Origin of the sequence: Limisphaera ngatamarikiensis, assembly GCF_011044775.1 — a bacterium.
Lineage (GTDB): Bacteria > Verrucomicrobiota > Verrucomicrobiia > Limisphaerales > Limisphaeraceae > Limisphaera > Limisphaera ngatamarikiensis.
Window position 1 is genome coordinate 1 of sequence record NZ_JAAKYA010000036.1, and the last position, 52,875, is coordinate 52,875.

Sequence of the window (52,875 nt, forward strand, 5' to 3'; positions counted from 1 at the left end):
GCCAGCCTGGTGGCCAATCGGAGGTTCTACGCCATTGCGGCGCTGGCCTACAACCTGATGAAAGCCGTGCAGATGCTTTGCCTGCCCGACGAGTGCCAGGGCTGGACCGTGCCCGCATCTTGGAAAAAACCACCCTGGCACGGCCCTGCGGCCCTTCCGGCGCCCGGGCGACCCCTCCCAGATCGGCCACAGAGGCCTCCCCGATGGGCCCCAGAGCCCTCCCAGATCACGTTCAGAGACTCCTCCGATTCGAAAACACCCTTTGACACGCCGCACCTACTGCTGGCTAAGGATTCAGGAGTGGCTTTGCGTGGATGCTTTCGCGCTTGGCGACGAGGGCTCGGACTTTGGAAACTCGTGGTCGCAGCCCGGTGGGGGATTGGCAGCGCGGGGAATCCGGGCCGAACCGGGCCGACCCAACATGCAACCTTGTTGGCAAAGACTCAGACAGCTGGCGGAAGCGGAGGTGGAGGCCACGCTGGAAGCGTTGCCCGAGCCGCTGCGGGCCCGGGCGCGGGAAGTGCCGGTCACGTTCGAGCGCCGGCCCGGCAGGGAACTCCGGGAGGAGGGTTACGCGCCGGATACCCTGGGCATGTTCACCGGTGCACCGTACGGCGAGGAGGGACTTGTGCCGTTGCCGCCGCAGATTTTGTTGTTCCTGCTCAATCTCTGGGAATTTGCCGGCGGTGACGAGGAGGCCTTTCGCGAGGAGGTCCGAACCACGTACCTGCACGAACTGGGGCATTACCTTGGCTTGAGCGAGGACGAGCTGACCGAGCGCGGCCTGGAATGACCGGGCGTGGGTGGTTGGGGGAGTTTGGCTCGAACGTTTTTCCGATCTGCCGCCCGGGCGGATGTGAGTTAGATTCGGTTTTGTGAACGCCGGGTTGGGATGGATCGCGAGGGCACGGGCAGACATCTGCGCGGGTGCGATGGGAATCCTCTGCCTTTTGCCGTGCGGGGTTTTGGTCGCCGCGGCCGGTCCGGGGCCCGTGGCCATCAGCAATGAGGTTTTGACCGTGCAGTGGGATCCGACCGCCGGATGCATCATGCTGGCGCGGCAACCGGAGGGCGGGGAGTTTTTGCGGGTGCGGCCGGGTGGCCCGGCGGTCGTGGGCGTCGAACGCAGGGAAGTACAGGATGCGGATCTGGGCCGGGGCCAGGCGTTGGAGCTGCGCCAGGCCGGGGGCGGCCGGTTTCGGCTCGAGCTTTATCCCGGCCACGCTTTTGTGTTTGGTCGGGTCACATATCCGTCTTCGATGTTTGAGGACGGGTGGCTGCGGCGGTGGGAGCTTTGGGAGGGGACGGTTTCTGTGGCCACCGATCCCGGGGCATGGCGTGTGCTCGGGACCGGGGGGTTGGCGTCTCCGGATCGGAGTGCGGGTTCGTACGTGTGGCTGGCGGTGGCGCGGCCGCAGTCGCGGTCCGGCCTGGTGCTGGGATGGATCACGCAGGACCGGGGCAGCGGGGTATGGTTTCCGTCGCAGACGACCAGCGGCATCGAGGTTCGTGCCCGACTCGATTATGGTCGGGTTCAACTCGACCCGGGCGTGGAGGTCCGGTCGGAAACCTGGGCTGCGGGCTGGTTCGAGGACGCGCGGCTCGGTCTGGAACAGTGGGCCGACCTTGTGGCGCTGCGGTACCGGATCCGGTTACCGTCCCAACCTTCGGGCTATTGCACGTGGTATTCGAGACCCCACGGCGGTGCGTCGGACGAGGTGCACCTGAAGCAACTGGCCGAACTGGCCGCCCGTGAACTGGCTCCGTTCGGTTTCCAGGTGGTTCAGATTGACGACCGGTGGCAGGCCGGCTTTTCCACCAACGGGCCCCGCCGCAATTTCACCACCCACGATCCCCGGGGGCCTTATCCGTCGGGCATGAAAGCGGCCGCCGACCACCTGCGCAGTCTGGGGCTTGTGCCCGGGCTCTGGTTCATGCCCTTTGCGGGTACGTGGTATGATCCCTGGTTTGCGCCGCACCAGGACTGGTTCGTGCGCCGTGAAGACGGTTCGCCCTATGAAACCGTTTGGGGCGGGACCTGCCTGGACCTGACCCATCCCGGGGCGCGCGACCATGTCGAGGCGGTCACGCGCCGCATTGTGCACGAGTGGGGGTTCCGATACCTCAAACTGGACGGGCTGTGGACCGGCAGCGCCACCCGCCAGCAATACATCAACAGCGGGTACAAGGAGGATTTCATGGGAGACGCGCGGTTCCATGACCCGCGCCGATCGAATCTCGAGGTGCTGCGGGACGGACTCAAGCTGGTCCGTGCCGCCGCCGGTCCGGACGTATTCCTGCTGGGCTGCAATGCGGCCCAAAACATGCGGGCCTATGCGGCGGCCATCGGTTGCGTGGATGCCATGCGAGTGGGACCGGACAACGGCCCCGAATGGGACCGGCTGATCCGCGGTCCGCTGTTCAGCTCGCGCCAGTACTTTCTCAACGGCCGCGTCTGGTACAACGACCCCGACCCGGTGTACGTGCGGTCGGCGGTGCCTCTCGAACAGGCGCGTCTGATCTGTTCCTGGGTCAACCTCAGCGGCAACCTGTGGATGAACAGTGACTGGCTGCCGGACCTGCCTCCGGAAAGACTCGACATCCTCAAGCGCACCCTGCCGCCCCACGGACATCTTGCCCGGCCTGTGGACCTGTTCGAGCGCGAACCTGCACGCATCTGGGTGGTCCGGGAAAATTCGGCGGGCACCGGGCGCGTGGTTGTGGGCCTGTTCAACTGGGACGCCGAGCCCTGGAAAGCCGATGTTCCACTGGCCGGGCTCGGGCTGGATCCGACGCGACCCTGGGAAACGTATGAATTTTGGGAAGACCGCCCGGGCGGTCGGGTGCAAACCCGGTTGCAGTGGGAAGTTCCGGCCCGGGCGTGTCGTGTACTGATGTTTCGCCCGGCTGCAGATCATCCCCAGGTGCTCAGCACTTCCCGGCACGTGACCCAGGGCTTGGTGGACGTGCAGGGTGAAACCTGGGAGCAAAGCAGCCGCAGCCTTTCGGGTCGGAGCGCCATCGTTCGTGGGGACCCCTACGAACTGCGCATTGTGCTGCCGGAAACCACTTCCTTCACCGACCTGCCGCGCGTGGAGATCGTTCTCGTCACGGCCTCGGGTGAGACTTTCCCGGTGACACCGGAACCGGTCCGGCGCGAGGGCCGTCTCCTGCGGGTGCGGTGGCGTCCCGATCAGGGAGGGACCGTTCGCTGGCGCGTGCAGTGGCCGTGATCCGGCAGGGCCGGGCCACGGCCCGCACACCGTTTCCTTCGAAACCCGCGCCCGGGTGTTGCGCTGAACGGAACGGTCAGGTCAGACGCCACGGCGCCCGCAGCTCCCGCGAAAGCAGTCGGCTGGCCTGCGGATCGCCCAGGATGATCTCCTTGTTGGGGTCCCAGCGGATCTTTCGACCCAGCAGTAACGCGATCAGCCCGAGATGGCCGGGGATGGCCGAACGATGCGCCACTTCGACCGGTGTGATCGTGGGTTTCCGGGATTTGACGCAGTCCAGGAAGTTTCGGAAGTGTCCCGGGGACTCGTAGAGCTTGACCTTCCGGAGGTCGTCGGGCAGGGAGCGGCGTTCGTTCCACTCGGGGTTGGACGACTCAAAGGCGTTGCCGCGGTTGACCCACACCCAACCGTCGGTTCCGATCCATTTGGTGCCGCTGCGGATGTCCTCGTGGCCCCCGGCGATCACGACCTCGATGCCTCCCGGATACCTGGCGGTGAGACGGTATCGGGTACAGGTGTTCCAAATCGCCTTCGCCGGGGGAAACTCGCCCACGCCCTCGATCTCCAGCGGGCCGATCTGGTCGTCATTGCCCAGGCCCCAATGGGCGATGTCGCAGTGGTGCCCGATCCAGTCCAGCAACTGGCCGCCGCCCACGTTGTAGTTCCAGCGCCAGTTCATGTGCGCCCGGACCTCGATGTAGGGTTCCATCTGCGAGGGGCCGAGCCACATGTCCCAGTCCAGCTCCGGTGGTGGATCGGACACGGCGGCCTCCCAGGCCGGTGTGCCGGGCACGACCTCCGCCGGGTTCCGAGGTGCGCCGGGGATGCGAGCCATCTTTTCCTGGAAAGCCTTCAGCGTGCCGGCGAAATCGTGATGTCCCGCCGGCAGGCCCACCTCGACCCGCTGGATTTTGCCGATCAAACCGTTTCGCACAATCTCGCAGGCGTAGCGGAAGTGTCGTTCCGAGCGTTGCCAGGAACCGGTCTGCCAGATCCGACCGTACTGGCGCACGGCCCGCACGATGGCCTGTTGTTCCGCGATGGTCCGGGCCAGGGGCTTTTCTCCGTAGATGTCCTTGCCCTGCCGTGCCGCCTCCACCGACATGATCCCGTGCCAGTTGTCCGGCACCGCCAACATCACCGCGTCAATGTCCTTGCGGGCGAACATCTCCCGGAAATCGGTGTAAGCCTTGCAGTCCTTGTTACCGTAGTGGCGGTTGATGGTGTCCACGGCCGCTTGCAAACGGCCCTTGTGAACGTCACAGGCGGCCACCACCTGGCAATCTTTCTCGACCAGAAACCCGCGGGTGTTGCTGGGCCCCTGCATGCCCCAGCCCACAATTCCCATGGTGATCCGCTCGGACGGTGCAGGTCGGCCGTTGGCTCCCAGGGCGCTGGCAGGGATGATGGTGGGAAACGCCACGGCTGCGGCCGCCGTGGAAAGGAAGGTACGTCGGCTGATCCGGCGAGGCTGAGAACGGTTCGTTTTCATAGCAACCTTGAGTCTGTAGCGGGTCCGGCGGATTTGTCACGTCATGATTTGTCACGACCGCCCCGCTCCGCGCGCCAGGCCAGTCCCAGCAATGCGACGGCGGCCGCAACGCCCGCCAGGCTCACATACAGCGGACCCACCGGCGGCTGGTAATGAAACTCGACGCGGTGTTCCCCGGGCTCCAGGTAAACGCCGCGCACCACGTAGTTGCAGCGCAACACCGGCACGGGACGACCGTCCACCCGTGCGTGCCAGTGGACATCGAACTTGTCGTTGAGCCGCAACACTGCCGGCCGTTCCGCATGCACCTGGAACACGACGTGCCTGGGTTCGTAGCTTTCGTACCGGACCGTACCTGCCGGAGTGGCCGTGGCCGCGTCACCGGGGGCCGGTAACGGTTCCGACACCAACACGGTTTTGTGCGGATCGAAGGAGGGATCCGCCAGCAACGCCAGGGCCTCGGCGTCGTTGGTCACCACCTGCCAGTGACCGTGCAATCCGGCCTTGGGCAGCGCCCCGGTAAACTCCATCAGGGCAAACGGGCCGGCAGGGTTGGTTCGAATCAGCCACGGTCCCTCGGGCCCTTTGGGTCGGATTTCGAATGGAAGCAATTCGCGGAAGCGGCGTTTCCCGGGATCAACCTGCTGGTTCAGTGCCTCGGCCATGCCGGCCGCACCGAACAGATAACGGGTACTGGTCAGTTCCCAGCGGCGCAGGATGCGTTGCGTCCAATTCGTCATGGCTTCCCCGGGACGGGGCCGGCGCGACAACGCATTCTCGAACGCCTCCACCTCCACGGGCACCCGCGGCATTTGGACGATGTCGGGCGACTGGATGTTGTAGAACGGAAACAAATGCTGCATCCACTCGACCCGGTAGAGCTGAGCCAGCAGCGCGTATTGGCGGGGCAGGAACGGCTCGGCCAGCGCCACCCGATGCTCCCAGGGTCGCTGCCGCAGCAGTTCAAACACGGGATTGTCCCCGGCCTCCACCAGACGCTCCTTCCAGTTGTAGGTCACCACCCAGGGTTGATTGGCGGGCGCCAGGTCCACCACCGCCAGCACACAACCCAATCCACCAGCCCAGAGCGGGCGGGCTCGGAAACCACCCCGGACCGCCCAGCCCACCCAACCCAGGGCCAGGCCCAGAAACAACACCGACCTCCCGGCACGCCCCACACTGAAAGCCGCCTGGGCCCGGGCCCGTTCACGCGCCCAGGCTTCATCCCCGGCCATCCCCTGGGCCTGCATCTCCAGCAAATGCATCTCCGTCAGGTACGCCTCCAACCGCGGTTGCGCCTGTGCGTACAGCAGCCAGGCCAGGACGGCCATGCCAAAGGCCACCGCGCTTCCGATCAGCCAGCGCCGTTCCCAAAGCCCCGGCCCGGGGTGAGCGGGCTGGTTCCGCGCCCCCGGGGACCCGGGCGCCGGCTGAGGGCCCTCTACCCAGCCACGCCACAGGGATTGGAGGCCGTACCCGGAGAGGATCAACAACGCCCACTCCAGGATGTGCATGAACTTGGCCGGATTCCGAATCGACGATGCGTAGGGCAGGGCGAAGAACAGCTGGTAAAACGGGGCGAACCGTCCGAACATCAACAGCGTGGCCACCACGGCCACCACGATCCAGAATACCACCGCGCGCCGTTCGTTGATTGTGAACGTGGACCTTTGCCCGCGGGTCACCTGCACCAGCGTCCACCCCACCAGCACCCAGACCAGCATGCCTGCGTATCCACTGCCCATCCCGTAACGGAAAAACCCCGGCGGCGGCGGGCCCTGTCGGTCCCCCGCGAGGTACCTGTCCCACGCCGGGTCGCTGCCGCCGCGGCCCCAATAGTCGCCCCCGCCCGGGGTGTCCATTCGGTAACCGAACAACCCGGGGACCATCAGGCTGAAGAACTCGGCCTTCGGCAGGCTCCATTGGGTGGCCCAGGCCCAGCGCTCCTCGCGCGAAGCGGTCTCTTCCTGGACCTGCACCACGCCGCGGAGCTGGGTGGCCACCAGCGTGCTGAGGGTGGAAGCGGCGATGAGGGCCGCGCAGCCGGCCACCAGCACGAGCCGGCTCAGGGCCGACCCGACTCGAGAGAGAACGGGCCGGTCCGTTTGCAGGGCTTGAAACACCACGTAGCCGCCCACCACCAGGCTGAACAGCGCCCCGATGTCGTAGGCCTCGGTGACCCCGAGTCCCACGGCGAACCCTGCCAGGGCCAGGCGGAGCCACGGGCGGGGTGCGTCGGGGCGGGCCAGGGCGGCCAGGGCGAGGAAATTACAGCCGAAGGCGATGGGTTGGGCGCACACGCCCCAGCAGGCGGTGGCAAAGAAATCGCCGTTCAGGCTGGTCAACAGCGCCAGCAACCCGGCCACCCAGGGGGACCATCGCATCTGCCGGGCCCACACCCAGGCCGCCCATCCCACAAACAACAATGAAAACGGCGCATAGAGTTTGGAGAAGGCCAGCGTGGTGGTCAGCAGACGCAACAACGTCGTGATGCCCGGCGTTGTTGCGGGGGCACTGTAACCGAGCCAGTTCAGGTCGTGCCAGTAGCCGGTCAGGGTCCTCCACGGATTGGCATGGGCCGCCTCCATGGCGCCATACGGTCCGTCGTTGGAAAAGAGCACACGCTCGGGGCGAAAGTTGTCCAGGAACAGGATCCCGCACGCCAACAGCATGGCCGCAGCACTGCAGACCACGGCAATCCGCCCCGGGTGGTTTGGTCGGTTTGATAGCTCCATGATCGCGGCCGGGAGCATAGGTCTGCCCTTCAATGCACGCCAAGCGCAAACCCTTCGCCGCAGGCATGGGATACTGCTGAGGTCCCTTGGAGCTTCGAAACCTTCGGTTGTGCCCTGGGAGTGGCCGGCCAACCGGCCTTTGGCGCGGCGACCGGGGACCACGCCCGTGTTTTTCGCGAACCGCGGTTCGACCCCTGTCCCGGGGGCAATTCCGCGCAGATCTTCCGGGTTTCTGGGAACACCGTTGACAATGGCGTCAAGTCCTTCGGTACACTCCAGCCGGTGAATCCTTGTGGCGTGCCTGCCCCAGGCGCCGGTGGAAGCGATCAGGCTGACGATCGCGCCATTTGCGCGGTGGACCGACCCGCCTGTCCTCTCTGCGGCCGGGAGGGCCGGATCGTGCATTCTGGTTTGAAGGACCTTCTGTATGGAGTGCCAGGTGCGTGGCGGATTCGTCACTGTTTGGACCGGGAATGTGGATTGGCGTGGCTGGATCCGGTTCCCGTGCCTGAAGAAGTTCCGCGGCTGTACGCGAGCTACTACACGCACCGCACTTCTGGTGAAGCTGGCGGGCGGACGCCCCGGGATCTGCTGTACGGCGTCTACCGGGCTCTGCACTCCGTCGTTGCACAAATCGTGGGGTTGGCGGAGGAGATGAGGCTGTTGCACCAAGCCGGACTGGGCGACATGCAACCGGGGCGCCTGCTGGACGTGGGGTGTGGAGATGGCGGGTTTCTGGACCACATGCGGCGGAAAGGCTGGACTGCCGAGGGCAGCGAAGTCGATGCGAGCGCGGCCGGGATTGCGCGGCGTCGCGGGCTGACGGTCCACCTTGGCGACCTGACCGCTCTGGACCTGCCGTCGTCGGTTTACGACGCGATCACCCTGCGGCATGTCCTGGAGCATTTGCCGGATCCGAGACCCGTGTTTGAGACAGCCCGGCGGTTGCTTCGGCCGGGCGGCCGGTTGGTTATTGTGACCCCCAACATTCAAAGCCTGGGACATCAGCGGTTCGGCCGGGCTTGGAGGGGGCTGGAACCGCCGCGGCATTTTTGTTTGTACCATCCCGACCTGTTGCGGCGGCTGGCCGAACGGGCAGGATACATCGTCCGCACCTGTGTTTCATCCGCCGCCCATGCCGACGTCATTCTGGGCGCGAGTCTCACACTTCAAGCGGTCGCAGGAAAGCCCGTGCCGGATCCCCCGCCGGTTTCGATCCTCCGGACGGTGCGCGCCGTGATGTTGCAGTGTCGCGAGCACCGGAGGATCCGAAAGGGAGAGCCGTGCGGGGAGGAATGTTTCCTGGTTGCGGAAAAGCCTCTATGAGCGGGGGATCTCCATGGTCCGAACGGACTGCGGCCGTCATGGTCACGTACCGTCCGTCGGAGGAGGCGCGGGCTTGTGCAGAAGCCGTGGCGGCCCAGTTCCCCCGCGTGGTCATCGTGGACAACGGATCCGGGCCCCGTCACGAGGCGGTGCTTCAGAAGTTGGAGGCGCTGCCGGGCATCGAGCTGCTGCGGTTGGATGCGAACCGCGGCATCGCCGCCGCGCTCAACATCGGGATCCGCCGGCTTCAGACCCGGCAGGTCAGGTGGGTGGCGCTGTTTGATCAGGACACCTGGATCCCCCGGGATTACCTGAACGACATGCTCCGCACCTGGGAGCTTTGTCCCTGGTCTTCCCGGCTGGCGCTGTTGAGTCCGGTTCACGAGTCGGAAAACAGAGAAGACTCGAAGGTGCCGCTTTCGTCCTCGTCCGCAGTTTGCGAACCGGTGGCCAGTGCGATCAGCTCGGGAGCGCTCGTCCTGGCCGAGGCCATGACGGCCGTGGGCGGTTTCGATGAGTCGCTCTTCATTGACTACGTGGACTTTGATTTTTGTCTGCGACTGCGGCGGGCGGGGTATCGGCTGGGCCGCGCCCCCTGCGTACGGGTTCGTCACAATCTGGGTCGGGCGCGTCCGGTGCGATTGGGTCCATGGAACCTGACGATCCGGAGTCATCAGCCCTGGCGCTATTACTACATCTTCCGCAACCGCATCCTGTTGTACCGCCGGTACTGGTGCAGTGCCCCCGGGTGGTGCGTGCATGATCTCTTTTGGTTCGTGCTCGACGGTATCAAGGCCGGCTGCCTGGAATCCGGGCGCCGGGAATGCGTTTCCTGGGCCCTTCGAGGCATTCGAGATGGCCTGTTGGGCCGCAGGGGCGCCCGGGTTCTGCCCTCGGCCCCTGGCAACGCTCCAGAGCCGCGGCTCGAAAGCCGGCATTGATCGATGGAAAGGGAGGCTGATCACGTGGAACTTCCAAAAGGCGAATTTCACCGGGCCAGGGCCGGGTTGCCGAGGGAGCAACCGTGCGTCATCCACCACCGGCAAAAGTCGCGGCCGTGCGCCGGGACACGGCGCGAGGGGATCGGTCATCAGGCTCATTCACCCCGGTGGATGCCTCCGGTGCGATCTCGAGCGCATTGGGGGGCCGGTGTGGGAAATCGGTTGCGGGGGGCTGATCTTCCCGCCCTGGTATGGGAGCCGTACGGGGACCCGACCTGCCGGGACGGTGGGTTGCTCCGGCCTCCTGCCCGGTGGGCGCGACCGGAAGTTGAGCGGGCCGACATGATGCCTTGTCCGTGGAGCCACCCGGGACTCTTCTGCGTGGGCGACATGCCGGTCGTTTCGAACAGATCCATCCCCGGCTCACGATGGCTATGAACCTCGATCGCTTTCCTCCAGTCGGCGTGGTCATTGTCAACTGGAACCTGAGGGATTCGCTCCGGGAGACGCTGCTGTCGTTCCGGCAGGTTGAGTATCCGGGCCTGCGCATCGTGGTGTCGGACAATGCGTCCTCGGACGGTTCCCAGGAAATGGTCCGCCGGGAGTTTCCCGAAGTTCGGCTGCTGGCACACGAGCGCGGGCTGGGTTATGCCAGGGCCGCCAGCCTGGCCCTGCAGTCCGTCGTGGACGAGACCCGTTACATCTTCAGCACCACTAACGACGTGCTGGTTGCGCCCGACCTGATCCGCAACCTCGTCGAGTATGCCGAGGCGCATCCCGACGCGGGGGTGGTGGGTTGCAAGATTTACTTCCACGAACCAGCCGACCGGCTTTGGAGCGCCGGCGGGTTCTTCTTTCTGGGCCACCCCTGGCATTACGGGTTTATGCGACGCGACGCGCCACGGTACAACCGGATCCGGGAGTGTGCCTTCGTGACGGGCTGCGGCTTTTTACTGCGCAGTGAGGCGCTGCGGAAGGTCGGGTTCTTCGACGAGCGGTTCGTCTTTTACTCCGAGGATGCCGACCTTTGTCTGCGCATCCGGGAGGCAGGTTGGCGGGTGGTTTACCTGCCGACGGCACGCATGTGGCATAAGACCTCGACCACCCTGGCCAAAAACCGGCCGGTGCAGCTGTACTACAGCACACGGAACAACCTTCATCTGCTCGAACGTCATCCGACGGTCGGATCCCCACTGGTCCGTGGGGCTTACCTGGGGTTGGTATGCCCGGCCAAGATGGCGCTGTTTCTTGCCATGGGTCGGTGGCAAAACGCCCGGGGCATCTGGCGCGGCATTCGGGATTGGCGCCTGGGCCGTTTTGGTTGGTACGAGGAACACTACACCGGCTGAAAGGCCTTCGGAGGCGGGCGGGCTGATTCGGGGTCGGTCGGAGGCCCCTCATTCCGGCCTTTACCATCGGCCGGCTGCCCTACCGTTCAGCCTTCGAGCTTCACAAATTCCGGTTCGGGGGCGTCGGGGATCAGGCCGCGTTGGTGGCCCAGGGCGAGGAACCGGCGGATGGCTTCGCGGCCGCGTGGCCCGTAGTCCAGGGTCCAATGGTTGACGTACATGCCCACGAAGCGGTCGGCCAGGGCGGGGTCCAGTCCGCGGCCGTACCGCAGGGCGTGAGCGAGCGCTTCGGGGCGATGGTCCAGGCTGTAGCGAATGCTCCGGGTCAGGAGGGTGGCCACGCGTTGTCGCAGTGTTTCGGGATGTCGTTTATGGATCACGTTGCCGCCCAGGGGCAGGGGTAAACCGTCCTGGGTCTCGCCCCACCAGCGGCCGAGGTCCACGCACACCTCCAGCCCGCTGCGTGCGTAGGTGAGTTGTCCTTCGTGGATGATAAGGCCGGCTTCGGCCCTGCCTTCGGCCAGTGCGTCGAAGATCTGGTCGAAGGGCACCACCACGTAATCCAGCTCCCGGGCGGGCCGGTCCAGCCAGAGTTGGAGGGCCAGGAAGGCGGAGGTCAAAACCCCGGGCACGGCGATCCTGGTCCGGAGGAGGTCGGACCGGCTCAAGCGCCGGCGGGCGACCACCAGGGGGCCGTATCCGTCGCCCATGCTGGCCCCGCTGGGCAGCAGCGCGTAGTGCCCGGCCACGCGCGGGTAGGCGGCAAAGCTGATGGCGGTGATGTCCAGTTCACCCCGGACCGCCCGTTCATTGAGCGTTTGGATGTCTTGAAGGACATGTTCGAATCGCAGGCCCGGCGTCGGGATTTTGCCCTCGGCCAGCGCGTAGAACATGAAGGCGTCGTCGGCGTCCGGGGAATGCCCCAGTGTGAGTACCGTCTCCTGCATGAGGATGCCAATGTCGTCAGGGGAGGCGGGAAGTCGAGCCCAAACCCGGACGGGTGGACGGGTCGCGGTGCGGGATTGTTTGCCGGTGCGGCAGCGTGGCTGGCTCAGGCGGCTGTGTCACCGGCCGGCGCACTCCGGGCGGCCAGGATCATTTGCAGTTTTCGTTCATGCAGGCCGCGTTCGAGCCCGGCCGGATAGGTGTAGGGCTGGGCCAGGCGCAGGATGCCGGGGTCCAGTCGCGCCAACTGCTCGCGGGTCCGGCGCCGGATGGTTTCCAGGTCGGGCAATTCCCGAACTCGTGCGCCGCCACGGAACACGGGCTGGAGCAGGTCCGTGGCGGGCAGGCCCGGACGAATCCGCTTGCGGCGGGTGGGATCGCCCGGGTCCACAATCTCCCAGGATTCGGGCAATGGGTGGTCGAGGTCGTAGATTGCATCGGCCACAAACAGGCCATTTTGTTCGAAGCGGCGGACCTGGAGGCGGCCCGGCGTGGTGGTTTTGACGGCGGATTCGGAGATTTTGATGCGCGGTTGCCATGCTCCGTCGGGGGCACGCACGGCGGTGAGCTTGTACACGCCGCCCAGGGCGGGTTGTTCCCAGCCGGTGACCAGCCGGGTGCCGACGCCCCAGGCGTCGATGCAGGCCCCTTCGTGTCGGAGTCGGGCGATCTGGTGTTCATCCAGGTCGTTGCTGGCGAGGATGCGGGTGCGGGTGAAACCGGCTTCGTCGAGCATGCGCCGCGCCTGCCGACTCAGCCAGGTGAGATCGCCCGAATCCAGCCGGATTCCCGCCAGATCCAGTCCGCGTTCGCGGAGTTGCCGGCCGACCTGGATGGCGTGCCGCACACCGGCAAGGCTGTCGTAGGTGTCCACCAGCAAAACGCAACCGTCGGGCATGGCATCGGCAAAGGTTTGGAACGCTTCCAGCTCGGACTCGAAGGCCATCACCCAGCTGTGGGCGTGGGTTCCACGGACCGGCAAACCCCACTGCCGACCGGCCAGGACATTGGAAGTGCCGGCGCAACCGCCCACGTAGGCCGCACGCGCGGCGATCAACCCCCCGTCGCCCCCCTGCGCGCGGCGCAGACCGAATTCCCACACCGGCGTTTCTCCGGCTGCCAGGCAGATGCGCGCCGCCTTGGTGGCAATGAGCGTGGGGTAGTTCATCCAGTACAGCAGCGCCGTTTCGATGAGTTGGGCCTGCAGAATCGGTCCCTGCACGCGTACCAACGGCTCGTGCGGAAACACCACCGTACCCTCGGGTACCGCGTCCATGTCGCACCGGAACCGCAAACCTCCGAGGTATTCAAGGAACGCGGGGTCGAACAACGGCCGGCCCGCCGGGGTTTTTAACGAGGCCAGGTACGAGAGGTCCTCGTCATGGAACCGCCACGATTCGAGGTGGTCCACAACATGGGCCAGCCCGCAAGCCACGGTAAACCCGCCTCCAAACGGGTTTTCGCGAAAGAACAGGTGGTAAACCGCCTCCCGATCCGCGCGGCCGGATTTCCAAAACCCCTGGGCCATGGTGAGCTGGTAGAGGTCGGTTACCAGCGGACAACCCGTTCGCGCCAGATCCCGTGGTTGCATGGACCTCATCCTCAGCATTTCCCGGTGCACCAGGCAAGCCGCCGTCGCTGCGGCGATGAGGCTTGTCCGGACGATCGGCGGCCCCAATGGGTGCGGGGAACGGGTCCGACTTGACGGAGTCAGGGCGGAGCCCAAGCTTCGCGTTCATGAAGGAGCCGCCTGCCGGATTTGTGGATCCTTCAACCCCGAGCCTCCGGGGAGGGGATTGGCCATTGGCCTGCCCCGCCCGTGACCTGCCCGGCCGACCCCGCATGCCACGGATGTGTTCCCGCCGGGATTTTCTTCAGTGGACCCTCCTCCTTACCGCCGGTTGCCAACCGTTTTCCGGCCCCCGGAAGCCGGCCCCCTCCGTGCGGGACGGCCAGGCCCGCGTCATGACCGTCTGCGGTCCGATTCCCGCCGACGCGTTGGGTCCGGCCCTGACCCACGAACACATCGTCACCGACTTCATCGGAGCGGAAAAGGCCCCCGGACCGAGGTATGAACGCGAGCGTGCCGTCGAGGAGATTCTGCCGCATTTGCAGGCTCTGCGGCAACGCGGGGTGACCGCGCTCTTCGAGTGCACACCGCGGTACATCGGACGCGACGTCCCCCTGTTGCGGCGTCTGAGCGAGGCCAGCGGACTGCACATTGTGACCAACACGGGTTACTACGGCGCCGTGGGTAACCGTTATCTGCCGGCGCACGCCCACGAGGAAAGCGAAGAACAACTGGCCGCGCGGTGGTTGGAGGAGTGGACCCGCGGCATCGAGGGGACCGACATCCGACCCGGCTTCATCAAACTGGGGACCGATCGCGGGCCTTTGCCGCCCCTGCACGCGAAGCTGCTCCGGGCAGCCGCCCGGGTTCACCTGCGCACGGGGCTGACGATTTGCGCGCATACCGGCGACGGTGCTGCGGCGCTGGACCAGTTGCGGATCCTCGAATCCGCGGGGGTGTCGCCGGAGGCGTTTGTCTGGGTCCATGCGCAGAACGGGACCGACGCCGAAAGGATTGAAGTGGCGCGCCGCGGCGGCTGGATCAGCCTGGACGGTTACAATCTCGGTCCCGGCCAGCCGGAGCGGTATCTGCAGGCGATTCTCGCCCTGAAAACCGCCGGCCAATGGCGTCGGGTGCTTGTCTCGCACGACGACGGTTGGGCCGTGGAGGGCGAAACACTGCGTGGCGCCGCCCTGAAACCGTTCGGCAATGGCAATCCCCGGCCCTACTTCAGCGTGTTCCAACGATTGTTGCCCGACCTCCGGACCGCCGGGTGTTCTCCGGAGGAGCTGGATCAACTCTTGCGCGAGAATCCGGCCCGGGCATTCGCCATTCGCGTGCGCGCCCTTTAAACCACACCGGCGTGCGTGCGGCCCTTCGCCGGGTCAGGTGCCCGGACTAAAACCGGTTTCGGTCCAACCGCCGGGGATGCCCGAAAACTTGCCGCGCCGGGGGGCATCGCCCACACTTGCTGCGCAATCATGAACACTGCCGAGCCCAAGGTCCGTGCCGTGCTCGCCTCGGTGGGGGGAACCCCCGACCCGCTCCTGAAGGTCCTGCGGCATTATCAACCGGAACACGTGTGGTACTTTTGCTCGCCCGACAGCCGCGCCACGGCAGAAGCCGTGCAGGCGCAACTCGAGTGGCGACCGCTGGCGCGCTACATCGAGGTGGAACGGTATGAGGAGCTGGGTCCGTGTTATCGGGAATTGCGTCGCAGGATCCCGGAGATCCTTCGCGAAGCAAGGGTGCTGCCCGAGGAGGTGTTGGTGGATTACACCGGGGGCACCAAGACGATGAGCGCGGCGCTGGTGCTGGCCGGGATCGAAAGCTTTCACCGGTTCGGCTACGTGGGCGGCCACCAGCGGGACAGGCAGGGACTGGGTGCCGTCATTCCCGGCACCGAGAAACGCGTTGAACAATGCAATCCCTGGCACGAACTGGCCGTTCGTGAACTGGAGAAGGTCAAGGAGCTGTGGGACCATCACCTGTACGAGCCGGCGGCCGACATACTGAAGCAGACCGCTCCCAAGGTGCCCAAACGCCGGCGGTTCGAAGCTTTCGCCTCTTTGGCAAGCGGGCTGGCCGCCCGACACCGCTTGGACTTCTCAAAAGCCAACAGCCTTTTGCACACTGCGCTGGGTCGTCTGGAGCTGGTGTACGAGGGGCAGGAGGATCACGGCCTGATTGCCTGGGCACGGCGATGCAGAGAGATCTGTGAGGCATGCACGGAACCTGCCAACGAGGAGCTGCTGCTGCGCGAACTGCTGGACAATGCATTGCGCACGGCCTCGCAGTGCCGGTACGAAGACGCCGCCGCACGGCTCTACCGGGCCATGGAATTGCAGGGCCAGATCTGGTTGAAGACCGCCACCGGCGGGCTCATCGTTCACGGGCATTGCTCGGCCGGGGACTGGTCCCGGTTGCCCGAGCCGCTCAAGGCACAGCCATTTTGCCAGCCCGGAGAGGACGGCAACGTCAAGCTGAGCATGGAACAGGTCTTTCGGGCTTTGGCAGTTTTGGACCATCCGCAGGCCCGGGTTGTGGTGGCGGATCTTGATCAGGGTAGGAAAAGCCGGTGGCGCATGGCCACCGAAAAACGAAACGCAGGGATCCTCGCGCATGGCGTGAAGCCGGTGGGTAAGGACGGCTTCGAAGAAATGAAAGCCCTGGCCTCGGAATTTCTCGGGTTCGACCTGCAAAAAGAGGCCAACCCGATTCCGGCCTTCCGACTGGAATGGCTGGAGTGAACAGATCCTCGCGCGGCGGGCGAGAGCCGGCGGGTAACCGGGGCTCACGCGTCCTCTTTCCATTCCACGGCACGGCAGGACGGGCTTGGGGCTTGCGCGGGGGCGTTGAGTCCGTTTTGCCCCGGGCTCCTGGCATGGTTTTGCGGATCTGACTCTCACTTGGGGCCCTGGCCGGCCCATGGCAGCCGTTCGACGCAGGGGACCGCACAAAAGGGCGCCCAACCCAGTGGCAGGGCATCACCGGCTCTGTTTTTGGCCTTCGAATGGCAGCCGGCAGCCGGTTCGCCACGGACCCAGCCGGGCGCAGATCCATCCTCGGACTCCGCGAACGTGACCTTGGCAGGGCGTTCGACCCCCGGCCCGCAGGCTTTTGCGTCCTGCCCCTGACTTGGGTGTGATTGGCAGCGTTGGCATTCGGTGTTGCCGGTCGAAAGATGGCCGGTAGCGGCTTCCGAGCGAGTGCGGGATGCCCGATGATGATCGGCGTGGCGGCCTGAGTGCCCTCGGCGGCGAGCTCGTCCACAGTGCAGGAGCGGGTTTGGGCGAAGTGCGAAGGGTTCGTTCGCACGGTCCGCAAGTGGGACTGTGAACCCGGTGTTTTCGCGGTGCACCGCCGGGCTTGTTCAGATCCGGGCGACCGGGTATAGGATGAGGCTCCATGGCGCCGGTGCGGCCGGGGCGCGCAGTGTGGTTTCGGCCGGGCCGACGCCGCTGAGAAGGGAGGATGGGAACCGGGAAATGAATGATTCGAGGGTTGAGCTCGTTTCCACCGATTTCGACGGCACCATTTTTGCCGAGTTTGAACAGCCGCCGTTGTCCCCGCGGTTTTTGGACTGGATCCGCCGGTTTCAACGGGCCGGGGGCCGTTGGGTGATCAACACGGGTCGTGACCTGGGTTCGTTGCTGGAGGCGCTGGCCCGGGCCGGGTCGCCGGTCTGGCCCGATTTTTTGGTATTGGTGGAGCGGGAGGTGTACATCCACGAGCAGGGCACTTACGTGGAATGGGCGGAATGGAACCGGGCCTGTCACCGGGCGCACAATGAACTGTTCGAGCGGGTACGGCCGCATGTGCCCGAGCTGGCGGCCTGGGTGGAGGAACGGTTCCAGGCCACGGTGTATGCCGATGCGTGGTCGCCGTTCTGCGTGGTGGCGGCCCACGCCGGGGACGCGGATGCGATCGAGGCCCGGGCGCGTGAGCTGTGCCGCCGGATTCCCGGCCTGGATTATGTGCGGAACGATGTGTACGCGCGGTTCGGCCATGCGGACTACAACAAGGGCACGGCCCTGACCGCCCTGGCCCGGCGTTTGGGGTTGGGCCCGGACCGGATCTTTGCGGCGGGGGATCATTACAATGACCTGCCCATGTTAAGGCCGGAGGTTGCGGGTTACCTGGCCGCGCCGGCCAATGCGGTGGAGGCGGTGCAGGACGCCGTTCGGCGGGCGGGCGGGCATGTCAGTAGCCAGCCGCACGGTGAGGGGGTGGTCGAGGCGCTGGAACGACTCACGAACAACGGCGGTTGAAAGAACGCACCCGACGCCGTCCCAGGTCCGGATCAATCGAAGTCGGTCGGCAACGCGGGATTTGCCGCGTGTTCGAACAGGCGGTGGATCTGTTCCGGCAACACGCGGGTGAGGGACAACGGCGGCAGTCCGGCTCGAGGAAAAAACCCGGCCTGACGGATGCCGGTGCCGGGTCGGAGCGTGCCCCCGGTCGGCTCGCACAGGAAAAACAGCTTGTAGACGTGAAAGGGGAACGGTGGCTGGTGCGGGTGCAACGACCGGTCCAGGACCATGGCGAGTTTCGTCACCCGGACCTGCAGTCCGGCCTCCTCGAACACTTCGCGTCGGACGGCGTGGCTGGGGGCGTCGTTGACATCGGCCCAACCGCCCGGGAGGGTCCACAATCCATCCTCGTCCTCCTGAACCAGGAGGACCTGGTCGGCTTGGAAGACGGCGGCGCGGACGTCCACCTTGGGGGTGGCATAGCCGGTTTGGCGGAGGAAAAGGTCGCGGATGACCGGCACCGGCGTGTCGGATTGGAGTGCCATCAACTCCGCAGCCAGTTCGAGCAGCTCGGTATAGCGCTCGCGATCGTAAACGCCCTCGGTGTAGGTCAGGCCGTTTTGGGCCAGGGCCTGGATCCGACGGGCCAGACGGAGCAGGGTCGGTTCCGCCGGTGCAGACGATGTCGTCATGCGAGGAGGATGGGAGCGGTGAAAGGTTCTCGCAAGGTTCCGATGCGTTGGGGGCGGACCCGCGATGTGAGCCCCAAAGATTGCTACCCGGCCTTTGTTTCAGCGGCCTGTCGGCGCGGGTTTCCTGCGGGTGGGTTGGGTGGCGTGCGCCGGTGGACGAGGGGTTTCCGTGGGCTGGTGACTCGACAGGTTGCCGGACTGGTGCCATGTTTGGGCTCGTGCCGGCGGAGAAACTGGAAGCCTTGCGCGCGCGGTTGCGCGAGTACGGATCGTGCCTGATCGCCTATTCGGGCGGGGTGGACTCGGTCTTTCTGGCGGTGGTGGCGCATCAGACGTTGGGGGACCGTGCGCTGGCGGTGATTGCGGATTCGCCGAGTCTGCCCCGGCAGGAACTGGCCGAGGCGTTGGAGCTGGCCCGGCGGTTTGGGTTTCCGGTGCGGGTGGTACGCACGCGGGAGTTTGAAAACCCGCAGTACCTGGCCAATCCGGTGGACCGTTGTTACTTTTGCAAGACGGAGTTGTTCGAGGTGCTGGTTCCGTTGGCGCGGGCCGAAGGGTTTGCCGTGATTGTTTACGGGGAAAACGCCAGTGACGTGGGCGACTGGCGGCCGGGCGCCCGGGCGGCTGCCGAGCATCAGGTGCGGGCGCCGTTGAAGGAGGTGGGCCTGACCAAGTCGGAGATCCGTGCCCTGTCGGCCGCCATGGGCCTGCCCACGGCCGACAAACCCCAAATGGCATGTTTGAGTTCGCGCATTCCTTACGGTGAGGCGGTGACGGTGGAAAAACTGCGCATGATTGAGGCCGCCGAGACCGTGCTGCGACGGTTGGGCTTTCGGGACGTCCGGGTCCGGCACCATGAACTGCCGCGGCCGGCGACCGGGCCGGCGTCGGGTGGGGCGGGTGCGCCCGCCGGGCGGTTGCCGGTAACCGGGCCGGCTCTGGCGCGGATTGAGGTGGGGCCGGACGAACTGCCCTTGTTGTGGGCCAACGGCACCGCGGTGAAGGTGGCCGAGGCGTTGAAGGCCATCGGCTACCAGCATGTAACGGTGGACCTGCTGGGGTATCGGCGGGGCAGCTTGAACGAGGCGGTGCGCCCGGGCAATCCCGGGGCCGGCGCCGGCGCCGGGGGCTGAGGATTTTCCGGGCTGCGCTCCCGGCGGGTGGAGCCGCGCGAGTCTCGACGGCCCGGCCCGGTGGGTTGGGAGGTCATTCCGGGGCCGGCAGACGCAACTTTTCGGAAGGTTTGGTGATTCGTCTTACGTAGGATGCCGCAGTTTGCATACAGGGCACGTCGCCGCACCGGCGAAGTGGTGGAAGGCGTGGTGGAGGGGCCGGACCGAACGGCGGTCCTGGCGCAATTGGAGCGTCTGGGATTGTTTCCGGTGGCCGTGGACGCAACCAAGGCGCCGGCCTCCGCCCAGGGTCGGTCGGAAGAAGCCCCTTCGGTCCTGCGCCGTCTCTGGCCGAGCAGTTGGCAGGAATGGCGTCGGCGCCCGCGCAAGCCGAAGCTGCAGGAACTGGCCACGTTCACGCAGCAACTGGCCAACCTGCTGCAGGCCGGGATGCCCCTGACGGTGGCCCTGCACAGCATGACCCACCTGGAGAGCCGGGGCATTCCGGCCGAGGTGGCTCGTCAATTGCGGCAGGAGGTCATGGAGGGCCGCAGCCTGTCCGATGCCATGGCGAAGCAACCGGCCATTTTTTCCGACCTGTACGTGAACATGGTCCGCGCCGGCGAACAGAGCGGGGCCCTGGTGGAGGTGTTGCGTCGGATGGCCGAGCATTTCGAGCGGTTTGCGCAGGTGCAGGCCCGGTTCAGTTCGGCCCTGGTGTATCCGGCGTTTGTGGCGTTGGTGGGGGTGGCGATCATCACGTTTTTCATGACCTACATGCTCCCGAAGTTTCTGACCATGTTCGAGGGCATGCAGGTTGAACTGCCCTGGATGACACGGGCGCTGGTGGGGCTGAGCCACTTTTTCTCGGGCTATTGGTGGCTGATTGTGCTGGTGCTTGTGACGGTATGGATTGTGTTCAAACGGTTTCAGGCCACGGAGGAAGGGCGCCGGCGAATTGATCAGTGGAAGCTGAACGCCCCCGTATTCGGCAGGGTGGTGCGGCTGCACCTGTTTGCCACGTTTGCCCGCACGCTATCGACCTTGTTGGAAAACGGCGTGCCGGTGCTCACTGCGCTCAAGATCACCGAGCAGGTGATCCCCAACCGGCTGATCAAGGAGGCGATCGCCCGGGCACGGGAGGATGTGACCGATGGCAAGAGCCTGGCCCAGCCGCTGGCCCGCAGCCGGCTGTTTCCGCAGTTGATGGTTGACCTGGTCAGGATCGGCGAGGAAACCGGCGACGTGCCGGGGGCATTGCGGAACCTGGCGGACACGTACGAGAACGAGCTGACCCTGGCGTTGCGGGTCATGACGAACATGATCGAGCCGGTCATGATCATTGTCATGGCCGTGGGCGTCGGGTTCCTGCTGTTGAGCGTGCTCTCGGCCATGTTCGCCATCACCTCCAACATCGCACGGTGAACACGCGCCCGGATCGTCCCAAAGCCCTTCATCGGTGCGGGCCGGTTGCCCGGCTCCGGGCGGCGCGGTTTTCGGGCCCGGGCTGGACACTCGTGGAGATCATGATCGTGGTGGCCATCCTGGGCATTGTCATGACGATGAGCATCCCGGCCTTTTCGCAACTGCGGCGGAAGGAGAATCTGCGTCAGGCTGTGGCGGATGTGGTGGAGGTGTGCAGCACGGCGCGGGCACGGGCCATCCTGGGAGGTCGGCCGGTGGAACTCTGGATCCGGCCGCAGGAAAAGCTGCTGTTTGTGGCGGGACCCGTGCCGGAGACGGGTGCGGAGGAGCCGCGTCCGTCCACCACCGCGCGCCTGCCCGCCACGCCCGGGGACGAAGCGCGGTCGGGCCTGCAGGCCCGCCTGCCGGACTCGATCAGCCTGGAGATGGTGGACGTGAATTTTGTGGAGTTCAAAGACGCCGAGCTGGCCCGCGTCCGGTTCTTCCCCAACGGTACCTGTGACGAGTTGACCCTGGTGCTGCGGTCGGATCGCAACGAATACCGGAAAATCTCGCTGGAAGTGACGACCGCGCTGGCCCAGGTCGAAACCCTGGGGGCCCGATGAAAGCCATGTTGTGCCCAGATAGGCGACCCGGGGTGCGACCGATCCGGGCGGGATGTCGGACCGGTGCCTTCACCCTCATTGAAGTGATGTTGGCGATGGCCATGTTTTTCATGGCCGTGTTTGCCATTCTGGCCCTGGTGTCCAACTCGCTCCGCAACGCCCGCGCACTGCAGCAGGATCGGGTCGACGCCGGCGCATTGGCGGCGTTCCTGACGGTCTCGAACCGCCTGGATGAAGGGCTTTACTCGGGCGACTTCGGAGATCTGTTCCCGGAGGAACAGTACGACTTTGAGGTGATTCCCATCACCAACGGCCTGGTCCGGGTGGACATGGTGGTGCGTCCGCGTCGCGGCCCCGGCGGACGTGTCTCGACCTTGAGCGTGTTGTTGTACCAAGGGCAGAACCCGCCCGGCACGGCCCTGCCGCTGCCGCCGCCCACACCGCGCCGATGAAGCCGCACCCTCTCCATCGCCCCTCGCGCGCCTTCACCCTGGTGGAGGCCATGCTGGCCGTGGCGATTCTGAGCCTGGTGGTGGCGGCCATTTACTCGAGCTGGACCGCCATCCTGCGTGCCTCGAAGGTGGGCCTGGACGCCGCCGCGCAGGCGCAACGATCGCGCATGGCCCTGCAAACCCTCGAGGACGCACTGACCACGGCCCAGATGTCCATGTTGAACGCCGATCTCTACGGCTTCCTCGCCCGGGGCGGCGATGAGGCGTTATTGACCTTTGTGGCGCGGCTGCCGCCGTCGTTTCCCCGGAGCGGTCGGTTCGGCGACCTGGCCGTGCGCCGGGTGATTTTCAAGGTGGAACCCGGGCCCGAGAACGATCGGGTGCTCACCCTGCGCCAGCATCCGCTGGTGCGGGACCTGGACGAGGACGAGGAAAACCATCCTTTGATCCTGGCGCGGGGGGTGCGCGGCCTGGACCTGTCGTTTTGGGACCTGCAGGCGGGCGATTGGACCGAGGAATGGACCCGCACCAATCAGCTGCCGCCGCTGGTACGGATCCGGTTGCGCCTGGAACCACCCGGTCGCCAGGGCGGTCGGCAGGAACGCGTGGTCACCCGTGTGGTGGCCATCCCGAGCCGGGGCTTGCCACCGCAGTTCCAGATGCCGCGCGCGGGCGCGCCGGCCGTGCCCGGCCAACCCCAGGTCATTCCCGGCGGGCCGGGTCAACCCCCGGTCATTCTCGCGCCGAACCCGGCGGTGCCGACGCCTGCGCCCGCCGTCCCCGGAGGCCGGCCATGAACCTGCGGATCCATCCCCGACCCGGTCGTTGCGGCGTTGCCCTGATCATTGTGATGATCGTGGTGCTGGTGCTCTCCATTTTGGCCGGCGGCTTTGCGTACTCCATGCGGGTGGAGACCAAACTGGCGCGCAACGCCCAATCGGAGTCCGAGTTGTTATGGTTGGGTCGGTCCGGGGTTGAACTGGCCCGGTACGTGTTGGGCGAGCAGCTGGCCCTGGGATGTGAACCCTATGATGCGCTGAACCAGGTGTGGGCGGGTGGTCCCGGTGGTTTGTGCACCTCCAACAGTCCGTTGGCGGGTGTGCAACTGACCGACGTTCAGCTCGGCTCCGGCCGGTTCAGCGTCCGCATCGTGGACCTGGAACGGAAGTTCAACATCAACGTGGCCGATGAACTCATCCTCCAGCACGCGTTCATCCTGATGGGGGTGGACCCGGGCGAGTTTCCCGCACTGGTCAGTGCCATTCTGGACTGGGTGGACCCGGATGACGACACGCATCTGAGCGGCGCCGAGAGCGACTATTACCAGACGCTGACTCCGCCCTACTACGCGAAGAACCGGCCGATGGAGGACCTGTCCGAGCTGCTCATGGTGCGGGGGATCACACCGGAGTTGTATTGGGGGCCTGCGGCCACCAACGCGGTGGCCGGCCGGTATGTGCCGAGGGCCGAAGCGCTGGGCATGGTGAGCTCCATGGTGACGCCGCCGGTGGGGTTGGTGGACCTGTTCACCACCGTCTCCTCCGGCAAGATCAACATCAACACCGCCCCTGTGAGCACCCTGCAGTTGGTGCCGTTCATTGACGAGGGCCGCGCCGCGCGCATCGTCATGTTGCGGGCGGGTTACGACGGCATCGAGGGCACCGAGGACGACACCCCGGCGGGCAGCCCGGGCCTGACCCTCCTGGATATGCTGGTCAGCGCCGGGCTCTCCCCCGCCGAGGCCACCGCGGCCGTGCGGTATCTGGACCAGCGGAGTCGGACTTTCGAGGTCACCGTGGAAGCCGAGGTGAACGGGGTGCACCGGACCTTCAAGGCCATCCTGGGCCGCAACTCCCCGCGGGACATCCAGATTCTCAGCTTCTACTGGCAATGAAACCCCGGCATGGAGCCGGCATGGACCACCAGCCACGGGCCCCGGGCCGGAACTGAGCCCGGCCGCCGGCCTGCGACCGGTCCTGAACGCGCCGGTCACGGCTGCATGGGCCGCCGGGCCAGTTCGCGAATCCAACGACCGTAGAACCCAATCATCACGGCGGTCAGGAACCCCACCCCGGCAAACACGTACCAGGTCAGCCCCACAGGGTAGTTCTCCAGCAACTCGCGGGTCAGCGCCTCCGGGCTCTGACCGGTGACCTCCACCAATTTGCGGAACGCCTCGCCCACGGGCAGGACAGCCTCGCTGACGGAGTCCGGTGACCATCCCAGGGCCTCCACCAACGTGCGCCGCGCCAGTCGGTCCTTGTCGGAAAAATGATGGTAGAGCCACGGCCCCAGCTTGCCCTCCAGGGTCCAGCCAATCAGGATGGGCGCCTGCGAAAAACCGATCCACATGGCCTTCTTGTCCGGCGGAGCCACGTTCCCGAGGAACTCGCTGTACTTTGGACTGGCCAGCATTTCGCCGATGCTGAACACCACCAGCGCCAGCACGATCCAGCCCACCTGCCGGGTCAGGCCAATGCCCATCAGCGCCGTCGCCACCAGTAGCGTGCCGACCAGGAGGCTGTCCGTGGCCCGCATCCGGGCACTCAATCCGGCAAACACAAAACAGGTCAGCATGATCATGCCGGCGTTGATGTTGACGATCCCTTCCGGCTGGATGTTCCGGCCCTCGGCGTCCATCCCGAGCAGAAACTTCGCCACGGCGTTCTGAGCACCGTCCGCACCGAACAAAAACGTCACCATGGGCCGCGTGTCCACCCAATCCTCAACGTACCGGGGCAGCACATCCCAGAGCATGGGAAACATCAACCACCACACCGAAAAAATCGCCAGATACACGGTCAGATGGGGTTTGCGCAGCTCCGCAAGGGACTCCCGCCACAGGGGTTGTTCGCGTTCCAATCCGGCGCGGATGCGTGCCCGCCGGGCCAGCCGTTCTTCCAACCCCGGTTCACGATAGGTCAGCAACAGCAGAAAGTTCAGGCAGATCACCGCCGCGTTGGTGTAAAAGACCGCCTGCCATCCCATGTGCGACCGCATGTGCAGCGCGACCAACGGCCCGATCCAGCCGCCGATGTTGACGGCCTGGTAAAAGATGCCCCAGGCCATGCTGCTGTTGAGCCGGTGGGTCGCCCGGATCAGCGTCCCCTGAATCCCCGGCTTGAAGATGGCCGTCCCCACCGCCAGGAACATGGCCCCCACGAAAAACCCCGCGTAGGTCTGCCACCAGGCCATGATCAGATACCCCAGACACTTCAGCGCCGTGGAAAGGAAGATGGTCGGCTTGTATCCGTACCGGTCCGACAGGCCGCCGGTGAACACCGGCACCAGCGATTGCACCAGGTTCCACGTCATCAGCAACGTGCCGAATGTGGCCATGGTCACCCCCAGGCCGTGCTCGGAAACGGGCCGCGTCGCGTACAAGGTGGCCACGGCCCGGACGCCGTAGTAGGCCAGGCGCTCGATCATCTCCATGGCACCCACGACCCAAAAGACGAACCCCAGGCTTTTGATGGACGCCCACATGCCGAGCTGCTTGACATCCGCCAGCGGATTTCCGGGTGCTTGGGCGGTACGATCCGACAACGACACGGAAGGTTCGGAAGGAGGCGGGTTCATCGGCATGCAAGGGATGGACCTGGACAAGGTTGACTCAGGGGCAGGGGCGCAACCACAACCTGCGGAAAGCCGCACCGGTTCCTCCGGGGTACATCACCACGTGAACGACCCGGATTGGCGCGCGTAGCCCCGCGCCGGGCTGATTGCCCTGCCGTTGTCATCGCCGGGCGACTTTGCCAACGGAACCGTTTCCCGACAAGCGCCGATCCTGAATTGCCCGCCGGTCAGGGCCGGGCACCTGTTTGTCTTCCGACCGGATGACGCCAGGCCACGGCAACGAGGAGGGAAGCAGATAGGTCGCCCGTCGGTTCCTCAACCCGCGGCCCGGGCCGCACCACGACGCCGATCCAGCCACCGGCGCAGCCGGTCCAGACCCTGCCGGAGCGACTCCTCGCCCCGGGGGGAGAATCCCTCGCCCAGGCCGAAGTCCTCCCCGGGCAACGCCAGCAACCACGCCGGTGGTACACGACCGTACAGGGCTTCCGCCAGGGCAAGGACGCCGGCAGGGGAACAATCGTGGGTTCCGAGGGTGGAACCGGTGTGAGGGCGGAGCCGTTGCAATCGGACCCGGGCGGGCCCGCCCACGGCAGCATCCACGAACACCACCGCGGCCGCCCGGCTGACCGGTTCGGCGAGGTCGGGTGTAAGCTGCTGACAGATTCTCACTTCCACGCCGGGCCGCACTTCGGCGGCCAGCGTTTCGGCCAGAGCCACGCCCAGTCCGTCATCCCTCCGCAGGGGGTTGCCGTAGCCGAGGACCAGCACCGGCGCGGCTCCGGCGCGGCTCCGGCGCGGCCCTGGCTCAGTCGCGTCGCAGTTCCTGCAGGAGCTGGCCATCGGGGCCAAGGATGCGAACCACCATGGGCATGCGGCCCACGGCATGGGTGGAGCAGCTCAGGCACGGATCGTAACACCGGATGCCGTGCTCGATGCGATTCAACACGCTTTCCGGCACCGGCACGCCCCGCACGTAGTGGCGCGCGATCTGCGCCACCGTCCGGTTCATGGCCAGGTTGTTCTGGCCGGTGGCGATGATCAGGTTGACCCGGCGGAGCAGACCGTTGCGATCCACCGTGTAGTCGTGGAACAGCGTGCCGCGCGGGGCCTCGCTCACGCCCACGCCGCGCAGGCTGTTGATTCCCGCATCGGCGCGCAGCTCGTCGCTCAGCAGGTCGGGATCGTCCAGCATCTGTTCGATCCGCTCCACGCAGGTGAGGATCTCGATCAACCGCGCGTAGTGGTAGAGGAAGGCCGAGTTCACCGCTCCACGGCCCAGCTTCTTGAAATACTGCAGTTCCGCGTCGGCCAGGGGCGTGCCCATCCGCCGCGCCACATTCAGCCGCGCCAGGGGTCCCACGCGGTACATCCCATCCGGCAGACCCAGCGGTTTGTAGAAGGGCGACTTCAGGTACGAACCGGACTGGACGGCCTCGCCAATCACCTCGTCGTAACGCTGCGGATCCACATCGTCGGCCAGCACGTTTCCGCTGCCGTCCACAAACCGGAGTCGGCCGCCGTAATGCTCCCAGGTGCCGTCCCCGGCCACGAGGCTCATGTACAGCGACGGGAAATTGCCGTAGATCTGGACCTCGCGTCCGTGGGATTTGAGCGTCTTCTTGAACAGGTCGATCGCCATCTGGACCGTGGCGCGTGCCTCGGGGATCCAGCCCCGCAACCGGTCCCGGCCCTCGGGCGTCAAGGGATTGCGCACACCGCCGGGCACCGCCCAGGAGGGATGAATCTTCCGGCCGCCGAGCTGTTCGATCACCTCCTGGCCGAATTGCCGCAGCCGGATCCCGGCCCGGGCCAGCTCCGGTTGCGCTGCGATCAGGCCGAACACGTTGCGCCGGTCCGGCGGACTGTCCCAGCCCAGAACAAAATCCGGCGCGCTCAAATGAAAGAAACTCAGGGCGTGGCTCTGCACAATCTGCCCCAGGTTCATCAACCGGCGCAGTTTCTCGGCCGCCGGCGGGATGTCCACCGCCATGATGGCGTCACCGGCCTTCGCCGAGGCCAACAGGTGACTGACCGGACAAATCCCGCACACGCGGGCCGTCAGACCCGGCATTTCGCTGAACGGTCGGCCTTCGCAGAATTTCTCGAACCCGCGGAACTCGACCACGTGAAACTCAGCATCGGCCACGTTGCCGGCCTCGTCCAGGTACAGGCTGATTTTGGCGTGGCCTTCGATGCGGGTGACCGGATCAATGACGATGCGTTGAGCCATGGTGATTCGTGCGTGCAAACATTCTCATCGCGCCGCGCCTGCGGCGCATTTGCAAAATCGGTCGGGCGTAATTTCCCGGATCATGTTCGGAACCTGCCTCTTCAGCCGAACTTGAGCTGCGGTCCCTCCAGGGCGGGGGCACGCCCCTCCAACAGGGCCGTCAACACGGCCCGAATCCGATCCGCCGGCGGCGGGCAACCGGGCAGGTAATACTCCACCGGCACCACCTCGTGCACGGGCATCACCCGCGGCAACAAGGGCGGCACGATCCCTTCCCGGGACGGGATCCCCGGGTTTTCCTGGGCGCATTCCACGTACGCCCGCCGCAGAACCAGCTCGGCATTTCGCGGCCCGAGCTGGTTGCGAATGGCGGTGACGTTGCCCGTCACGGCGCAATCGCCGAAGCTGACCAGCACCCGCGTTCGCTCCCGGATCCGCTCCAGCAGCTCAAGATGATCCGTGTTGCACACGGCCCCCTCAATCAGGCAGACGTCCACACCCTCCGGATACTCCTTGTGATCCACCAACGGGCTGTAAACCACCTCAACCCGCCGGGCCAGTTCCAGGAGGAACTCGTCCAGGTCCAGGAAGGACATGTGGCAGCCGGAACAGCCGCCCAGCCAGACGGTGGCCAGTTTTATGCGATCCATTGTTTCTCCTCCCGCGCCGTGACAATGAACTCCAGTTTGTGCCGGTCATGGTGCATTTCCCCGGTGCTGAGGCCCTTGTAATAGAGTGCGCCCGTGGGACAGGCCATGACGCATTTGCCGCAATTCGTGCAGGAATCCGACTCGCCCCAAGGTTGGTTCAGATCCGTGATGATCCGGCAGTCGGCACCGCGCCCGGCCACGTTCTTGGTGCCGGCGCCCTCAATGTGCCAGCAAACCCGCACGCACCGGGTGCAGAGGATGCACCGGTTGTGGTCCATCCCGAACAGCGGATGGCTCTGGTCCACCACCAGTTGCGGGTGCTGGTAGGGAAAGCGTACGTGGTCCATCCCGGCCTCGTAGGCCAGCGCCTGCAACTCGCAGTTGCCGTTGGACACGCAAACCGAACACACGTGGTTGCGTTCCGCAAACAGCAGTTCCAGCGTCATCCGCCGGTACTTGCGCAACCGGTCCGACACGGTCCACACCTCCATGCCCTCGGCCACCTTGGTGGTGCAGGCCGGCAGGAGTTTGTTGGACCCGGCCACCTCCACCAGGCAGAGGCGGCAGGCGCCCACGTCGTAGACACCCTCGAGATGGCACAGGGTGGGGATCCGGATCCCGGCGTCCTGCGCCGCCTCCAACACCGTGGCACCGGCGGGTGCGCTGACCGGTTTGCCGTCAATCGTCAGTGTGACTGCAGCCATGGCGAAAATCCTCCAGGTTCAGGGCCGCCCGACCACCGCCGCCGGATGGAGCGAACGCTCCGGTTTGAGCCGGCGTTCGTATTCATGCCGGAAAAACCGGAGCGTGCTGAGCACGGGATTGGGCGCGGTCTGCCCCAGCCCGCACAGGCTGGTGTGCTTGACCATGTCGCAAAGCTCCTCGAGCAGCGCCAGATCCCGGGCGGTGGCCCGCCCCTCCAGGATCCTGGTCAACAACCCGTGCATCTGGACCGTGCCGGCCCGGCAGGGGATGCATTTCCCGCAGGATTCGTCTTTGCAGAACTCCATGAAAAACCGGGCCACGTCCACCATGTCGGTGGTCTCATCCATGACAATCATGCCACCGGACCCCATGATGGACCCCAGGCGGGTGAGGGATTCGTAATCCACCTCCACGTCCATCAGCTCGGCCGGAATGCAACCACCGGAAGGCCCGCCCGTTTGGACCGCCTTGATCCGGGCCCCGCCCGGCGCGCCACCACCCATCTCCTCCACGATGGTCCGCAAGGTTGTGCCCATGGGCACCTCGATCAGGCCGGTGTTCTTCACCTTGCCGGCCAGGGCAAACACCTTGGTACCCTTGCTCTTCTCGGTGCCAATCCGGGCAAACCAGTCCGCGCCGTTCCGGATGATGGCCGGCACGTTGGCAAAGGTCTCCACATTGTTGATCAGGGTGGGACAACCCCACAGACCGCTCTCGGCGGGGAAGGGCGGGCGCGGCCGCGGCGTGCCCCGCCGGCCCTCGATCGAAGCCATGAGCGCGGTCTCCTCTCCGCACACAAACGCCCCGGCCCCAATCCGCAGTTCCACGTTGAAATTCAGGGGCGAGCCGAAAATGCCGCTACCCAGGATCCCCAGCCGCCGCGCCTGTTCAATGGCCAGGCGCAATCGCCGAATGGCCAGCGGATACTCCGCCCGCACATAAATGAAACCCTGTTCGGCCCCCACCGCATAGGCGGCAATGGCCATGCCCTCCAGCACACTGTGCGGGTCGCTCTCCAATACGCTGCGGTCCATGAAGGCTCCGGGATCGCCCTCATCCGCGTTGCAGACCACGTACTTCCTGGGCCCGGGCGACTTGGCCACCGTGCTCCACTTAAGCCCGGTGGGGAAACCGGCCCCGCCCCGACCCCGCAGGCCGCTGGCCATGATGGCCTCGATCACCTCGCGGGGTTCCATCTCAATCACCGCATCGTGCAAAGCACGGTACCCGTCGGCGGCGATGTAGGATTCGATCCGCTCCGGATCCACCACGCCACTGTTGGCCAGCACGATGGGCAGTTGCCGCGTGAAAAACGGATGCTGCAGGTCCGCCTGTTCCAGCGGCGGTTTCCCGCCGCGCACCCGTTCCAACAGCTGACGGGCGTTCTCGGGCGTGACCTTCTGGTACAACTCGTTCGCCGGGTCCACGTGCACCAGCGGACCCTGGCTGCACAACCGGAGACAGCCGACCCCGCGCACCTCCACCTGATCGGCCAACCCCAGCTCGGCCACCGCCTGATCGAGCTGTTTCTTCACCTGATCGCTGCCGGCCGACAGGCAGCCCGCGGCGGTGCAACACCGCAAGGTGTACGGTTTGCGCGACGCCAGTTCCTTTTCCTTAATGGCCAGAAGTTGATTCAGATCCATGGGTCAACCAGGGTTGCAGGGTGGCAAGAACACTTTCCGGCGTCTGACGCGGCGCCACCTGGCCGTCGAATACAACGGCCGGCGCAATACCGCACGCCCCGATGCACCGGGCCACAAGCACCGAAACCTGACCGTCCGGCGTGGTCTGCCCGGCGCGCACGCCCAATTGCGACTCCAGCGTCGCCAGGATCTTGTCGGCGCCCTTGACGTAACAGGCCGTGCCCATGCAGACGACACAGGTGTGCTTGCCCGCCGGTTTGAGCTGGAAAAAGTGATAGAACGTGGCCACGCCGTACACACGGCTGGGAGGCAGCTTCAGCCGCTGCGCCACAAACAACAACAGGTCATCGTCCAGGTAGCCGAAAAGCTCCTGGGCCTTGTGCAGGATTTCGATGAGCGCGTCCTGGCGGTGCTGGTGCTTCTTCATGTGCGCTTCCAGGATCTTGTAGCGCTTGTCACCAGCCGCACGGGCCAGCGCTTCCTGCATCCGCTTCCGCTTGGGCGTGGCAAGGGTGGTCATCATGGGTATCCTTTCCTGCCGGTCCCGCATCCCTCCGGGGTCCGGCACCTTGCTGGCTGCAACGTGCCGGAAGGGGCGCGACAGGGCATTACACTTTTTGGCTTTCGATGGGCCAAAATTGTTGCAGTTGCCAGGTGAAGGTCAACCTCCGAATCGAGTCCGGTCCATGCGATCCTGCAAGGGTGCCTCGCGACCCGGCTTCCGGGGAGATGCCGGTTTGATCCCGGGTGCCGGCCCGGCGTCGCAGAGCGTTGCGTGGACGCGCAGCGAGGTTCATCCACCCGGCAGGGCATGGCAACCCTCGCCATGTGGCGGGCCAACCCGAAACCGGCCGGGGCTCCGGAATCCGTGGTTGCCTCGTTCAGGCCCGCGTTTCTCTGAAGCCGCCGGAAGCGCACCCTGTCCGGGGAATTGAAGCGCCCCCCGGTAGCCTGTCCACTGAGCCGAGTTGCCCCCGGTGCAGTTCATGACCCGTCTTCCGGGTGCGAACCTTTTTCTGCCGGGTTCGGACAAGACTTTCCGCCGATTTTGGCTATACTTCGCCCGTATGAGCAGCAGCAACCCGGTGTCATTGACACGTGACGTGGAGGCGACCCTGATCCCTGTGGGGACGAAGGTAACCCTGATGAAGGGGGAGCAGGCCTACATCACCCAGTCGTTGGGCGGCAGTTACACGGTGATTGTCAACGGGAACATGTTCCGGATCGAGGGCAAGGACGCCGACGCCCTGGGCCTGCCGGTGCAAACCCAGGTTGTCGCCACCGGCAAACCCATGACCCGGGAGGAGGTCGAGAAACAGGTCTGGGAGGTCCTGAAAACCTGTTACGATCCGGAGATCCCGGTGAACATCGTGGACCTGGGCCTGATCTACGACTGCGTGGTGACGCCCATTGAGGGTAAGGAAAACGCCTATCGCGTGGACGTGAAGATGACCCTGACGGCCCCCGGTTGCGGCATGGGCCCGATGATCGCTCAGGACGCCCAGAACAAGATTCTTTCCATCGAGGCCGTCGAAGAGGCCAACGTCGAGGTGGTCTGGGATCCGCCGTGGAACCAGTCCATGCTCTCGGAGGCCGCCAAGCTGCAACTGGGCCTGATGTGAAAAGCATCCCGACAATCCCGGCCATGGAGACAGTGACCGACACGGCTGCGGCCAATCGGGACACCACCGCTGCCACGGGTCCGACCCCGACCGGCGGGGTGGACTGGCACCGGCTGCGCGAGGACTTCCCCATCCTGCACCAGACGGTGCATGGCAAGCCGCTGATCTACTTCGACAATGCGGCCACCAGCCAGAAACCCCGGGTGGTCATCGAGACATTGCGCCGTTATTACGAACGGGACAACGCCAACGTCCACCGCGGCATCCACGAACTGAGCAACCGCGCCACCCAGGCCTACGAGGCGGCCCGAACGCGTGTGGCCCGCTTCCTGAACGCCCGCAGCCCGGACGAGATCGTCTTCACCCGCGGCACCACCGAGGGAATCAACCTGGTGGCGCAGGCCTGGGGACTCCAAAACCTCCGCCCGGGCGACGTCATTTTGCTGACCGAGCTGGAGCACCACAGCAACCTGGTGCCCTGGCAGATGCTGGCGCAACGGGTGGGGGCAAAACTGGCCTTTGTACCCGTCACCGGCGATGAGGGTCTGGTGGATGAACGGCGCCTGGCCGAATTGCTGGCGCCGCCGGTGAAACTGTTTGCCATGGTGCACGTGTCCAACTCGCTCGGCGTCGTGAATCCCGTGGCGGATTGGTGCGCCCGGGCACGGCAGCGGGGGATTGTCACCCTGGTGGATGGAGCCCAGAGCGCGGGGCACATGCCGGTGGACGTGCAGGCGATCGGCTGCGATTTCTTCGTCTTTTCGGGCCACAAGACCTGCGGGCCGACGGGTGTGGGGGTGTTGTATGGCCGCCGGGAACTCCTGGAACACATGCCCCCATGGCAGGGGGGCGGCGAAATGATCCTGTCGGTCGACTACCACCAGACCACCTTCAAGGCGCCCCCTCACCGGTTTGAAGCCGGTACACCGGACATTTCGGGGCCGATCGGGTTGCACGCGGCCCTGGATTATCTGGATGGCATCGGCCGGGCGCGCATCTGGCAGCACGACCAGGAACTGGCCCAGTACGCGTACGACCGATTGGCCGCCATCCCGGGCATCCGGTTGTTTGGGCCCAAACGGGGCCGGGCCGGCCTGGTCAGTTTCCTGCTGAACGACGTGCACGCGCACGACGTGGTCACCCTGGCCGACCGGGAAGGAATTGCCCTGCGCGGAGGGCACCATTGCACCCAGCCGTTGATGCGCAAACTGGGGGTCGAATCCACCGCACGGGCCAGCTTCTACTTCTACAACACATTCGAAGAGGTGGACCGTTTCGTGGAGGTGATCCGCGCCATCCAGAAGTTCTTCAGCCGCTGAACCGCGCGGGCCCGCGCAGGAGTTGTCCTCCGGGCCGGCGGGAGCTGCGCGAGCGGCCGCGGGATGCATGCGGCTTCCGCACTGCCGGCCGCCCGTTCAGGTACGGTTACGACCGGCATTTGTGCCGGCTTGTCTCCGGTCCTGCCCGTTCACGCCCCTGGTCTCGCATGTGGCATCGATCGTGCTGCGTTGCAAGCTGGTGGAAGGCGAGTAGGTTGACGGATGAGCCGGGACCCCTCCGGCGGCCGTTCCATCCAGGTGCCGGCCTATGAACCTGGTGCAACCATGCTGTCGGGCTCGATTGACGGCCGAGGACCTCGAGCTGGTCCGATCGGTCCTCGCAGCGGAGGAACGTCAGCGTCCCGCCCTGGACCGGTTGTTGTCGGACGAGGAGGCCCGGGACCTGCTCCTGGATCATCCCGCGCTGCTTCGCGCATTGTTGGAGGCTCGCACCTGTCTGCCGGTCTCGGCCCGACTCTACTTTTACGTGCTGGTCCGGCACGTGCTGGTTCGCGGCGGGCTGGATGATCGCTCCGTGGCGGATTATGTGGCGGAGATGCTGGCCGAGTTTGCCCGGACTGAACGGTGGCGCCGGCCGCTGCCGGAGCGCGAGTTGAGCGTGGATTACCTCTACGAGATCCTGGCCGCCCTGCGCGAGGTGGACGACGTCACGGCGTTCGTTTTGCGGACCCATCTGGCCAATCACACGCTTTTCCTGTCCGGGTTGTTCGCGCCCTACCTGGAGCGGCGGGAACAGCGCCGGGGCGCGCCGGGCGTGCAATATTACGAAGCGGTGGGCCGGGCCAGTTACCGGGCGGCTCGGGATCACCGGCTGGCCCGCCAGTATGGCTTGACGGAAATCTTCGACACGTTGGCCGAGCAATTCGCGCTCATCCGACAAGCGCTGGGGGACCTGGCCGACCGTCTGTTGGCCCTGGAAGGTCTGGATCCGGGTCTGGAAAAGGTCCTGCGCCAGTGGGCAACCGGGGCAAACGAAGGCATCACCAACTGATCCCGGGGCGACGCAACGGTTCGGCAGGGAGGCCCCGCCCGGAGAGGGCGGCCTACATCTGTTCCAGTACTTCCACGCCCAGAACGTCCAGGCCGAGTTGCAGCACCCGCGCAGTGACCTCGCACAGGTACAGGCGATGACTGCGTTCCGGTTCGGCCGCCCTCAGCACGGGACAGGTCTCGTAGAAGCGCGTGAAACGGCCGGCCAGCTCGTACAGGTAGTTGCAGAGGTAATTGGGACGGTAATCCTCGGCCACGGCTTGCAGGACGAGGCCGAAGTCCAGCAGATGCCGGCCCAGGGCCAGTTCCTCGGGGGTTTGCAGGGTGAACCCGTGGGCCACCGAGGCCCGGGCCGCCTCGTGGGTGAGGCCGCCCTTGCGAAAGATGCTGGCAATGCGGGCATAGGCGTATTGCAGGTAGGGCGCGGTGTTGCCCGTCAGCGACAGCATCCGATCCCAGCTGAACACGTAGTCGCTCTGGCGATTGGAGAGCAGGTCGGCATATTTGACCGCACCGATGCCCACCACACGGGCGATCCGCCGTCGGTCGGCTTCGGGCAGGTCCGGTTGCTTGGCCGTCACCACGGCCAGGGCCCGTTCCTCGGCTTCGTCCAGCAGGTCCTCCAATTTGACCGTGTCGCCGGACCGGGTTTTGAACGGTTTGCCGTCCTCCCCGAGGATCGAGCCGAACCAGACATGGACCAGTTTGACGTGGGCAGCCTCGGGCCGCCACTTGCGGAAGGCGGCGAACACCTGCCGGAAATGAAGCTGTTGGCGGGCGTCGGTGACGTACAGGATCTCGTCCGGATGCCAGGTCTCGATCCGGTAGGCCAGCGTGGCCAGATCGGTGGTGGCATAGTTGAAGGCCCCGTCACTCTTCTGAATGATCAGGGGCGTGTCTTTCAGGTCGGGGAGATCGTCGAAGAACACCACCTTGGCGCCCTCACTCTCCCGGGCCAGACCCAGTCGAACGAACTCGTCCACCAGCGCCTGCAGGCGCGGATGGTAGAAACTTTCGCCCAGGGTGAAGTCGAATTTTACCCCCAATCGCTCGTAAATCCGGTCGAACTCGGCCCGGCTAAGGGCCGTCATTTGCCGCCAGATGGCCAGGTTTTCCGGGTCGCCGCCCTGCAACGCCACCAGCTCCTGCCGCGCCGCCTCCATCAGGGCCGGATCCTGCTGGCACGCAGCGTGCACGGTTTTGTACAGACGTTCCATCTCCGCAATGGCGTTGCGGCTCAGGGCGGCCGGGTCGAGGAACCGTTTCCAACCCAGCAACAACATCCCGAACTGCGTGCCCCAGTCGCCCAGGTGATTGTCGGTGATCACCCTGTGGCCCAGACGCCACAACGCGCGCGCCAGACTGTCACCGAGGATGGTGGACCGGATATGACCCACGTGCATGGGCTTGGCGACGTTGGGTGAACTGAAATCCACCACCACCGTCCGGGTGGCCGCCGCCCGGCCCACGAACGGCACCGGTTCCTCCGCCGCGGCAGCCAGGGCGGCCGCCACGGCTTCGGGACGCAGCCGGAAATTAATGAACCCCGGTCCGGCCACCTCGACCGAACTGCACAGATCCTGCAGGTTGAGCCGGGCCAGAACCTCCGACGCCAACTGGCGGGGATTCACCCGGCGGACCTTGGCCAGGCTCATGACCGCTACAGCCTGGTAATCGCCGAATTTCGGGTCGGGACAGGGCCGGACTTGGACGGTTTGCAGGTCCGCCTCGGGACAAACCTCGGCCACCGCCGCTCGCAAGCGTTCCTGAATGATCTCTGCAGGCAATGCCATGGAAACCCGTTTGTTCCCCGGATCGGAAAGCGGACCGACGGCAGGCCGCGGGCCGGACCATGGATCGGCGGCCCGCACGGCCGCGGCGCCTCATTTCTTGCCGCAATGCTGCCGGATGATGTCCATCATCGTCTCGGCGTCCGGGGCTTCCTCCAACGCCTTCCGGAACTCCGCCTTGTGCAGCAGTTTGGCAATGTTGGCCAGCGTGTGCAGGTGTTTCTGGAACTGGCCCTGCGGCACCAGAAACAGCATGACCAGCTTGACCGGCTGATTGTCCAGCGCCTCGAAATCCACACCGCGACGGGATCGGCCCAGAGCCCCCACCACCTCCTGAATCACGTCCGTGGAGGCGTGTGGGATCCCGATGCCGAAGCCGATGCCGGTGCTCATGGAGTTTTCGCGTTTCCGCACCACGGCCACCACCGCGTCCCGGTGTTCAGGCCGGATTTTCCCGGTGGCAACCAATACATCGACCAGCTCGTCAATGGCCTCCCAACGATTGGTGGCTTTGAGGTCCGTGACGATCTGATCCTTGGTCAGAATGTCGGCCAAATCCATAGTGTGCCGCAATCAGCCGGTGCATTTGGCCCGAACCCCACGCGGTTAGCAAGAAGGAATTCCAACTTTGGGCCCGGACCGGCCAACACCCTGCGGAAGCCCGGACCGCTTCGAGCCATGGCGAATCGGCACCGGACCATTCTGAAGACGGCGGCCCCCTGTGGACCTTCCCGGTGCACGCCCTGGGAGCATGAGCCGCCGCGCCCGCCGACCCAACAAGCCGTTGTGCCGGCCCCAAATCCCCGCCGGTGGCCCCAGACCCCCACGCTGGTTCCGCCGCTTTTCATTGAGGTTGCCGCTGGCACGCCCCCAAAAACCCCTCAGGCTGGAGGGGCTTGGGCCGGCCGGTTGGGACGGCCCCGAGGTTGAGACCGGTGGAGCACCCGGCCATGGAGATGCTCCCGACCTTGTCGAACCCCTTGGAAGGTCAACGGCCGGCCCAACCACGGCCCATTTGCGACCAGCTGCAGCCGCAGCCGCCGGGTGTGTCCCTTGAGGCCCGGGCGTCCGGGTGTGCCCGCAAAGCCGGTTTACCTTGGTGGTGCCGCCCCAAGGGCACCCGGAAACCTGCCACGCCCGCAACGTTCTCCCCCGGTCACCCTGAGGAGATGAGCGCCGGTGTTCCGGGCGCTGAAAATGGTGGGTTGCTTTTCAACTGGGCGCGTGGCACTTAGTCAGTGCAGCGAACCAAAATCATGGCAAAAGAAGAACCCATCGAGCTCACTGGAGTTGTGACCCAGGTCTTGCCGGGGACGATGTTTCGGGTGGCCCTCCCCAACGGGCATGAGGTTCTGGCGCACATCTCCGGCAAGATGCGGAAACACTTCATTCGAATCAGCGTGGGCGACAAGGTCAGCGTGGAAATGTCGCCCTACGACCTGAACAAGGCCCGAATCACCTACCGACATCCGTAGGGGGTGCGGGTGGGGGTAACGGACCGGTTTTTGGCGGGGCAGCCCTTGCACGGCTCCGGGTTCCGGAGCGGTGCAAGGGCGGTTCATTTGGCATCCAACACCTGCCGAATGCGCTCGAGCAACGCGTCGGGTTGGAACGGCTTGGACAGGAAGGCCTGGCCGGGCGCCAGGTCCAGTGTATGCCCGGCCAGTTCCTGGCTGTAGCCGCTTATCAGGATGACGCGCAGGGCCGGCTTTTGTGCCTGGAGCTGCCGGGCCAGCTCGCGGCCGTTCATGGGACCGGGCATGACCAGGTCGGTGATGAGCAGCTGGATATCTGAACCATGCCGGTTCCAGATCTCCAGGGCTTCTTCGGCGTCGCGAGCACTCCAGACCCGGTACCCGTACCGTTCCAACGCCGCATGGGTCAGCCGGCGCAAGGCTTCATCGTCTTCCACAAGCAACACGGTCTCGGTGCCGCCGGGTGGGGTGGCCCGTGCTTCGGCCCGGTTGGCGGTCGTAGGTTCGCCCGCCAGGGGCAGATGGATTGTGAAAGTTGTGCCCTGCCCCACGGCGGTTTCGACCTCAATCCAGCCATGGTGTTGCTGGACGATGCCATAGACGGTGGCCAGCCCCAGGCCGGTGCCTTTGCCGGGCTCCTTGGTCGTGAAAAAGGGTTCAAAGATGTGGCTCAGCACCTCCGGCGGTATCCCGCACCCCTCATCCTGGACGCGCAGGACGGCGTAGCGTCCCGGCCTGGCGGAAGGTTGGTGTTCCACGGTTTCAGGCCCGACAGTCAGTTCGGAGGTCTGGATGAACAACCTCCCGCCGCGGGGCATGGCGTCGCGGGCATTGACGGCCAGGTTCAAAAGCACCTGATCCAGCATCCCCGCGTCCGCGCGCAACCACAGGGGTGCAGGGTGGAGATCGAGTTGCAGGCGGATGTCCTCACCGATGATGCGCCGGAGCATCTTGGCCAGGCCGGTCACGCTTTCGTTCAGGTCCAGCGTCCGCAATTGCAGGACCTGCCGGCGGCTGAACAACAGCAGTTGCCGCGTGAGGTTGGCGGCCCGTTCGGCTGCGGCGTGGATTTGCCGGAGCCCCTCCCGGACCTCGGGCGTCAGAGACGCCTCCTCGCTGAGCAACTCGGCCTGCATGAGGATGGTGGTCAGGATGTTGTTGAAGTCATGCGCCACGCCGCCGGCCAGTCGCCCCACCGCCTCCATCTTTTGGGCTTGGAGCAATTGCTGCTCCAGCTCCCGTTCGCGGGTAATGTCGCGGGTGACGCCAACCCAGCGTTCCACGCGGGGACCGGCTCCGGCCGCCGGATAGATCCGGGACCGAACCCACCGGACACGCCCGTCCGGCCGCACGATGCGGTACTCAAGGTCCCGGGTACCGGACCCGTTACCAAGACGCGACAGGAAATGCTCGACCCGCTCGCGATCCTCGGGATGAACGTAGTGCATCCAAACCTTGGGGTTCTCCAGGAGCTGCTGGAGCGGCACCTGCCAGATTCGTTCGAAGGCGGGACTGATGTAGAGGAACTGTCCGCTGGCGGCGTCCTTGATCCAGAAACAGTCCTCGACCGTCGCAGCCAGCTGCCGGAACCGTTCTTCACTGGCGGCCAGGCGTGCCTCGGCCGCCCGCCGGGCCTCCTCCTTCGCCTGGGCCTCCAGGGCGAACCCGAGGTCCTGCGCCAACTCCTCGAGCAGCTGGATCTCCTCCGCGTCGAAAAAACCGGCCGTGGCAGCATACAGGTTGAACACGCCCTGCACCTGGCCTTCGACGAGGATGGGCAACGACGCCATGGCGCGATACCCCCGTGCAAGGGCCGCGGCACGCCACGGCTCGGCCTCGGGTGCGGTGGCAATGTCGTTGCACACCACGGGGTGACCGCCCGCCAGGGCCTCCCGGGTAAGCGTGCAACCCAGGGCCGCATCCTCCAAAAACCGCTGAACGATCCACAGGGTGTCGGGGTCTGCACCGGCACTGGCCACCACACGCAGCGGACCGCCCCGCGGTTCGCGCAAAGCAGCGCAGGCCATCACAAATCCGCCGGTGTGAACCGCAATGCGGCACGCCCCCTCCAGCAGCGCAGCGGGCCGCCGCTCGCGCACCAGAAGCTGATTGATTTGACTGAGGACGGCGTAGGTGCGGTTGAGGCGGACGAGCCGCTCCTCCGCCAGACGCTGTTCGGTGATGTCCTGGGAGGCCCCGTACACGCGCACCACCCGCGTGCCGGTCTCGTCAAAGACCGGTTCGGCGTAGTCGCGCAACCACCGCACCTCCCCCGTGGCGGTCACCCAGCGCATCTCGCAGACGTCCCGATGGCCGCTGGCGACCCGACGGGCGTGCTCAAGCGTTTTGGGCAGGTCCTCCGGGTGCACCAGGGTTTGCCAGCCGCCCCGGGCAATCACCTGCTCCAGCGTCAGGCCGAAAACCCGGGTGAACGAGTCCGTGACCCACTCCCCGATCAGTTCGCCCCCGGGGGTCACCCGGAAAATGTAGGCGTAGTCGGAAACCAGGTTGGCGATGATCCGATTGCGCGTCTCACTTTCGCGCAGGGCTTCTTCGGCCCGTTTCCGCTCGGTGATGTCAATGGCGCTGCCGATGGCCGCCGGCCGCCCCTCCCAGAGAATGGCACTCGCAGCAAAGTCAATCCAGCGTTCGCTGCCATCCTTGCGGAGGATCTTGAATTCGTATCGGGTGGGCACGGACTCGCCGCGCTGTCGGGCCAACCCGCGTTGTCGGACCAGCTCCCGATGATCCGGATGAACGACCTCCCAAAACCGGGTCTGGAGAAGTTCCGTTTCAGTCCGGCCGGTCAGCGTGCAGGCCGCCGGGTTCACATAGACGAAGTGCTCGCCGGCATAGACAAAGATGGCTGTGGCGGAACTTTCCGCCAGGCGCCGGAATCGTTCCTCGCTCTGGCGCAGTTTTTCCTGAAGGGCCAGCGTCTCCGTCACATCCCACAGCACGCTGACCACCCCGAAGAGTTGCCCGGCCGCGTCGAACAAGGGCGCTGCATGCGCCAGGACATCCCGTCGCGAACCGTAGGGCCGCTCGAGCCGCACAACTTCTCCACCCACGGGCTGACGCCCGGCCAGGCACCGGGCCAACCACAAGTCCGCCGGATCCAACGGCGCGCCGTCGGCCCGGTAAAACCGCGACGCACCACAAAACCGGTCGACCGGATCCCGGAGGCGGAGGTGGCGTCCAAACAGACTTTGTGCCTGCGCATTGTGGTACAGGATCAAACCCTCCGCGTCGCAAAGACATGCCGCCGCCGGAAGGGCATCCAGGGTCTGCATCAGATGGTCCCGGGCGCTCTGGAGCTCGGCGTTGGCCTGGCGTAGTTGAGCACACTTTTCCTCCAGCTTCCGGATCAACACACGGGCATGACGCTGCTGCAACACCGCCGGGTCGAGGTCGGGGGAAATCTCCGCCGCCCGGAGTTGCCTTTGACGGGCTTGATCCAACACCGACCGCAGCCGGTTCACAAACTCGTCCGGGTCCGCCGGTTTGAGAATGAACGCATCGGCTCCCAGGTCACGGACCAGCTGTTCATCCTCCGGTTCCTTGTAGGTGGCGGTGTAAACCACAAAAGGGACACTTCTCAGGGTCGCATCCGCCTTCCACTGCCGCAGCAGGGTAAAACCATCCATCACCGGCATCAGAAGGTCGCTGATCACCAGGTCGGGCCGACATTGTCGGGCCCGCTCCAGCGCTGCGGCACCATGTCGGGCTTCCACAACCTCAAACCCCTGGCCCGTCAGCAGCGAACGCAGCAGGTAGAGGTTGTCCTCATGATCATCCACAATGAGTACACGCATGATGAACCAGCCGGTTGAGGACCATTCAACTGAAAGGCTCTCACACCAGTATCCCCCGGGTCAATCCGGGTTCGAACGGTCGGGACCGCTCCGGAATCGCCGGATGTGCGGTCGGCACAGTAAAAGTGGGGCTGGACCCTGGTCGGCTTCATGGGGCGTTGGATCGATCCCGCCGGGGAGTTTCAGCCGCAGGTACCCCAACGTAAGCCTCCACCTCCCGGACGAACGTGTCGGGGTTGATCGGTTTCTCAATGTACCCGGTGCACCCGGCCGCCAGCGCCTTCTCCCGGTCGCCCACCATGGCGTACGAGGTCACAGCGACGATGGGTATGGACCGGAGCCCGGGCAGACGCCGCAGCGCACGGGCCACTTCATACCCGTCCATCCCCGGCAACTGGATATCGAGGAGAATCAGGTCGAACTGTTCCACGGCTGCCAGGGACAGGGCAGCCGGCCCGGTGGGGGCGTGTCGGATCTCGTGGCCGGCCTTTTCCAGCAGGTAGGTGGCCAGGTAACGATTGGCTTCGTTGTCTTCAATCAAGAGAATGCGCATGGTGAGGATGAACCCCGGGGTTCAGGGGGGTCGTGTTTGGGGGATTGCCCGTGGGGCCCCGGTGCCGTCCCGCCACCGCGGAGCCGGCCGGTGGGGAACCGTTCCGGCGCCGTGCCGGTTTTCCCGGGGTGGCACATGCGGCACTTGCATGGCCGGGAGGATGCTCATGTCGGTTTGTTCATGAGCCGGGACCCGTACTCCGCGCTTCTGATGCGCCCGGGTCTCCCCGCGGTTCAACGGGCAGCAGCAAGGTGAACACACTCCCCTGACCGGGTTGGCTGTGCACCTCGATGCGCCCGCCCAAAAGGTCGGCCAGACGCCGACAAATGGCCAGACCCAGGCCCGTTCCCTCATGGGGGCGGCCGGGTCCGGTCTGGAGCTGCTCAAAAGGTTGAAAGATTCGCTCCAGGTTCTCTGCCGCGATGCCGCAGCCCTTGTCCTCAACGCGGAACCGGAGCTCGCGTGCCGATTCCACCAGGTCCACCCAAACCCGGATTCGCCCCTGCTCGGTGAACCGGACGGCGTTGGCGAGAAAGTTCAGGAGAATCTGCTCCACCCGCCGGGCATCGCCCACGGCGCGGTCCACCGCCGGATGCAGCGCAAGTTCCATTGCCAGGCCCTTGGACTCGACCCGCGGGCGAACGGCCTCCACAGCCCGCGTCACCACCTCCCGGACACTGTAAGGGGCCGAGGCAACCTTCATCTGGCCCGCCTCAATCTTGGAAAGGTCCAGGACGTCATTGATCAGGTCCAGTAAATGCCGGGCGTTGTCGCGTACGATGGTGAGCTGTTTGCGTTGTTCCTCGTTCAGAGGCCCTGGCAGTTCTTTCAACAGAACACCGGTAAACCCGAGGATCGAATTCAACGGGGTGCGCAGTTCGTGGCTCATAACGGCCAAAAATGCCGATTTGAGTCGGTCGGCTTCCCGGGCGCGCGCAAGCGCGGTTTCGAGGGAGCGGTTGGCCTTTTGCAGTGCGTCCTCGTGGCGGCACCGCAGGTTGACCTCCCTTCGCAGCCACCCAAAGGTCACCACGAGGGTGACCATGCACAAGACACCGAAACCCAAAAGACCCACCCGTGTCCAAAGCGGCAGGTTCTGCGAGGCCCACCAAACCAGGAAAAACAACCACGCAACCCCCAGCAAAACGACCGCGCAGGCAAAGGCTGCGGAAACACGTCCGAGAGTCCCGGATGGGATAACCCCGAGGCATCCGGCTTTGCCGGTGTGGGTGGGCCCGGACATAAGCCTGCAAGGCCTCTTTACTCCAACCCGGCGAACCTTTCAAGTTCCCGAACCGCGACGCTTCCCGCCGGAAAGAAAAAAAGCTGACGGGCCGACCGCACCGGGGAGAATGGGGGTATGGCGCGGTGGCTCAAGGCGTTGGTGGCGGTGTTCCTGCTGCCGCTCTGTGTGGGGGCGTTTCAAACGCTGGCCCGGGTGATTTCCGCCAGTGGCGGCATGGCCACCTTTTGGTTGCCATTCCTCTGCGGGGCGGCCTGCTGGGTGGTGGTGTTCTGGCTGTTGCCACGGCCCATGTGGCTCTACGTGTTTGGTCACGAACTGACCCATGCCCTGGCAGCCTGGTTGTGCGGGGGCCGGGTCAAACGCATGCGGGTCAGCGCACGGGGCGGACACGTGCTCGTGAGCAAGACCAACTGGTGGGTAACCCTGGCCCCATACTTCGTCCCGATTTACGTGGTGCTCGTCCTGGTGGGGTTCGGCCTCGGTCATTTGCTGTGGGGCTGGGGACGGCACCCGGAGTGGTTATACCTGTTCCTTGGAGCTGCGTATGCCTTTCACGTGACGTTGACCTGGCAGGTGCTCCAAACACGGCAGCCCGACATCACCAGCCAGGGCTGGTTCTTTTCCCTGGTGATCATCGTGTTGGGCAACCTCCTGGTGCCCATGCTGGGCTTGGGGCTGTTGACGGGGGCGGTGCCGCTGGGCACCGTGCTGGGATGGTGGTGGCAGGAAACGGCCCGGGTCTGGCTGTGGTTGAGCCGCGTGATCTGAGGACCCGGCCGGAGGGGATGTCACCGCACCCGGACGCGGAAATTCACACGCACGGTTCGGTCCAATGCCCGACCGGCCGCGCCACGTATTGGATCCGCCGCCGGGTGGGATCTTCCAGCGTGTAGATGGCGAACTCGAAGGGTTCCTGACGATAACTGCCAAGCCACCAGCGGCGCAGCCGATGGGTCAACACCCACCACGGTGTGAGCCAGCGCATCCACAAGGGGGCGGTCCGGCGCAGGCGCAACCATTCCTGCCGGGCACCTTGCTGCCGACTCAGGTTCCCCCCGGTCCAGGTGAACGCCGAGGTGAACCGGCCCAGTACGGTCATCCGGATGCCGGCCCTCAACAGCCGCACCATCCATTCGCCGTCCCCACCGTAACGCCAGGTGGGATCCAGCCAAAAGCCGCCCGGATCCAGGAGCCGGCGCCGGAAAAACATCCCGCAGGAGTACGTACTGAGATGGCATGTCCAGGTGTGGGCCAGGCGGGGCGGCTCAACCCTGCGATGGAAGAGGTATTGACCCCGCCCGTCCACCATGATCACGTCGCCGAACACCACGTCCACCTCCGGCCGTGCCTCGAAGCAATCGGCCACGGCCCGAAGTGCGCCCGGCAGGTACTGTTCATCCGCGTTGAGCCAGCCACAGATCTCCCCCGTGCCGCGACGGAGACCGCGGTTGATGGCATCGTACATCCCCTGGTCCGGTTCGACCTGGAGCCGAACCCGCGAATCGTGGCGCAACCATTCCAGCGTCCCGTCGTCGGAACCGGCGTCCTGGACAATGTGTTCGACCGGCACGCCCTGGTCCGCCACCGAAGCAATGCACAGCCGCAGCCACGGACCCGGACGATAACTGGGTGTGACGATCGTGAACCGCATCACCGGACCAATCCCTCGGCGCTGTCCGAACCCGACGGCATGAGAACCCCGGAGCGCCGGACACCGGGCCGGACTCGACTCACGGAGCCGTTTCAGGAACCGGCCGCAGTACACGGGCCGGATTGCCCGCCACAATGGTCCGGGGTGGCACATCCCGCGTCACCACGCTGCCAGCCCCCACAATGGCGCCCTCGCCAATGGTCACCCCGCACAGGATCGTGGCGCCGCTGCCGATGGAGGCCCGCCGACACACCCGGGTGGGGATCACCTGCCAATCCTTCTCACTCTGCGGCGTGCCGTCCGGGTTGGCCGCGCGCGGGTACCGGTCATTGATGAACACCACCCCGTGACCAATGAAACATTCGTCCTCAATAATCACCCCCTCGCAAATGAACGTGTGACTGGAGATCTTGCAGCGCGCACCAATCCGCGCGTTCTTCTGGATTTCCACAAAGGTGCCGATCCGGGTGTCGTCGCCGATTTCACACCCGTACAGGTTGACAAACGCGTGAATCCGGACGTTGCGACCGAGTTTGACGTCCGGCGCAATGCGAGCGAATTCGGGCATGCCAGCTGAGCTCATGACGGCAGGATAGCCGAGCCGGCCGGAGAGGCGAGCCCGGGTTTTGCCCGCGCGCAGTCCCCGCGAAGGAATGCCCGCAACCTCCCCCGCGGCGGGCCGGAGCCGGTTCGTCCTCAGCCCGGAGTCCGCGAGGACCTGAGCCGCGTTGGCCGGGCACCCGCCATGTTCACGGTAACACCCGGGCCCGATAAAACCGCGCAGGAACGTTCGAGGCCGACGTATCGATGAAATCCAGGATCCCGTCGCCGCTGGCGTTGGTGCGCAACGGCAACCACGACCCCGCCACGGGGCTGGCAGCCGCTTCGAGGACATACCGCACCCCCGGCTGCCCCTGCAACCGCAGCCACACATGGCCACGCTCCGTCCGCTCCAGAAGGGTCAGCCGGGGCCGCGCCACGGCCGGCCGCGCCACGACACGGAAGTTGTCAAACAACAGGTAATTGTCACCGGGCCGGGCCGGATCGTAATAAACCCATACCACGTCAATCTCGCCGAGGGTGAGCAATGCACCGGTGGTGGTGAGCGGCTGATTGGTGGCGATGAGCCGGCCCCCAAACGTGGCGCTCCACCGGTTGGCAGCAAAATCCATCGTCACCACCAACAGCTCCGGAACACCGTTGGTGAACCGAACCTGAGTGGTTGTCCACTCGTTCGTCCCGTCAAGCCGATAGGAAATGTCCTGATAAAAGTTGTCGAAATCGAGGGTGAACAACCGGTTGGTCCGGTGGTTGTACACCTGCCACTGGAAGTTGTCGTATTGGCCATTGGTGCTGGAGGAATCCTCAATGCTCATCAGCACCGAAAACTCCACCACGGGCAACCCGGCCGACACCGGATCGAAATTCAACGGCCGCCACACAATGGTTTCCGTCTCGTTGGAGTGTTCCGGCGGCCAGTAACCGATGTATGCCTGCTGTCCCTGACCGGGAAAGAAATCCTCCACCAACCCGTTACCCCCCGTGCCCATGCCCAACCAACCTTGCTGGCCCACCAGGGTGTACCGGATGTCATAACCCTCGGACGCCTCAAACCCCGTAAAGAAGAGGTTGGTGCCGGTTCCCTGGGCGGCCACAAGAAGCGGCAGCAGGATCAGCCCGGGGAGCGTGAACACCAGCTTCAGCGGCCAGCGCCCGATCGGATCCGGCGACCGCGTTTCAGATGACGATGCGACGGTGAAATGGATCATGATCGCAGGCAATCGCGTACTGCGAAAGCATCAGTGGGCGTCCCGGGACCGACCCGGCGCAGCCCCGCCACGTCCGGTGCCGGCCGGAGGTGCAGACGGCGGCGCCGGCGTGGCCGGTGCCGGGCGTACAGAAGGTCCAGGAGCTGAAGGTGCAGGAGCTGCCGGCGCCGGAACTGGTGCCGTTGGGACTGGCGCGGGTGCAACCTGAACCGGCGGTGGTGCCGGTCGTTGGACCGCAGGGGGTGCAGGCGCCGGTTGCGGCGAGGCCGGACGGACGGGCGCCGGTGCGGGAGCTGACCGCACCTCGGGCCGAGCCGGCGTTGAGAAGACACGATAGCGGGACGAAGATTCTGTGCCGGCCCCGCCCGACGGATGCGGCGCCGGGGAATTGAACCCGGGCGGCGTGCTGGGCCGGATCACAATCACATTGTTCGGCTGCTGCCGTTGTACAGTGGGTGCAGGAGGCGCCGCGGGAAGGGTCGAGGCAGCCGGTGCCGGAGCAGGTCGGGACTGAATTGCCGGCGAGGGTTGCGGCGCCGCTGCGGTCGGCCGTTGCGGGACTGGTGTCGAGGGTTGTGTCCAGGTATGGGTGGCCTGACTGCGTGGCTCGGACCGGATCGGCCGGGCGGGTGGGATCCCATTGCCTCTTTCACCGACGCGGTTTGGCGTTTCGGCGCCGCGTGCAAGAGGACCGGTGCCGAAAGATTGCGTCAGGGATGGCTGCTCCACCGGAGCCGGTGCGGGCTCGGGACCCGATTGGGCGGCCAGTTCGGGTGCCCGGACGGGCGGTGCGGGCCGGGTCTCAACCGACGCGGACCGCGATTCGACCCTGTGGGTGCGGACGATGGGTTGAGCGGCGCGTAGGCCGGCCCCGGGCTCAGTTTGAGGCAAAGGACCGGGACGCAGCGCCGGCTCGCGACCCGGTGCGGCCTCGCCCGCTGGAGCGGTTGCCACGGCGGCCGGGGGCGCCGGTGGCCGTTCAGGTCGGCTGATACCGGGCACCCGGGCCACCGCGGGGCCGGAAATGCGAAGTCGCGGCGCCACAACCTCGCCGCGGGCCGGTTCCCAGCGCTCTCGCGCAGCAATCAAAGAGGTCGGCTGCGTTCCTTCCACCGGTTCGGGTCGAATCCGAAGGGGTCGCACCTCGCGCCCGGTGCGTTCACGAACCTGCTCAGGGTCAATGCCACGGTTCACAATCCGATCGCGTTCCCGGACCAGACCGTCCTTGACCGGGCGGGATTCGTCCACCAGTCGTTTGCAATCGTCGTCCCTCACACGGTGCCGGTGCGGGTGCCGATCGTGGAAATGGCTCCACGAAACGAACGTGAACCAGCTCCAGCCAAACCCGTAGCTGCTGTAGGCGAAGCCGAACCCGGTAAAACTGCCGTAAGGCGGCAACGGCGCCCAACCACAATACCCCGGATGATACCGCCAGGTCACCCAGGCCGGCGCCCATACCGTGTCCGGCCACCAACACCAACCCCACCGCGGATGCAGGAACCAACGTCCATAATGAAACGTGGCCCATCCCCAGGTGTAATCCGAATGCCAATACCAGCCGTGGTCGGTGTAAATCCAACGTCCCCCATGGCAGTAGGGTCGCCAGCCGGGTTGACGAATCACCACGCTCGGCTGCCAGCAATAACCGTAGCCATCCACGTACACCCAGGTGCCGTAGGGCGAGAGCGCGTCGTAGAAGTACTGATAAGTGACGTTGGTGGTGGCGGCGGGGGCGGCAGCCGTTTCCGGGGGCGCTTCGGCGGGTGCGTTGGTAACAGGTGCGACAAACTGGGGAGCGGAAGCACTGATTTCCGGCGCCGGGGCGGTGGCCGGTGCAGCGGACTGGGCCGCAGCAGTGGCGGCCGTGTCACCCAGGGACGGCAGTTGCCCGCCCAGTTCGCGCAGCCGCCGATCCTGCTCGATCATGGCCCGGATCACCTCGCTGGAAACGCCCAGGTCGTGCAAATACACAATCTGCTCGGCCCCCAGGTTGAACGTGCGGGTGCTGTTGGTCACAAACGCCAGCATCACCGAATCGGGAACGGCTGCCCGGGCCAGCCTCACCAGTTCCTGCGCTGCCGGCGAAAGGTTCAAACCCTCGGGCACGGAAATTACATGGGCGCCGGGAGCAGGTTCGGGCCGTTCCGGGGGCAGGACCGGTTCCGGTGCGGCCGCGGGTTCGTCGGTCGGAATCTCGGGCACTTCCAATCCGATGGCGTCATCGGCGGTGGCTGAGGCCGCTCCGGATTTTGGTGCCCCGACAGCGACGGGTTCGGCATTGGTTGGGTTGGTTGACGCGGCGGCGCTTTGACCCTCGGCCCGGTTTTCGGGCTGGGTGGCGCGGGCACACCCGGCCATGATCAGACAGAGCAGCAGGCTGGCAACACCTGCGCTCAAGATCGGCATGCCGGTTTTCATAAGCCACTCCAATCTACCGCTTGTTTGCCCGGGTTGCCACCGCTGCCCGGCGGCGTCTCCCAACGGGTTCGACTACCCGGGCAACCCCGGTATTCAGGGCTCCGGATGCCGAAGCAGGTACGCACCTCGGCGACAATGACTTGCCTGGGGTGACCGATCCCGCCACGCATTCTCCGGATTCCGACCCGATGATGTCGAACGCAGCCGGGGACGATGGAGGTCCAGAAACGACCTGTAGGACCGCGTTTTTGCGTTTTTCGCCGGCCCGGCCGGGCCGCACTTCAGCCGGCCGTGGTTCTCAGCCATCAGTCCAGGACCGGCAACCCCAAACGCCGCAGGTAATCATAAGTGGCATCATAGAACTCCGGCAGCCGTGTGGGGTCACTGCGATCTCCGGGCGGCACAAACACCACCATGCCCTGTCGGGCGCGCGTGAGCAGCACACGATAGGCATTCACGAAATATTTGCGTCTCTGCGGTGACGCCACCCGACACCAGCGCGTGCCCCGGAAATCATAATGTTCCCAGCCCCCACCTCCGAGGCGCAGGTCCGCATCCCAGGTCACGCACGCCCAGTCCACCTCCAGTCCCTGCACCTGAAATTCCGTGGCGGCGTCCTCGAGATAGTAACTGGACCGGATGTCGTCCCGATCGTTCAGGAACCAGCATACCGGGTCCACACTGACCCGGACGTCGATGGCGTGAGGTTTCAGCCGCAGGGCGCGAGAAGAGGCCAGCAGGCCGTAACGTTCAGAGCCCCGGGCCTGTTTGCGCACCCAATCCTTCGCGGTCTTAAGGTCCCGCGTCAGAACGATGGGGTAGGTGGAACAAAGCCTTTCCCAATGCCTCTCAGCCGCCGCCCGATCGCAATCGAGCAGGGCTTTCACAAAGGCGGACACGTTTTCGGCACGAAAGGATCTCATGGAGACGGCCAGATGCAAACTCTCCTCCAACCGCACATTCGGCCAGGCAGACGCCATGGCAACGGCACGCCCGGCCGCATACTCGGAATCCGTCAGCCGGGGGGAAATGCAGGCGTGCCAATGCCGAAACCTCGAACCGACGGCCTCCAGCCACGCCTCAATGCCGGCTTCTCCGGTGTTGATTTCCTGACCGCCCCCCACCAGGCAAACCACAACCGCCCAGTCCTCATGGCGATCAAGACAGGAAAGAAGAAACTCGGGCTCGGATTGGGACCAGTTTTTGATGCCGTGCCTTTGACGCATGAACCGCGCGGTTTGCTCCGCGGTCCAGGCCCGTTGGGCCTCATCAAAGATGGCCACGTGTTCCGCCGGAGCGCCCGGATCGGCCACCGCCTCGTCCCGGAAATGATGCACGTTCTGGATGAACGCCTTGACCGTGGATAGAACCGAGGCCTTCGAAACCGGAGAACCCCGGCCCCTTCGGCGACGCACCTCATCTCGCACCAGCGCCTCCCGCAGGACCGCAATCAACGGACCATTCCCGGACAGGTACACCGAGTGAAATGGTGACGCCTCCCGCGGATGACGTGCGGCCAGGTTCAGCCCGGCCAGCGTCTTGCCCGCACCGGGTACGCCCGTCACAAAACAAATCATTTTCTTTCGACCCTCCCGTGCCTCCCGGATGATCGACTCGAGACACTGCGAAGTTTCGGCCAGGTTGCGCGCGCCCGCGTCGCTCCGGGCCAGGTCTTCCACGGAATGGTTGGCGTACAGGGCACGAGCGGCCTCGATGATCGTGGGGGTGGGTCGGTAGACCGACCGGGCCCAGCTCACCGGATCAATGGCGGCTCCCCGCACACGCCGTGCAATCGCTTCAAACACCGCACGTAACGAGCCCGGTGAAGTGCAGATGGGACGAAACACCAGGTCGGGATCGTGCTCCACGCCGTCGAGCGAGCCCGGGACGGCCTCGGCGGCAACCAGTACGGGCACCACCCAGGCATGGTGACTGCCTGCATGGAAATTCTTCAGGTCGAGTGCATAGTCCCAAACCTGTTCCCGCGCCCACGAGGTGGGACCGGACTCCCCGGTTTTGAACTCGAGCACATACACCGCCGCCTCGTGCAACACAATGGCATCGGCCCGCGCGCCCATGCGGGGAATGGCAAATTCCAGAAAAATCCAGCCCGGCAAACCGGCCAGCTGGTGACGAAGAATCTCAATTTCCTCGTTCCAGGCCCGGATCTGGGACTGATCAACGTCAAAGGTGCTGTTGCGGGCGAGCTGACCCAGCACCGCCCCGCTACTGGATCGGCAAAACTCCTCGATCGAGCCCTGGTACCAGGCTCGTCGGATGAGCGGTTCCGAAGGTTGGGCCGGCATGGGACCGCGCACGCATACAATTCTGCCCCGGCAACGGGCTTCTTCAAAGGGTTTTCCGGTCGCCACCAGATCTCCATCAGCACTCCCCACAGGCCAAACGCCCCATCCCGACCCGCCCGGGATGGAAACCCCGGCAGGGTGCTCCCGGATCTCGCTGGGACTTTTGAGCGCCGGCGAGCACCGCGACCTGATGCACCGGAGCGCGAAGGCCGTGAAGAGCTTCGGGTCCGCAAGGGCGCGGGAAACCACCCTGCTGCACAAGAACCAGACAGGCCCGGCCGCGATGTGCCCGGCCCCGACGGATGCCGCGCGATTCTGAATTCCCGTGACGTACCCTCGATCCGGGTACCTGACCGCCGGACAGGTCCAAGATGACGTCCCGGTCCAACTTACCTGACCCCTGTCGGCTCAATCCAGGTTGGCCTGCGTCCACACCGTTCGAAACCACCGGGCACGGAGGACCGTGCCCCCGCAATGGTTGCCTGGGAGAGACCACGTCCTCGCGGTCCGCAAGAAAAGGCAGACCCCGGTGCCCGCGCCGAACCTGCAGCGCGACTCAATCGGCCGGTGCCCTTGCGAGCTCCGACAGGTCGGGATGGACCGCGTCCTCGCGGTCCGCTCGAATCCGCCTGTAATGAGCTGCTGATCTCAAGCAGGTGTGCCGGCCACCCGACTTATTCCAGGGGTAAAAGGCTGCGGAACACTTTGCCGGACAGCAACCGCCGCCGTATTGTTCCAAGCATAGCCTTGTGTCTTCATTTCCAGCCGTTCTCTGTGTCCTCTGTGTCTCTGTGGTTCAGTCCCTCCATGCCTTCGTGGTGGGGTGGCAAGGGCGAAGGTTTTTGTGGTCGCAATTTTTTTGTTGACAGGGTTTGGGGTTGTGGTAGGAGGTGGGTCGACAGTTCCCATGACCTCGGCGTGGCTCAAGCCCGTGTTGAGCGTTGCGGATCCACCCACCCGGAT

The 52,875-nt window shown here is 65.5% G+C and carries 41 protein-coding genes; 19 read left to right on the forward strand and 22 right to left on the reverse strand.

Annotated elements, in window-relative coordinates; all coding sequences use genetic code 11:
• The first annotated feature begins 421 nt into the window (after positions 1-421).
• Both G4L39_RS05625 and G4L39_RS05630 read left to right on the forward strand, forming a co-directional pair.
• Positions 422-793: a metallopeptidase family protein gene (locus tag G4L39_RS05625; RefSeq protein ID WP_165106586.1), complete on the forward strand. Its 372-nt coding sequence runs from the start codon at positions 422-424 to the stop codon at positions 791-793.
• An 82-nt stretch (positions 794-875) separates the two neighbouring features.
• A complete protein-coding gene (locus tag G4L39_RS05630) occupies positions 876-3,233 on the forward strand; it encodes an alpha-amylase family protein (protein WP_165106587.1) in 2,358 nt (785 codons plus the stop codon).
• A 76-nt stretch (positions 3,234-3,309) separates the two neighbouring features.
• Here G4L39_RS05630 and G4L39_RS05635 read toward each other — a convergent pair whose 3' ends face one another.
• Both G4L39_RS05635 and G4L39_RS05640 read right to left on the reverse strand, forming a co-directional pair.
• The gene (locus G4L39_RS05635; RefSeq protein ID WP_165106588.1) at positions 3,310-4,725 is read right to left on the reverse strand and encodes a Gfo/Idh/MocA family protein; all 1,416 of its coding nucleotides are present in this window, start codon (positions 4,723-4,725) and stop codon (positions 3,310-3,312) included.
• Between the two features lie 41 nt (positions 4,726-4,766).
• On the reverse strand, positions 4,767-7,460 hold the full coding sequence (locus tag G4L39_RS05640) for a YfhO family protein (protein ID WP_165106589.1): 2,694 nt from the start codon (positions 7,458-7,460) through the stop codon (positions 4,767-4,769).
• Between the two features lie 504 nt (positions 7,461-7,964).
• On the opposite strand from G4L39_RS05640, the gene G4L39_RS05645 reads away from it, so the two are divergent.
• From G4L39_RS05645 to G4L39_RS05655, 3 genes are all read left to right on the forward strand, one after another.
• Positions 7,965-8,786 (forward strand): methyltransferase domain-containing protein, encoded by an 822-nt coding sequence (locus G4L39_RS05645; protein ID WP_165106590.1) that lies wholly within the window; start codon positions 7,965-7,967, stop codon positions 8,784-8,786.
• A 38-nt stretch (positions 8,787-8,824) separates the two neighbouring features.
• Positions 8,825-9,727, forward strand: a complete 903-nt coding sequence (locus G4L39_RS05650; RefSeq protein ID WP_165106591.1) for a glycosyltransferase family 2 protein — start codon at positions 8,825-8,827, stop codon at positions 9,725-9,727.
• A gap of 434 nt (positions 9,728-10,161) precedes the next feature.
• Positions 10,162-11,076, forward strand: coding sequence for a glycosyltransferase family 2 protein (locus G4L39_RS05655; protein ID WP_165106592.1), 915 nt, complete (start codon positions 10,162-10,164; stop codon positions 11,074-11,076).
• Between the two features lie 86 nt (positions 11,077-11,162).
• Here G4L39_RS05655 and G4L39_RS05660 read toward each other — a convergent pair whose 3' ends face one another.
• Together G4L39_RS05660 and G4L39_RS05665 are read right to left on the reverse strand one after the other, a co-directional pair.
• Positions 11,163-12,023, reverse strand: coding sequence for a menaquinone biosynthesis family protein (locus G4L39_RS05660; RefSeq protein WP_165106593.1), 861 nt, complete (start codon positions 12,021-12,023; stop codon positions 11,163-11,165).
• Between the two features lie 104 nt (positions 12,024-12,127).
• Positions 12,128-13,612: a nicotinate phosphoribosyltransferase gene (locus G4L39_RS05665; protein WP_240893830.1), complete on the reverse strand. Its 1,485-nt coding sequence runs from the start codon at positions 13,610-13,612 to the stop codon at positions 12,128-12,130.
• A 374-nt stretch (positions 13,613-13,986) separates the two neighbouring features.
• Between G4L39_RS05665 and G4L39_RS05670 the strand changes: the two genes are divergently transcribed.
• The 3 genes from G4L39_RS05670 to G4L39_RS05680 all read left to right on the forward strand — a co-directional run bounded on the left by G4L39_RS05670 (position 13,987) and on the right by G4L39_RS05680 (position 17,862).
• Positions 13,987-14,943, forward strand: coding sequence for a phosphotriesterase family protein (locus tag G4L39_RS05670; protein WP_205880811.1), 957 nt, complete (start codon positions 13,987-13,989; stop codon positions 14,941-14,943).
• Between the two features lie 129 nt (positions 14,944-15,072).
• Positions 15,073-16,341, forward strand: a complete 1,269-nt coding sequence (locus G4L39_RS05675; RefSeq protein ID WP_165106597.1) for a TIGR02710 family CRISPR-associated CARF protein — start codon at positions 15,073-15,075, stop codon at positions 16,339-16,341.
• 738 nt (positions 16,342-17,079) lie between these two features.
• Positions 17,080-17,862, forward strand: coding sequence for an HAD family hydrolase (locus G4L39_RS05680; RefSeq protein WP_165106598.1), 783 nt, complete (start codon positions 17,080-17,082; stop codon positions 17,860-17,862).
• A 32-nt stretch (positions 17,863-17,894) separates the two neighbouring features.
• Here G4L39_RS05680 and G4L39_RS05685 read toward each other — a convergent pair whose 3' ends face one another.
• Entirely contained in the window at positions 17,895-18,536 is a 642-nt protein-coding gene (locus G4L39_RS05685; protein ID WP_165106600.1) for an NUDIX hydrolase, read from the reverse strand.
• A 206-nt stretch (positions 18,537-18,742) separates the two neighbouring features.
• Here G4L39_RS05685 and larE point away from each other — a divergent pair, with 206 nt between their 5' ends.
• The 6 genes from larE (at position 18,743) to G4L39_RS05715 (ending at position 24,024) form a co-directional block, all read left to right on the forward strand.
• On the forward strand, positions 18,743-19,669 hold the full coding sequence (gene larE, locus G4L39_RS05690) for an ATP-dependent sacrificial sulfur transferase LarE (RefSeq protein ID WP_165106601.1): 927 nt from the start codon (positions 18,743-18,745) through the stop codon (positions 19,667-19,669).
• Between the two features lie 132 nt (positions 19,670-19,801).
• Positions 19,802-21,073: a type II secretion system F family protein gene (locus tag G4L39_RS05695; protein WP_165106603.1), complete on the forward strand. Its 1,272-nt coding sequence runs from the start codon at positions 19,802-19,804 to the stop codon at positions 21,071-21,073.
• Positions 21,070-21,678 carry a pilus assembly FimT family protein gene (locus G4L39_RS14610; RefSeq protein WP_205880812.1) on the forward strand — a complete coding sequence of 203 codons (609 nt, stop codon included), beginning with the start codon at positions 21,070-21,072 and terminating at the stop codon, positions 21,676-21,678. The genes G4L39_RS05695 and G4L39_RS14610 overlap by 4 nt, the downstream gene beginning before the upstream one ends.
• 32 nt (positions 21,679-21,710) lie before the next feature.
• Positions 21,711-22,130, forward strand: coding sequence for a hypothetical protein (locus tag G4L39_RS05705; RefSeq protein WP_205880813.1), 420 nt, complete (start codon positions 21,711-21,713; stop codon positions 22,128-22,130).
• Complete coding sequence (locus tag G4L39_RS05710) at positions 22,127-22,927, forward strand: PulJ/GspJ family protein (protein ID WP_165106605.1); 801 nt, start codon at positions 22,127-22,129, stop codon at positions 22,925-22,927. Before G4L39_RS05705 ends, G4L39_RS05710 begins: the two co-directional genes overlap by 4 nt.
• A complete protein-coding gene (locus G4L39_RS05715) occupies positions 22,924-24,024 on the forward strand; it encodes a type II secretion system minor pseudopilin (RefSeq protein ID WP_165106607.1) in 1,101 nt (366 codons plus the stop codon). Before G4L39_RS05710 ends, G4L39_RS05715 begins: the two co-directional genes overlap by 4 nt.
• Before the next feature lie 95 nt (positions 24,025-24,119).
• Here G4L39_RS05715 and G4L39_RS05720 read toward each other — a convergent pair whose 3' ends face one another.
• From G4L39_RS05720 to hoxE, 7 genes are all read right to left on the reverse strand, one after another.
• Positions 24,120-25,709: an MFS transporter gene (locus tag G4L39_RS05720; protein ID WP_165106608.1), complete on the reverse strand. Its 1,590-nt coding sequence runs from the start codon at positions 25,707-25,709 to the stop codon at positions 24,120-24,122.
• A 312-nt stretch (positions 25,710-26,021) separates the two neighbouring features.
• Positions 26,022-26,474, reverse strand: a complete 453-nt coding sequence (locus tag G4L39_RS05725) for a hydrogenase maturation protease (RefSeq protein WP_205880814.1) — start codon at positions 26,472-26,474, stop codon at positions 26,022-26,024.
• Positions 26,475-26,511: 37 nt separating this feature from the next.
• Positions 26,512-27,936 carry a Ni/Fe hydrogenase subunit alpha gene (locus G4L39_RS05730; protein WP_165106611.1) on the reverse strand — a complete coding sequence of 475 codons (1,425 nt, stop codon included), beginning with the start codon at positions 27,934-27,936 and terminating at the stop codon, positions 26,512-26,514.
• A gap of 101 nt (positions 27,937-28,037) precedes the next feature.
• Positions 28,038-28,586, reverse strand: coding sequence for an NADH-quinone oxidoreductase subunit B family protein (locus G4L39_RS05735; RefSeq protein ID WP_165106613.1), 549 nt, complete (start codon positions 28,584-28,586; stop codon positions 28,038-28,040).
• Positions 28,574-29,290, reverse strand: coding sequence for a bidirectional hydrogenase complex protein HoxU (gene hoxU, locus G4L39_RS05740; protein ID WP_165106615.1), 717 nt, complete (start codon positions 29,288-29,290; stop codon positions 28,574-28,576). Before hoxU ends, G4L39_RS05735 begins: the two co-directional genes overlap by 13 nt.
• Before the next feature lie 18 nt (positions 29,291-29,308).
• Positions 29,309-30,937: an NADH-quinone oxidoreductase subunit NuoF gene (gene nuoF / locus G4L39_RS05745; protein ID WP_165106617.1), complete on the reverse strand. Its 1,629-nt coding sequence runs from the start codon at positions 30,935-30,937 to the stop codon at positions 29,309-29,311.
• Positions 30,909-31,460 (reverse strand): bidirectional hydrogenase complex protein HoxE, encoded by a 552-nt coding sequence (gene hoxE, locus G4L39_RS05750; RefSeq protein WP_205880815.1) that lies wholly within the window; start codon positions 31,458-31,460, stop codon positions 30,909-30,911. The genes nuoF and hoxE overlap by 29 nt, the downstream gene beginning before the upstream one ends.
• A gap of 544 nt (positions 31,461-32,004) precedes the next feature.
• Here hoxE and sufT point away from each other — a divergent pair.
• From sufT to G4L39_RS05765, 3 genes are all read left to right on the forward strand, one after another.
• Complete coding sequence (gene sufT, locus G4L39_RS05755; protein WP_165106618.1) at positions 32,005-32,559, forward strand: putative Fe-S cluster assembly protein SufT; 555 nt, start codon at positions 32,005-32,007, stop codon at positions 32,557-32,559.
• A gap of 23 nt (positions 32,560-32,582) precedes the next feature.
• Positions 32,583-33,878: a cysteine desulfurase gene (locus tag G4L39_RS05760; RefSeq protein ID WP_165106620.1), complete on the forward strand. Its 1,296-nt coding sequence runs from the start codon at positions 32,583-32,585 to the stop codon at positions 33,876-33,878.
• Between the two features lie 268 nt (positions 33,879-34,146).
• Positions 34,147-34,890: a hypothetical protein gene (locus G4L39_RS05765; RefSeq protein WP_165106621.1), complete on the forward strand. Its 744-nt coding sequence runs from the start codon at positions 34,147-34,149 to the stop codon at positions 34,888-34,890.
• Positions 34,891-34,942: 52 nt separating this feature from the next.
• Here the strand turns inward: G4L39_RS05765 and argS are convergent, their stop codons facing one another.
• Together argS and G4L39_RS05775 are read right to left on the reverse strand one after the other, a co-directional pair.
• Entirely contained in the window at positions 34,943-36,682 is a 1,740-nt protein-coding gene (gene argS, locus G4L39_RS05770; protein ID WP_165106623.1) for an arginine--tRNA ligase, read from the reverse strand.
• Between the two features lie 90 nt (positions 36,683-36,772).
• Complete coding sequence (locus tag G4L39_RS05775) at positions 36,773-37,240, reverse strand: PTS sugar transporter subunit IIA (protein ID WP_165106624.1); 468 nt, start codon at positions 37,238-37,240, stop codon at positions 36,773-36,775.
• 695 nt (positions 37,241-37,935) lie between these two features.
• Between G4L39_RS05775 and infA the strand changes: the two genes are divergently transcribed.
• Positions 37,936-38,154 carry a translation initiation factor IF-1 gene (infA, locus tag G4L39_RS05780; protein ID WP_165106626.1) on the forward strand — a complete coding sequence of 73 codons (219 nt, stop codon included), beginning with the start codon at positions 37,936-37,938 and terminating at the stop codon, positions 38,152-38,154.
• 83 nt (positions 38,155-38,237) lie between these two features.
• Here the strand turns inward: infA and G4L39_RS05785 are convergent, their stop codons facing one another.
• From G4L39_RS05785 to G4L39_RS05795, 3 genes are all read right to left on the reverse strand, one after another.
• A complete protein-coding gene (locus G4L39_RS05785) occupies positions 38,238-41,969 on the reverse strand; it encodes a PAS domain S-box protein (RefSeq protein ID WP_165106628.1) in 3,732 nt (1,243 codons plus the stop codon).
• A 148-nt stretch (positions 41,970-42,117) separates the two neighbouring features.
• Positions 42,118-42,522, reverse strand: coding sequence for a response regulator (locus tag G4L39_RS05790; protein ID WP_165106630.1), 405 nt, complete (start codon positions 42,520-42,522; stop codon positions 42,118-42,120).
• Positions 42,523-42,700: 178 nt separating this feature from the next.
• Complete coding sequence (locus G4L39_RS05795; protein WP_205880816.1) at positions 42,701-43,588, reverse strand: sensor histidine kinase; 888 nt, start codon at positions 43,586-43,588, stop codon at positions 42,701-42,703.
• 294 nt (positions 43,589-43,882) lie between these two features.
• Here G4L39_RS05795 and G4L39_RS05800 point away from each other — a divergent pair, with 294 nt between their 5' ends.
• Positions 43,883-44,536, forward strand: a complete 654-nt coding sequence (locus G4L39_RS05800) for a M50 family metallopeptidase (RefSeq protein ID WP_165106633.1) — start codon at positions 43,883-43,885, stop codon at positions 44,534-44,536.
• A 43-nt stretch (positions 44,537-44,579) separates the two neighbouring features.
• Here G4L39_RS05800 and G4L39_RS05805 read toward each other — a convergent pair whose 3' ends face one another.
• The 5 genes from G4L39_RS05805 to G4L39_RS05825 all read right to left on the reverse strand — a co-directional run bounded on the left by G4L39_RS05805 (position 44,580) and on the right by G4L39_RS05825 (position 51,912).
• Entirely contained in the window at positions 44,580-45,419 is an 840-nt protein-coding gene (locus G4L39_RS05805; RefSeq protein ID WP_165106635.1) for a glycosyltransferase family 2 protein, read from the reverse strand.
• A 79-nt stretch (positions 45,420-45,498) separates the two neighbouring features.
• Complete coding sequence (locus G4L39_RS15390; protein ID WP_205880817.1) at positions 45,499-46,002, reverse strand: acyltransferase; 504 nt, start codon at positions 46,000-46,002, stop codon at positions 45,499-45,501.
• 166 nt (positions 46,003-46,168) lie between these two features.
• Complete coding sequence (locus G4L39_RS05815; protein WP_165106636.1) at positions 46,169-47,188, reverse strand: hypothetical protein; 1,020 nt, start codon at positions 47,186-47,188, stop codon at positions 46,169-46,171.
• A 30-nt stretch (positions 47,189-47,218) separates the two neighbouring features.
• A complete protein-coding gene (locus tag G4L39_RS05820) occupies positions 47,219-49,606 on the reverse strand; it encodes a DUF6600 domain-containing protein (RefSeq protein WP_165106638.1) in 2,388 nt (795 codons plus the stop codon).
• A 305-nt stretch (positions 49,607-49,911) separates the two neighbouring features.
• Positions 49,912-51,912, reverse strand: a complete 2,001-nt coding sequence (locus G4L39_RS05825) for a DUF2075 domain-containing protein (protein WP_205880818.1) — start codon at positions 51,910-51,912, stop codon at positions 49,912-49,914.
• Positions 51,913-52,875: the final 963 nt, after the last annotated feature.

What these genes read in the sequence shown, in the direction of transcription:
- G4L39_RS05625 (WP_165106586.1), top strand. Translation starts at nt 422, where the DNA reads ATGCAACCTTGTTGGCAAAGACTCAGACAGCTGGCGGAAGCGGAGGTG.
- G4L39_RS05635 (WP_165106588.1), bottom strand. Translation starts at nt 4,725, where the DNA reads ATGAAAACGAACCGTTCTCAGCCTCGCCGGATCAGCCGACGTACCTTC.
- G4L39_RS05640 (WP_165106589.1), bottom strand. Translation starts at nt 7,460, where the DNA reads ATGGAGCTATCAAACCGACCAAACCACCCGGGGCGGATTGCCGTGGTC.
- G4L39_RS05650 (WP_165106591.1), top strand. Translation starts at nt 8,825, where the DNA reads ATGGTCACGTACCGTCCGTCGGAGGAGGCGCGGGCTTGTGCAGAAGCC.
- G4L39_RS05655 (WP_165106592.1), top strand. Translation starts at nt 10,162, where the DNA reads ATGAACCTCGATCGCTTTCCTCCAGTCGGCGTGGTCATTGTCAACTGG.
- G4L39_RS05660 (WP_165106593.1), bottom strand. Translation starts at nt 12,023, where the DNA reads ATGCAGGAGACGGTACTCACACTGGGGCATTCCCCGGACGCCGACGAC.
- G4L39_RS05665 (WP_240893830.1), bottom strand. Translation starts at nt 13,612, where the DNA reads ATGCAACCACGGGATCTGGCGCGAACGGGTTGTCCGCTGGTAACCGAC.
- G4L39_RS05670 (WP_205880811.1), top strand. Translation starts at nt 13,987, where the DNA reads ATGACCGTCTGCGGTCCGATTCCCGCCGACGCGTTGGGTCCGGCCCTG.
- G4L39_RS05675 (WP_165106597.1), top strand. Translation starts at nt 15,073, where the DNA reads ATGAACACTGCCGAGCCCAAGGTCCGTGCCGTGCTCGCCTCGGTGGGG.
- G4L39_RS05680 (WP_165106598.1), top strand. Translation starts at nt 17,080, where the DNA reads ATGAATGATTCGAGGGTTGAGCTCGTTTCCACCGATTTCGACGGCACC.
- G4L39_RS05685 (WP_165106600.1), bottom strand. Translation starts at nt 18,536, where the DNA reads ATGACGACATCGTCTGCACCGGCGGAACCGACCCTGCTCCGTCTGGCC.
- larE (WP_165106601.1), top strand. Translation starts at nt 18,743, where the DNA reads ATGTTTGGGCTCGTGCCGGCGGAGAAACTGGAAGCCTTGCGCGCGCGG.
- G4L39_RS05695 (WP_165106603.1), top strand. Translation starts at nt 19,802, where the DNA reads ATGCCGCAGTTTGCATACAGGGCACGTCGCCGCACCGGCGAAGTGGTG.
- G4L39_RS05710 (WP_165106605.1), top strand. Translation starts at nt 22,127, where the DNA reads ATGAAGCCGCACCCTCTCCATCGCCCCTCGCGCGCCTTCACCCTGGTG.
- G4L39_RS05715 (WP_165106607.1), top strand. Translation starts at nt 22,924, where the DNA reads ATGAACCTGCGGATCCATCCCCGACCCGGTCGTTGCGGCGTTGCCCTG.
- G4L39_RS05720 (WP_165106608.1), bottom strand. Translation starts at nt 25,709, where the DNA reads ATGAACCCGCCTCCTTCCGAACCTTCCGTGTCGTTGTCGGATCGTACC.
- G4L39_RS05730 (WP_165106611.1), bottom strand. Translation starts at nt 27,936, where the DNA reads ATGGCTCAACGCATCGTCATTGATCCGGTCACCCGCATCGAAGGCCAC.
- G4L39_RS05735 (WP_165106613.1), bottom strand. Translation starts at nt 28,586, where the DNA reads ATGGATCGCATAAAACTGGCCACCGTCTGGCTGGGCGGCTGTTCCGGC.
- hoxU (WP_165106615.1), bottom strand. Translation starts at nt 29,290, where the DNA reads ATGGCTGCAGTCACACTGACGATTGACGGCAAACCGGTCAGCGCACCC.
- nuoF (WP_165106617.1), bottom strand. Translation starts at nt 30,937, where the DNA reads ATGGATCTGAATCAACTTCTGGCCATTAAGGAAAAGGAACTGGCGTCG.
- hoxE (WP_205880815.1), bottom strand. Translation starts at nt 31,460, where the DNA reads ATGATGACCACCCTTGCCACGCCCAAGCGGAAGCGGATGCAGGAAGCG.
- sufT (WP_165106618.1), top strand. Translation starts at nt 32,005, where the DNA reads ATGAGCAGCAGCAACCCGGTGTCATTGACACGTGACGTGGAGGCGACC.
- G4L39_RS05760 (WP_165106620.1), top strand. Translation starts at nt 32,583, where the DNA reads ATGGAGACAGTGACCGACACGGCTGCGGCCAATCGGGACACCACCGCT.
- G4L39_RS05765 (WP_165106621.1), top strand. Translation starts at nt 34,147, where the DNA reads ATGAACCTGGTGCAACCATGCTGTCGGGCTCGATTGACGGCCGAGGAC.
- argS (WP_165106623.1), bottom strand. Translation starts at nt 36,682, where the DNA reads ATGGCATTGCCTGCAGAGATCATTCAGGAACGCTTGCGAGCGGCGGTG.
- G4L39_RS05775 (WP_165106624.1), bottom strand. Translation starts at nt 37,240, where the DNA reads ATGGATTTGGCCGACATTCTGACCAAGGATCAGATCGTCACGGACCTC.
- infA (WP_165106626.1), top strand. Translation starts at nt 37,936, where the DNA reads ATGGCAAAAGAAGAACCCATCGAGCTCACTGGAGTTGTGACCCAGGTC.
- G4L39_RS05785 (WP_165106628.1), bottom strand. Translation starts at nt 41,969, where the DNA reads ATGCGTGTACTCATTGTGGATGATCATGAGGACAACCTCTACCTGCTG.
- G4L39_RS05790 (WP_165106630.1), bottom strand. Translation starts at nt 42,522, where the DNA reads ATGCGCATTCTCTTGATTGAAGACAACGAAGCCAATCGTTACCTGGCC.
- G4L39_RS05800 (WP_165106633.1), top strand. Translation starts at nt 43,883, where the DNA reads ATGGCGCGGTGGCTCAAGGCGTTGGTGGCGGTGTTCCTGCTGCCGCTC.
- G4L39_RS05805 (WP_165106635.1), bottom strand. Translation starts at nt 45,419, where the DNA reads ATGCGGTTCACGATCGTCACACCCAGTTATCGTCCGGGTCCGTGGCTG.
- G4L39_RS15390 (WP_205880817.1), bottom strand. Translation starts at nt 46,002, where the DNA reads ATGAGCTCAGCTGGCATGCCCGAATTCGCTCGCATTGCGCCGGACGTC.
- G4L39_RS05815 (WP_165106636.1), bottom strand. Translation starts at nt 47,188, where the DNA reads ATGATCCATTTCACCGTCGCATCGTCATCTGAAACGCGGTCGCCGGAT.
- G4L39_RS05820 (WP_165106638.1), bottom strand. Translation starts at nt 49,606, where the DNA reads ATGAAAACCGGCATGCCGATCTTGAGCGCAGGTGTTGCCAGCCTGCTG.
- G4L39_RS05825 (WP_205880818.1), bottom strand. Translation starts at nt 51,912, where the DNA reads ATGCCGGCCCAACCTTCGGAACCGCTCATCCGACGAGCCTGGTACCAG.